The sequence below is a fragment of the Bacillus ndiopicus genome (assembly GCF_000612805.1).
In the GTDB taxonomy this organism is placed as follows: domain Bacteria; phylum Bacillota; class Bacilli; order Bacillales_A; family Planococcaceae; genus Metasolibacillus; species Metasolibacillus ndiopicus.
In genome coordinates, this window is the sequence record NZ_HG964408.1 from 230,686 (window position 1) to 272,230 (window position 41,545).

A 41,545-nucleotide genomic window follows, 5' to 3' on the forward strand; every position below is an offset into this window, starting at 1 on the left:
AAGAAATGGTTGCAAAAGTGCAAGAGATGAAAGCAAAAGTAGTTGAAGCGGAGGCAGAAATTCCGTTAGCGATGGCGGAAGCTTTACGCTCAGGCAACCTTGGCATTATGGATTATATGAACTATAAAAATATTCAAGCTGATACGATGATGCGCGATTCAATTGCGAAGTCAACAAATGACGATACGCAGAAAAAATAATACATTGCGTGATTAGAAGGGAGGTTGCTTAAGTGGAGTCTATAATTGGTTTTATCATAATCGGAATCATTGCTTCTTTATTTAGTAAAAAGGAGAAGCCCAAAAACACGAAAAGCATGCCACCATTTAATAAGCAATCAAATCAAGGCTCAACACCTCGCCAAGCAAAGACAACCCCAGAAAGAAGCTTGGAGGATTTCGCAAAAGAAATATTTGGACAGCTTGAACAAAAAAAGGCTGAGGTTGAACGAAATATTGAACCAGCTCAGCAAATTGAACCAGCACAACTTGAAAAGAAAGTTGAGCGGAGTGCTCGAATAATGAAAGTACCTGATTCGGTCGATGTGCGAGCTTCAGTGCGTCCAAATATTGAACAATCCACGCGTGTAGCGCAAATGAAGGAGAGAGAAACAGCTGTTTTTACACCTCCAACAACAAAGAAAGCGCTCGTTCAAGCGATTGTTGCAGCTGAAATTTTAGGTCCGCCAAAAGCGAAGCAGCAACGAGTACGATAAACTTATACATGCCTCCTTTTTCTGATGCATATAGTACGAGAAAGGGAGGCTGTTTTTATGAAAAAATTATTTCAGATGGCTGCCGTATTTGAAATGACAAATTTCCAGCTATTTAAATGGCACGGTAATTATCGCATATTAGCTGCATCCGATGCGAGTTGCTCGTGTATGATAGAAGATTATGTTGTGCATATTATGGGAGAACGACTAACTGTAACGGTTTTAGCAACGAATGGCTTTACGATCTCTTGTGAAAAATTACATGCACTACAGATTGAAAAGCATGCATAATATCGATTATCGCCGTGTTCGAGTATCGGTACAAAAAAATCAAAAAACAAATGACTTACTACAATTTTTACATAGCCATCACGTACCAATTTATCAAGTGCGTACAACGAAAGAGGCGCTGCAATTTGAGCTGGCACGTCAGCATATTGCAATCTTGCGTAAAGCTCGCAGCAAATACCGCGTTAAAATAAAATTACATTATTTAACAACAGACGAGCTACTTCCAAAAAAATTGATAACATTTATATGCCTATTTTGTCTTTGGATTATACCGATATTTTGTAATTACTGGATATGGGAAATTGACATACAAGGAAATACACCAGAGCAAACAGTTGCAATTGAGCGTTTAGTGCAAAATGAATTTGCTGCTCCCATCTTAAAAAAACGCTTGCCGACAGACCAAGAGGTACGAGAGTTCATTATGCAAAACTTTCGAGAATATTCATGGGTACATGTTGCAAAGGTTGGTAGCAAAATGACCATTCGCCCACAACTTGCACCGAAAAATGAAGTAAAGGAAAATAAAGATGGCTATTATCACCTTCTTGCAAACAACAGTGGCGTCATTACCCATTTTGATATTAAGAGTGGGGAGCGCAAAGTAACGCCAAATACAACAGTATACAAGGGAGATACGCTCGTATCTGGGTTAATGACAGTAGGAGAGAGGCAGCTTTTAATTGGAGCGGTCGGTGATGTTTACGCAGATTATTGGCTAGAAAGTGATTTTACAATTCCACAAGAAGTGCAATATGAAGTTGTAACAGAAGAGGCATGGCAAATTACATTTGCTGACGAAGGGCTACCGACGGAAATAAAATCGATTTCATTGCCTAAGTGGTTAGCACGTTATGTGCGTATTGCAAAGGTAGAGACAAGAGAAAAAATAGTAGAAACATTAACTGAGGAACATATAGAATCACGTATTATGCCATTGCTACATGAGAAAATGGTACAATCATTACCAACAAAGAGTATTATTAAGAAAGAAAACCTTTTACACATTCGATTTGAAGATGGTAAAGTAAAAGGGAAGGTTCTCTATTTAATAAATGAAAATATTGCAAAACCTTATCCTATTAATTAAGGAGCGTCAGGATGTCAGAAAATATTTCACAATTACAGTTAGATAATCCGAATGAAGCAGTTATGTTACTAGGCATGTCGGATGCAAATATTAAATTAATTGAAGAAACTTTTAAAGTACAAGTTATTACACGTGGAGAAGTTGTACAAATTGCAGGTAATGAGGAAGCTGGAAAGGAACAAGCAAAATCCGTGTTACATGCGCTGCTGCAAGTGATTCGTAAAGGAATCAATGTGGACCAACGTGATGTGGCTACAGCGATTGAAATGGCGAATAAAGGTACCATTGAATATTTTTCAGAGCTTTATGAAGAAGAAATTGCACGTAATGCAAAAGGCAAATCGATTCGCGCTAAAACTATTGGGCAACGTGAATATATACGCGCAATTCGTCATCGTGATTTGATTTTCGGAATCGGTCCAGCTGGTACAGGGAAAACATATTTGGCTGTTGTTATGGCAACACAAGCTTTAAAAAACGGCCATGTGAAGCGCATTATTTTAACAAGACCTGCTGTTGAAGCTGGTGAGTCATTAGGTTTTTTACCAGGAGATTTAAAGGAGAAGGTGGATCCTTATTTAAGACCACTTTATGATGCTCTGCACGATATTTATGGAGTAGAGCAAACACAGCGTTTAATTGAGCGTGGTACAATTGAAATTGCGCCATTAGCATATATGCGTGGGCGTACGTTAGATGATGCTTTCGTTATTTTAGATGAGGCTCAAAATACAACACATCAGCAAATGAAAATGTTTTTAACGCGCCTTGGCTTTGGCTCAAAAATGGTTATAACAGGTGATAAAACACAAATTGATTTACCAAAAAACACAGAGTCGGGTCTTATTATTGCGGAGCGCACATTGAAATATGTAAAGGATATCCACTTCCAAATTCTTGAGCAAGGGGATGTTGTGCGTCACCCACTAGTAGCAAAGGTAATCCAAGCATATTCAGATCAAGAGCTGTAGTTGAATTTTTTAGTGGCTAGAAAGCTGCGCGCGCAGTTTTTGAAGCAACTTAACAGTATATAATTGCTAAGGGCTGCTAATAAGTCAAAGATACTTCTGACTTACTAGTAGCCTCTTTCTAGTTTTTTCAATTAATTACGCGTTGGCGTAATTGCGTCCAGATTTTTTCGAACTCGCTCGAAAACTCCTCTTCAAAATCTGTGACATCCGCTGGAGGCTTAACTTAAATCAGCAATATTTTATTGCTCCTGCGGTTACTCGTCGCAGAAGACATTTGCTCCTGCGGTTACTCGTCGCAGAAGACATTTGCTCCTGCGGTTACTCGTCGCAGTAAAGATTTGCTGATTCAAGTTAAAGTGACACTAAATTAACATGAAATCACGCTCAAAAATTGGTAAAATGATAAGTGGAGGTGTGCAATGAGAAAACAATTAAAAAACATAATGCAAATCATTCAATTTCGTTATTTTTTAATACTAGTCCTCTTAATTACAGCAACTATTCAATTTTTGTTTATGGCAGGCAATGTAAGAGGCATTACATATGATATACAGTTGCTACAGCTTGCACCCGAAACAATCCGCTCTGTGAAAACTGTAGAAGATTCAGTGAAAACGGAGAGAGAACGTGATAATGCAGAAAAATCTGTAGAGCCTGTCTATCTTTTTAATGAAGAACTAGCAGCTCATCGTTCCGCAATTGTCACATCGATTTTTGATATCGTGCTTGATGTACGAAAAGAAACAAAAGATGATTCAATAGAAAAACGTGTTGAACAATTAAAGACAAATTTAAAGGATATTACAGAATCTCAAACTTCTTTAACTATTAGCAACACACAGTTAGAAATATTATTAACGATTGATGAAGAACTCTTAATCGATACGCGTGATAGTTTGGGACAAATAGTACAACATACTTTAGATCGTCCATTCCGCAAAGAGCAAATATTAACGATTCGTAATGAAATCGATAGTAGAATACGTCAGCAATCTACTATAGCAGAGCCCTTACTTAATACAGCGATTACACTTGGACGGGCTGCTATTGTAGAAACGGAAGTACTGGATGAGGAGAAAACAGCACTGCGCATTCGACAGGCACGTGAAATGGTTGAGCCGACACGTATTTTGCAAGGCCAAATTATCGTGCAAGAGGGCGAGTTAATCGACCGTGAAGTATATCGACAATTAGAGTTACTAGGTATGCTAGATACGAAGGAGTCATTGAAGCCAGTTTTTGGCCTACTGATTTTAATTTTCCTACAAATGGCGTTTATTTATATTGTCTTTGATCGTTCAAAAAAACCGATAGCAAAACGTCGGAATGAACTACTTGTTACAGCAATTGTGTATACGATTTGTATTGTGATGATGAAATTAATCAGTGTTGTAGCTGATAATTTTGATGTTATGATTGCCTTTTTATACCCAGCAGCACTTGCGACAATGCTTGTTCGATTGCTCGTGGATGATAGGGTAGCGTCTATCATTACTGTGATGACGGCTACAGCAGCGGGTATTATGTTCCATAGTGGCTATGCAGCTGTCTTGCAAATGGATGTAGCGCTGTATATTATGTTTGGCGGCTTTGCGACATTGTACTTTATGCGCAATCTTGAAAAACGTTCATCTTTATTACAGGCATGTGGTATTCTTTCAATTGTCAATATTTTATTTATAAGCTTTTATTTGCTTATGTCACAATCGGGCTACGGCTTAACAGAAATAGGCTTCTATTTTATAGCAGCAATCATTTCAGCAGTGCTTTCAGGTGCACTGACGATGGGTCTATTACCGTTCTTTGAGTCAGCGTTTGGTATATTATCAACGATGCGTTTAATTGAGCTATCGAACCCTAATCATCCGCTACTTAGAAAACTATTAACAGAAACTCCAGGCACTTATCATCATAGTATTATGGTAGCGAACTTGGCAGAGGCGGCTTGTGAGGCTATTGGTGCAGATGGATTACTAGCTCGTGTAGGCTGTTACTATCACGATGTCGGGAAGACAAGAAGACCTTCCTTCTTCATCGAAAATCAAATGTCTGGCATTAATCCACATGACACATTACCACCACAATCGAGTGCAGATATCATCATCGCACATACGACGGATGGGGCAGAGCTATTACGTAAACAGAAAATGCCACAGGAGATTATTGATGTTGCCTTGCAGCATCATGGCACAAGCTTATTGAAATTTTTTGTATATAAAGCGAAGGAAGAGGGAATGAATGTCGACGAAGCGGCATTCCGTTATCCGGGACCAAAGCCACAAACAAAGGAAATTGCAATTATTAGCATTGCAGACAGCGTTGAGGCGGCAGTGCGCTCAATGAAGGAGCCGACTGCGGAAAAAATCAAAAAGCTTGTACAGTCCATTATTCAGGACCGAGTGCAAGATGACCAATTTGATGAGTGCGATATTTCATTAAAGGAATTAAAAATTATTGAGGATGTATTATGTGAAACATTAAATGGTACATTCCATTCACGAATTGAATATCCAAAATAGGAGGATTATAGATGGCATTAATTATCGATTTTTTAGATGAAACGGACTCTGTTCAGGAAACCCACATTAATTTAGTGGAACGTTTATTGCAATATGCTGCAAATGAAGAACAGATTGATGATGGTAGCGAGCTATCGGTTACATTCGTAACAAATGAGGCCATTCATGAAATTAATCGTGAATACCGCGACAAGGACCAGCCAACAGATGTTATTTCCTTTGCTTTAGAGGAGCTAGGTGAAGGAGAAACCGCGATTATTGGTGAGGGAATACCGCGCATTTTAGGCGACATTATTATTTCAGTTGAACGCACACAAGAGCAGGCTGAGGAGTATGGTCACTCATTCGAACGAGAGCTAGGTTTTCTAGCAGTACATGGGTTTTTACATTTGTTAGGATATGATCATATGAATGAGCAAGATGAAAAAGAAATGTTTGATAAGCAAAATGCAATTCTATCCTCTTTTGGATTAGGACGCGAGGTATAATGGATATTCGCAAGTTTTTACGCTCCTTTGTTTACGCTTTTCAAGGAATTGTAACTGCAACAAAGGAGCAAAATATGCGTTTTCATTTAGCGAGTGCCTGTATCGTAATGATTGCGGGCTTTTTAACAGGATTAACGTCAATAGAATGGCTAGCCATCGTGATAGTCATTATTCTTGTTATTGGTGCGGAAATGATAAACAGCGCAATCGAGCGTGTTGTCGATTTAGCAACAACAGAATTTCACCCACTGGCAAAGGCTGCGAAAGATATAGCAGCAGGCGCGGTACTTGTATTTGCTGTTGGCAGTGTTATAATCGGAGTACTCATTTTTTTCCCGAAATGGTTTTAATGTAGTGAAGGAGGCAAAAACAAATGGACAAACAGACATTAATGGAACAATCAAAGGTGGCACGCGAAAAAGCGTATGTACCGTATTCGAAATTTCCAGTAGGTGCAGCGCTGTTAGCGGAAGACGGTACAGTTTATTTAGGCTGTAATATCGAAAACGCAGCATATAGTATGGCAAACTGTGCAGAGCGAACTGCCATTTTTAAAGCGGTATCAGAAGGTGTAATGAAATTTAAGGCAATTGCGATTGTGGCAGATACGGATAAGCCTTGTGCGCCATGCGGGGCATGTCGCCAAGTAATGAGTGAATTTTTTGCACCAGAGATGCCAGTATATTTAACAAATTTAAAAGGTGATGTGCAAGAAACGACGGTAGGCGAACTTCTACCAGGTGCATTCACAACGGAGGATTTAGCATATGCAGCAAGCAAACAGTCCCTATAAATCAGGCTTTATTTCAATTATTGGCCGACCAAATGTAGGGAAATCAACGTTTTTAAATCGCGTTATTGGACAGAAAATCGCGATTATGTCAGATAAGCCTCAAACGACACGTAATAAAGTGCAAGGTGTGCTGACACAGGAAAATTCGCAAATGATTTTTATCGATACACCAGGGATTCATAAACCGAAACATAAATTAGGTGAATTTATGTTAAAAGTATCGAAAAATACATTGCGTGAAGTTGATGTTATTTTATTTATGGTCAACGCAGAGCAAAAAATCGGTAAAGGTGACGAATTTATTTTGGACCTTTTAGCTGGTAATAAAACGCCTGTCTTTTTAGTAATTAATAAAATTGACCAAGTTCACCCAGACGAGTTGATTACGATTATTGAATCGTATAAAGATAAATATCCATTCAGCGAAATTGTACCAATCTCTGCACTGCAAGGGAATAATGTTGAAAACTTATTAACAAAGCTTGGGGAATATTTACCTGAAGGTCCACAGTATTACCCAGCAGACCAAGTGACGGACCATCCCGAGCGCTTTATTATTTCTGAATTGATTCGTGAAAAAGTATTGCATTTAACACGCGAAGAAATTCCACACTCCATTGCGGTAGTTATTGATAAAATTAAGCGCGATGAAGAAAATGAAAATATGATTCGCGTCCAAGCAACAATCATGGTCGAACGCGATTCGCAAAAGGGCATCGTCATCGGCAAGCGTGGGGCTTTATTGAAAGAAGTCGGCACATTAGCGCGCAAAGATATCGAAATGTTACTAGGCTCAAAAGTATATTTAGAGCTTTGGGTAAAAGTGCAAAAGGATTGGCGCAATAAGCAAACTCATTTACGCGACTTTGGCTTCCGTGAGGATGAGTATTAATAATGAAAAAACTCCCGCAAAAAAGTGGGAGTTTCTTTTAGTTTTTGGTCAAACGTAGAATAAGTCCATATTGCACACCTTATTCAAGGTAATGCAATTTTAAGATTCACTAATTCCCATAGCTAATAGTAAAAGAAAAGTAAAAACTAAAACGACTAAATTTGTTAGAAGTCCTAGTATGCCTAATAATATAGGGCCTATTTGCCGTTTTGAAATGACCATAGATAAAACAGAGAATATAATACCTAGTGTTGACAATATACTAAAAATTTTAATGGCAAAGTACACATCAGCGTTAGGCCCTCTTGTATAAAAAAAGAAAAGGACGCTTAAGATTGCAGTTAATACAGATGCAACGCCTGCAACTATGCTTGTTTTACTTTTAGTTAAAATCATTCGTATCACCCCACTATCATTTTCGTTTACTTATCAATAAAGTATATGAATTGAATAGCCAGTCTTATGGTTCATTATCTTGATGTAATACCTATTTAAAAGTCTAGTGTTTTGTATTATCCGTTTATCAAAACGGAACTTTCAATACCATCCTTTTCATCCATTTAATTCAATCGAGAGTATTTGTAAGGGCTCGCCACTATTGACAAATCACTTTCAATCTTGAAAAATGAAGTAGCAGTGAAGGTCGTTAGAAAAAAGGGGATAAAATGAAAAATTACGATATTCTATTTTTTGATATAGATGACACGCTTTTTGATTTTACTAAATCGGAGCAAGAAGCTTTTAATAAAGTTTTCGCTAAATATAATTTAGAAAATAGCTTAAATTTATATGAAAAAAGCTACCAAGAAATCAGCAAAGTATTGTGGAGAGATTTAGAAAATGGAAAAATGGGCCTCGTTGAACTAGGCTCTGAGAGATTTAGGAGATTATTTTTAGAATATGAGCTTGAAATTGATGCAGTTGTATTTAATCAGGACTATTTAAGATTTCTTGGAGAGCAAACGCATCTCATACAAGGTGCAGAAAAGGTCATTAAGGTTCTCTCACATAAACGCCTAGCAATTATAACGAATGGTTACACAGATGTACAAATAGCAAGAATTAATAATTCCCCCTTGGCAGGTGCATTTGAGCAGATTATTATTTCTGAATCGACAGGCTTTCAAAAACCACAAACAGGTATTTTTGACGATGCTTTTAATAAGCTGCAAATTACAGAAAAGTCAAATGTGCTAATTGTGGGTGACTCGTTGACTTCTGATATTCAAGGTGGCAATAACTATGGTATTGATACGTGCTGGTTCAATCCCAAGCACAAGGAAAATAATACAGCTTTAAAACCTACTTATGAAATTAATAAATTAGACGACCTATTAGATATAATAAAATAAGTACATAACGTTGAAGTTTTTAAATCTTGTGATTCGACAAAATAACAGGGAGGTGTATTTGAAATGTTACATAAATGGGAGGGCATCGTCTTAAAGGCAAGAGCTTACGGGGAGTCCAATAAGATTGTCACATTGCTGACGCGTGAGGCAGGGAAGGTTGCAGTCATGGCACGCGGGGCAAAAAAGCCGACAAGTCGCTTGGCAGGTATTACACAGCCTTTTATGTATGGCTTATATTTAGTACAGCGAACTACCGGGATGGGGACGTTGCAGCAAGGCGAACATTTAAATGCGATGCGTACATTACAAACGGATATTCGTGCGACCGCATATGCGAGCTATATCGGTGAGCTTGTTGATCGTTTAGTCGAAGAAGGGGAGCCACAGCCCTTTGCCTTTGAAGTAGTAAGGCAAGCTTTAATTGCGATTGATGAAGGCTATGACCCTGAAGCGATTGCGTTATTTGTTGATTGGAAAATGCTGCCGTTTGCAGGGGTGCAACCGACTCTACATGCTTGTGCAAGCTGCGCATCAACAGACGGCGAATTCGCTTTCTCCTTTGCACAAGGGGGCTTTTTATGCCATCGTTGTTTCCATCATGATGCCTATATAATTCGGTTGTCACCCACACAGCTCAAACTGATTCGGATGTTTTATATGATGCCAATTGATCAAGTTGGCAAGCTTGACTTAAAACCCCAAACGAAAATGTTTATTAAAAAAATCGTGACGACAATTTATGAGGAGCAAACGGGGATTCGCTTAAAATCAAGGAGCTTTATTGAGCAATTGGAGCGAATGGAAGATTGGCCACCAAAAGATGAAGGTAATTCGGAATAGTTAGACAATTTGGTGCGATAAGCGCTAAAATAGAGGTGAAGCATGACAAAAGGGGATGGGAGAAATGAAATTACCAGTTGTGCAATTTACAAAAGAGCAGGAGCAGTTTCGTTTAGAAGTACGCGCTTTTTTGCAGCATCATCTTAAAAAAGGAACATTTCGAAAAAAATGTGATTCATGGTTAAGCGGGAGTGATCCAGCCTTTTCAAAATTAGTGGCAGAGCAAGGTTGGATTGGTATGACTTGGCCAAAGCACTACGGTGGAGCAGAGCGCAGTACGATTGATCGTTATATTTTAACGGAAGAGTTTTTAGCAGCAGGTGCACCTGTTGCAGCGCACTGGTTTGCAGATCGGCAAACAGGACCTTTACTTTTGCGTTTTGGTACGGAGGAGCAGCGTCAGTTTTTCTTACCTAAGATTATTCAAGGAGATTGCTTTTTTGCGATTGGGCTTAGCGAGCCAAATAGCGGCTCCGATTTAGCATCTGTTCGCACAAGGGCAGAAAAAGTAGACGGAGGCTGGCTTATTAACGGAGCAAAAACATGGACGAGTAATGGGCATGATGCGCATTATATGGTGACGCTTGTACGTACAGATTCTTATGACCCGCAGCACAAGCATCAAGGCTTGAGCCAATTAATTATTGATTTACATGCACCAGGTGTGACGATTACGCCAATTCCTTATTTAACGGGAGAACGTCATTTTAACGATGTATTTTTCGATAATGTTTTTGTACCTGATGCAATGGTTGTTGGTACATTAGGTAATGGTTGGGCACAGGGGTTAGCTGAGCTTGCCTTTGAGCGCAGTGGACCTGAGCGCATATTGAGTACATTTCCATTATTAAATGAACTTATTGCCGAATTAAAAAAAGCGAATGATCTTGTTGGTTTAGCAACTGCTTCCAAGCTATTAGCAGAAATGTGGAGCTTGCGCAATTTATCAATCGGTGTTGCACAAGTATTGGAAGAGGGCGGCGAGGTAGCGATTCCAGCTGCACTTGTGAAAAGCATCGGCACAAAGTTTGAGCAAAAAATACCTGAAATTGCGCGCCTACTTGTTGCAACGTATCCAAGCTTGCAGGCACAGCGCGCATTCGATCGCTATATGGCGGAATCGATATTGCACGCACCAGGCTTTACAATTCGAGGTGGTACATCAGAGGTACTGTACGGCATTGTGGCGAAGGGGGTTGTCGCACAATGAGCGAAATGCTAGAAATCGTAACAGAGGTCGTTGAAAAAATATGCAAAGATCTTGTCACAAAAGAAACGGTGGATTTATTAGAAGAAGGCAAGTGGGCCACTCCACTTTGGCAGCAGCTAGAGGATAATGAGCTGTTGAAGGTCGCAGTGACAGAGCAGCATGGTGGGGCAAATGGTGATATTGCGGATTTATTAGCACTTTATCAGCTAATTGGCTATTATGCTGTGCCAGCGCCTGTACTTGAGCATACACTAGCTAATTTTATTTTGGAGTATGTAGGGCTTGCTCCGTTTTCATCAATTACAACGATTCTATTAAGCGAGCAACCTACGCTTACACTAACAAATGGCAGGCTAGATGGAGTTGTTCAGCATGTACCATGGGCGAGAATCGCGCAGCAATTCGTTACATTTGCTAAAGAGGGGGAAGTGTTAAAGCTAATTACTGTGGACTTAGCTCAGGCAGAAATTGAGCATGCAACGAATTTAGCAACCGAGCCGCGTGATACAGTAAGCTTCCAGCAAGCTAAAGTCGCCGCGCAAGTCGAAATAAACGAGCAACAGCTTGAGAAACTAAAAAAATATACGACAGCAGCTAAGTTATCTGCAATTAGCGGAGCACTCGATAAAGCATTCCAGCTAACAATACGCTATTCCAAGGAACGTGAGCAGTTTGGTCGTCCCATCCATCGCTTCCAGCTTGTGCAACAGCATTTAGCGATACTTGCTGGAGAAGCAGCGATTGCAACGACAGCAATTGAAAATATGGCGGGTGCACTTGTAGGCGAAAGAGAGCAATTCGAAGTAGCATTCACAAGTATTCGTCTAGATGAAGCAAGCAAAATCGTGGCAACATCTGCTCACCAAGTACATGCAGCAATCGGCGTAACATACGAGCATAGCCTACAGCATTATACGCGTCGCCTATGGGCTTGGCGTGAGGAAGGCTTTACAGCGCATTATTGGCAGCGTGAGCTTGCAGGCGATTTGCTACAAGTGGAAGACGTTTGGGCATGGATGACAACGAAATAAGGGGGACTTTGAATGGCTGACTTATTATTCGATGTACAGGAAGGGATTGCAACGATTACACTGAATCGTCCTGAAGCAATGAATGCATTTAGTGAGGATATGCTCGCAAGGTGGATTCAGGCGCTTGAAACGGTACGAGATGACGATGCGATTCATGTGCTAATCGTCAAGGGCAACGGTAAATGCTTTTGCGCGGGTGGCGATATTAAAGCAATGGCAGCAGGCAAAGGCTTTTTCGAAAGCAAGGACGACGTGACATCAACAGCACTTGCACGTAAAAATTCTTTATGGAAACGGGTACAGCGCGTGCCACTTTTACTAGAGGAAATTGATAAGCCTGTTATTGCACAAGTGCACGGTTTCGCATTTGGTGCAGGTCTGGATATGGCATTAATGTGCGATGTTCGCATTGTCGCACAGTCTACAAAGTTTTCTGAGAGCTATGTCAATGTTGGTATTGTACCTGGAGATGGCGGGGCATATTTTTTACCAAAGCTTGTCGGGATTGATAAAGCGCTTGATATGCTATGGACAGCGCGCGTTTTATCAGCAGATGAAGCGAAGGAAGCAGGACTTGTAACATTTGTTGTGCCAGATGAGGAGCTAGAGCAGTACACTCAAGCATATGCAGAAAAGCTAGCAAATGGACCAACTACTGCAATTCAGTTTATTAAACGCGCAGTATATCAAAGTCAAACAATGTCTTTACGCTCATCGCTCGACTATATTTCCTCCCAAATGGGGCTCGTGACAGAGCTTGCTGATTTTCATGAAGGTGTGCAGGCAGTTGTGGAGAAGCGTAAGCCGAGGTTTACAAAATAAAAAAGTGGCTGTAGGGATTTCCCTACAGCTTTTTTTATATGAAACATGGAATAAAACCGAAAAAACATGGAATAAACTTCAGAAAACGTGGAATAAAATCGCGAAAACATAGAATAAACCTAAAATTCATCAATAATTGCTGTAAACTAATTATTCCCTATTAATATATTTACACCTATAAACTTTTAATCGACAAATATTTGAAGACTTTTGGTACACAAATCTTTTCTAAGTGAATGAAATGATACTACAACAAAAAGCAACCACCACAAAAGGCGGTTGCTTCTTATAATTAGGGCTGTGTTTCCAAGTACTCCTCCATATCAAGCACCTCAATCACATTCGACCAATGCAGCACAGTTCCCACAAAATCACGGATATCTAAGCCAGCCATTTCGTAGGTTTCCGCATGATTCACTGTATTTGTCGCATCCTCGATAAAGGTTGTACGGAAGCAGCGATCATAGGCAGCAATAGCTGTAAATTGGCAGCAAAACTCCGTGTTAAAGCCTGTAATATAGACATGCTCAACACCAAAACTCGCTAAAAGCTCTTGCAAGTTTGTTTGATAAAAGGCACTTGGCGTTTTCTTTGTAACAAGATGCTTTATAAAAGGCTGAAAGCGGTTAATGATGTCAGCACCTTTACTAGCATGAAAGAGCACGCTCTCTTTTTCATCATCCATATGTTGAACGAAAATAACTGGTTTTTGTTGTGCTTGAAATTTTTCAATTAATAGCTCGATATTTGCTAATGTATCATCACATTGCGTTAAATCGACCAATCCATTTTGTACATCAATTACTAATAGAGCCTCCATAATTTCCTCCTCAAAATTGAATTTAAATTGAGGCTACTGTAAATGGTGGTGTTTTCATATAGTTGTTCGCTCCTTAAGTATTATTTACTAATATATTCTATTTTACGCTCGTTTTCCTTTTTTGATCGTATATATTTTTGCACTATCAAAAAGATAGCAATAGTAAAATGTAAACCTAAGTCCACTTTTACTACTAACTTATTTTCAGGTGATTCGTTTGATTGTAATTTTGGATGTGTCAGCAGCTATAATTTTAAAATTATCTTGTTTTGGGAAATTTCCATTTTTACGAAACATTCTATCTCTGTATTCGTATAAATTATTAAATTGCATTAAAAGGAGGTAGCTATGAGGTTAAAGCAATTTATGAATGAATATTATAATGGTTTAAGGCTCTCGCCAAATTTTTATCATCAGTGGAAGCAAGCCATTCACATTGAATTAGGTCAAGGAATCTATCAATTTCAAGGTAACAAGTTAAATATGGCGAGGTTTCATAGGGTTGAGCAGCAAGTTTTTGAAATAATGGAACTACTTTTTGAAAAAACAGATGATATCATTGTCGTTATCAACTCATACCCAAAAGATAAAAAGAAAACAATATATCCTAACTTTTTTCCGCGCTATGTGAAAAATCAGTGGAAAAAGTATGAACTTCATATAGAAGAATATATGTGGCAATTTGATGAGGATGCATTACTTATTGAACAAATGGAGCTTTTTTGTAAAGTGTCAGATTTAAAATTACAATGGCTTTTGAAAACATGCATTCATAAGGATTTTCGCTCTTTAAAGCCACGATTAAGAACAAGACATAGTGTATATGCACCAGATGTGTTTTTAGTGAACGTGCGCACAAAGTGCATTTTCCATTTATATGATGACCGTGGCTATGAAATAATGAATGCAGATGAGAAATTACATAAAAAGTTACTAAATTATTTAACAAAAGGGGTGCCTCAACAAAATTATGACTAAAAGAAGAGGCATAATGCGAAAACGGAAATTGATAGTGATAGCAATAGCAGCTTTTGTGTTATTTTCCACTGTGTTTTTTCCATATTCAATTTTGAGCGTATATCCTGCTGTCCCAGTGAAAGTTGATGAAATGCGCCAGAAAAAATATAATGAGGATTTCGCTGTATTCCGATCATTGTTCGAAGAAAGAGCAGCACAGCCAGATTATGTTGTGTCATATTCGGTTTCTTTGTTGCTCTTGTACGAGATGGATTGGCTAACAAATGCTGACTATCATATGAAGCGCATAGAATGGGAGCAGCTATTAACAAATATTCAATTGGTTAAAAATGAACTTATCCGCTTGAGCTTTAAAGTAGAGGGGCTTTCAGTAGAGGCGAAAATGTATTTAGAACAAATGATAGATTCAACAATGCGAATAGAAGAAGCTATAGCTTATCATATAAATAAAAAATCCACTTATTCACGCAAACGTATCAATGTTACGATTCGCAATTTACAAAATGATATTGCGTCTTCTTTAGATCTTTATATTCATTTTTGGCAAGCATACTATATTGATAAATAAGTAAAGCGGTCTGAAAAGTGGCATTTTTTCCTTACTTTTCAGACTAAACATTTTCAGGATAAAAATAATCGATGTTTGATTGATAATAAAAGAATCACTTCATCAATAATGGGTGTTTCATCTAATTCAATAAGAGTATTTTTTGGAACAATAGAACTTGCTGGAAATAACCTTTGTTGCCCTGAAAAATTTTTATATGCCCAGCTCTTTAAATAATCCTTGTATTTGTTAACAGTCATCTTTACTAAGTACGCTTATAGCACATCATGGACTTATTAATTATTTGTCTTTTCGGAAGATTCAATGAATATTTCCCGGACAATAATTTATATATCTTTCATGTAGTAAAAAGCTAAAGCTATTTGGTATGTAGAAGCATTGCTAATTCTGGTATCTATCTTTATTCATCTATTTTCCCCTTTCTATAGTATATACGAGGCTCAAAGTGAGGAAGTTTACTATAGTTCTTTTTATCTGCAAATTGCCGCAATACGCTGAAAATAAAAAGCAATTAAATGAATTTCACCTATTTTCTATTGATTTTAGGACTAAATAAACATTCGAGGGAATAGATAGAGCAACTATTTTACTAATTTTGATGTTTATTTTACAATAATAGTAGATATACATAGGAATGGAGAGCAATTATGGAAAGAGAAAAATTATTATCACGCGAAACTAAGTTTTGGAAAAGTCTAATTTTCAAAATGATTTTAGCTGTAGGTGTGAGTTTATTTATTAGTTCACATATTTCGGAATTTGTTAGTAACCGGGTTGGAGAAATTGTTGAGTTAGATGGTGTTGCAGGCGTTGCAATAAATACATTTATTTCTTTATTTATTGGAACGGTGATTATTGCACTATGTACACGTTACATTATTTTAAAGCGAGTGAATCGAGTATTGAAGGCGATGACTCAAGCAGCGGATGGTGATTTAACAGTACGTATCGATGATCGCTATAAAGATGAGGTTGGGCAATTATCGACAGAGTTTAATCATATGCTTGAGCAAATTGGAGCAGTTATTGAAAAAGCGAATAAAGCTTCAACGGATGTGACAGCGTATACAAAGGAGTTTGCAGCGATTACGGAGCAAAGCAGTACGTCTGTTGAAATGATCTCAAGTTCAATCCAAGAGATGGTAATCGGAGCGGCAGGGCAGCTAGAGAAAATGCAGCAGTTATCTGAGTCATCGGATTTAATTAGTAAGGAAATGGAGGAAGTATCATCTGTTGTACAGGATGTAGCAGATGTAGCAGCCGTAACAAATCAAAAGGCTGGCTTAGGTTTAGAATTAATCGAACAAACAATTGAAAAAATGAATACAATTAATAAATCTGTACATGACTCAACTGAAGTTGTCAATGCACTAGGAGAAAAGTCGAAGGAAATCAGTTCTATTTTAGCATTAATTACCAGCATTACAGACCAAACGAATTTGCTAGCTCTAAATGCTTCAATTGAGGCAGCGCGCGCTGGAGATGCTGGGAAAGGTTTCGCTGTTGTTGCGGATGAAGTAAGAAAGCTAGCTGAGGAATCTGGTAGAGCAGCTGATGATATTCGTACTCTAGTTGATGATATTTTAAGCCAAACATCAAGTGCAGTGACTGCCATTAATAGCGGTACCAAGTTTGTAGATGAAGGCCGAGAGTCAGTCGAGCAAACTGGAGAAGCCTTTAAAAATATCGTGGAATACGTCTCTAATATTAGTAAGCGTACAAATGAGGTAACAAGCATTGTACGTAGAGTAAATGACAAAACGAATGAAACAAGTTTCGTAGCAAATGATATTGCAGAAATTGCAAATGGCATAACGTCAAGTCTTCATACGATTAGCCGTTCTGCTGAGCAGCAAACAGCCTCTAATGAAGAAATTGCAAGCTCCGCTAATGTTTTAGAAACGATGGCAAATGACTTACAAGTAGAGATAAGTCAATTTAAGGTACAGCCTTGATACGAAGTGCCAATAGAGCAGACAATCACCTGCTTTGCTGGCACTTTTTATTTATGCATAAAAATTAGAATTATTATACAATTGATTGTATTGGGATAAAAATGGGGGGATTTGCAGAATGAATATTCGACAGGCGAAACTAGAGGATGCAAAGGGGATTGCGATTGTTCATGTAGATAGCTGGCGATCGACTTACCGAGGAATAGTGGCACAAAGCTATTTGGATAATCTATCCTATAGTGAAAGAGAAGAACTTTGGCGTACAGCTATTCCGTATGGACATGTATTTGTCGCAGAAAATAAACAAGGTGAAATTGTTGGCTTTGCAACAGCAGGTAAGGAAAGAAGCGGAGTGTATCCTGATTATCAGGGGGAAATTAGTGCTATTTATATTTTAGAAGAGTATCAAGGGCAAGGAATTGGAAAAGCTTTAATTCAGCAAGGGGTACAGTATCTACAGATGAAAGGATTTGTGTCGATGCTCGTGCTTGTATTAGCAGATAATCCTTCGACAGCTTTTTATGAAGCGATTGGGGGAGAAAAAATCGATGTTGTAGAAATTGAGATTGGTGGAGAAAGCTTTAAAGAAGCTGTGTATGGCTGGCGTACATTACCACAAATTGGTGGTTTGTAGGGAAATTAAATTTCTTGCAAACTTTTTTGTAGTTCTAAAGTAATGATTCGCCCGATTGGCAGGGGAATTCGCTCGTTAAACGGATAGATTCGCCCGATTCTTAGAGGATTTCGCCCGAAAACGGCTTTAATTCGCCCGCAAGCTTAAAGATTAAAAAGGCGCAGTAAACACGCATGCCGAGATAAACGGGAAGGGAGGATGCTCGAGGCATCCTCCCTTCCAATAATTAAAACTGTAAATGCTTTTCAATATACGCTTTTACTTCTGAAATTGGCATGCGGACTTGATCCATGCTATCACGATGACGTACTGTCACTTGACCGTCTTCTTTTGAGTCAAAGTCGTATGTGATGCAGAATGGTGTGCCGATTTCGTCTTGGCGACGGTAGCGTTTACCGATTGATTGTGATTCGTCAAAATCAACAGGGAAGGCTTTACGTAAATCTGCCCATACTTCGCCCGCTTCTTCTGATAGTTTTTTTGATAAAGGTAGTACTGCTGCCTTAAATGGCGCTAGAGCAGGGTGGAAGCGTAAAACTGTTCGTTTGTCGTCACCTTCAAGCTGCTCCTCGTCATAAGCGTCACATAAGAATGCTAATGTTACACGGTCAGCACCTAATGATGGCTCGATACAGTATGGCACATATCGTTCATTTGTTACTGGATCGATGTAAGTGAAATCTTCACCAGAATGTTCCATATGCTGCTTTAAGTCGTAGTCTGTGCGGTCAGCGATACCCCATAGTTCGCCCCAGCCGAATGGGAAGCGGAATTCGATATCTGTCGTTGCATTTGAATAGTGAGAAAGCTCATCTTCTTCGTGGTCACGTAAACGCATTGACTCTTCCTTCATGCCAAGGTTTAATAACCAATTTTTACAGAATTCTCTCCAATAAGCATGCCATTCTAGATCGTCGCCTGGCTTACAGAAAAATTCTAGTTCCATTTGTTCGAATTCGCGTGTACGGAATGTGAAGTTACCTGGTGTAATCTCGTTACGGAATGATTTTCCGATTTGTGCGATACCGAATGGTGTACGTTTGCGCATTGAGCGTTGGACGTTTTTAAAGTTAACGAAAATACCTTGTGCTGTTTCAGGACGCAGGTAGATTTCATTTGATGAAGATTCTGTTACACCTTGATGTGTTTTAAACATTAAGTTGAACTGACGAATATCTGTGAAGTCTACTTTACCGCAATCAGGACAAGCAACCTCTAGCTCCTCCATTTTTGCCTTCATTTGATCGAAGCTCATACCGTCAACAATAATTTCTTTACCTGTTTTTTCTAAAGAAGCGTCTTCAATTAATTTATCTGCACGGTGACGCGCTTTACATGCTTTACAATCGATCATTGGGTCGTTGAAATTACCAACGTGACCAGAAGCAACCCATGCTTTTGGATTCATTAAAATCGCCGCATCTAAACCAACATTATGCTCAGATTCTTGAACGAATTTTTGCCACCAAGCTTTTTTAACGTTGTTTTTTAATTCTACACCAAGTGGGCCGTAATCCCATGTGTTTGCAAGTCCACCGTAAATTTCAGAGCCTGGGAAGACAAATCCACGATGCTTTGCTAGTGATACAATTGTTTCCATTGATTTTTGTGTCATGAAAATTCCTCCTATTTTGCCCGTTGGAACGAAAAAAGCATTCGTCTCCGGGCGTAATATGCCCAGGGACGAATGCTGTTATGTACAGAATCCGCGGTTCCACCCTGATTGCTCAAACATCATTCGTTTGAACCTCTTTCGAAAAAATAGCTCCTGAGTGCCGTTTCTCTTTTCGGTGTAGGCTTGCACTAATCCCTACTCGCTTTTGTGAAAAGATACTTATTTCTCATTCATCGCTTATTATATATGGTTTAGTATACAACAAAATTTTTTTTGTGCAAGTGCTATAGCCCTAATTCTTTTCTTCGCAATCTAATTTGAAATAGTATATAATAATAACGTAATCAGTATAACATTATTAAAAGCAGGTGAGTCAAAATCGAACTCAATAAACGTCAAGACGCTATTTTGCAAATTGTAAAAGAAAACGGTCCAATTACAGGGGAGCAAATTGCAGAGCGTTTAAACTTAACGAGAGCAACATTGAGACCAGACTTAGCAATATTAACGATGGCTGGTTTTTTAGATGCAAGACCACGTGTTGGTTATTTTTATGCAGGAAAAAAGAATACGATGTCATTAACAGACTCTCTTATGAATTTAAAAGTAAAGGACTTTCAATCTGTACCTGTTATTGTCTCTGAAAATATGACCGTTTATGATGCTATTTGTCATATGTTTTTAGAGGATGTTGGGACGCTATTTGTAGCGGATCAAAACAATTATTTACAAGGGGTTTTATCACGTAAAGATTTATTGCGTACTAGCATAGGCACACAGGATTTAAATAAAATTCCTGTACATATTATTATGACACGTATGCCTAACATTGCATACTGCACAAAAAATGACTTTTTAATTGAAGCTGCTAAAAAATTAATCGATCGTGAAATCGATTCTTTGCCAGTAGTGAATGAAACGGTTAGTGGCGTTGAAATTATTGGTCGATTAACGAAAACAAATGTGACGAAGGCCTTCATCTCACTCGCACAAATTCACGAATTGTAGGTGATATTTTGGACAACTTGATTTTTTTCGTCGTATCTGATTCTGTAGGTGAAACAGGAGAGCTAGCAGTTAGAGCGGCTGTTAGTCAATTTAGACCAACATTTGAAAATGTAGAAATACGCCGTTTTCCGCGGATTAAAAGCTTTGAAGAACTTCTTCAAATCGTACAGCAAGCTGTGCAAGAAACGGCAATTATTGTATATACATTAGTTGAAAAAGAAATGCGGCAAAATCTTTATACAATAGCATTAGAACAGCATGTCGCGGCAATTGATTTGTTGGGGCCAATGATAGAGCTGTTAGAGAATGCTATCAAGGAAGCACCATTAGAACGACCTGGGCTTATGCATAAATTAGATGATGATTATTTTAAGCGAATTGAAGCGATTGAATTTGCTGTTAAATATGATGACGGGCGGGACCCTCGCGGTGTTTTACTGGCCGATGTTGTTTTAATAGGAGTTTCCCGAACATCTAAAACCCCTTTATCACAATATTTAGCCCATAAAAGCTTAAAAGTAGCAAATGTTCCACTTGTACCAGAAGTAGAGCCACCAGCTGAGCTATTTGCAGTTGATCCAAAAAAATGCTTCGGTTTAATTATTTCACCAGACAACCTCAATAGTATACGGAGAGAACGTCTAAAGACGCTCGGTTTAAATGATGATGCTATTTATGCACAGCATAACCGCATTAAACAAGAAATTGAGCATTTTACTCGGATTGCTAATCGTATTGGTTGCGAGGTAATTGATGTGACAAATACAGCTGTAGAAGAAACAGCAAATGTTATTTTGGATAAAATCCGCGCTCAAGTATAAGCTACCTCTATCCGCTTAGGATGGGGTTTTTTCGTGTGTTAATCAATTGCGCCTTGACTAACTCTCTAGCTCGCGAGGGAATCTTCATTAAAATCTGTGGGCATTTATCTTGATTCAATAGGTGTTTGTACTTCAATTGAATCATTTAAACACAATAGAATTCATCTCAGCACCTATGAAAGTGGGAGTTTTCTTCTGGATTAAGATAAAAATATGTAGCTAAAATGAAATAATTGTTTTATAATAATAAAATTGTGGTAAAAATATTTAGAAGTAGAGATATTTCATCTTGTACAATCCTTCCGATAATTTTTTGTCGTTTAATAAAGGATTTTCAATATAAATCTCGAATTATGTTTATGTAACAACTGAAAATGGTGATGGAATGACCAGAAAGATACCTGAGCAATTAATTGAACAAATTCGTTCACAGTCGGATATAGTCGATGTTATTAGCGATTATATGCAATTGACCAAAAGGGGACGTAACTGGTTTGGGTTATGTCCATTTCATGGAGAGCAAACGCCTTCTTTCTCCGTTTCGCAAGACAAGCAAATATTCCATTGCTTCGGTTGTGGAGCAGGTGGTAATGCGATTACCTTTGTGATGGATATTGAAAATATAACATTCCCAGATGCTGTTGTGAAACTTGGTGAACGAGCAGGCGTCCAATTAGATGCAGAACTGACTAGTAGTTCACAGCCTGCAAAAGCCATTTCAAAAGCCGAGGCAAATATGCGTCAGGCACACGATTTTGCAATGGAATTTTACCATCATTTATTAATGAATACTGAGGATGGAGAAGAAGCTTTACAATATTTATTGAAGCGTGGCTTCACTCAGGAGTTAATCGAAAACCATAAAATTGGTTGGGCGTTGCCGTCATGGGATTCGCTGACTTCATTTTTAGAAAGAAAAGAATTTTCTTTAGAGGAAATGGCAGAGAGTGGTCTAGTGATTCGACGAGAAAGTGATGGTTCATATTTCGATCGCTTTAGGGGACGTATTATGTTTCCAATTCGCGACGATAATGGGAAGGTGATTGCGTTTTCAGGGCGAATTTTAAATACAGATGCTGAAGAAGCAAAATATATGAATAGTCCTGAATCACCAATTTTTCATAAAAGCGAAGTATTATACAACTTAGATAAAGCGCGGGCTACAATACGGAAAACGCGTCAAGTAATCTTAATGGAAGGCTTTGTTGATGTATTAGCAGCGACGAATGCAGGCGTTATGAATGCAGTAGCAACGATGGGCACATCGCTCACACCACAGCATATCCAAAAGCTCAAGCGCTTAGTGGAGCAAATTACAGTTTGCTATGATGGGGATTCTGCTGGAATGGAAGGAGCGCGACGCTCAGCTCAGTTGCTAAAGGATGAACGCTTAAAAGTAGAAGTTGCTGTTTTACCGGACAAGCTTGATCCAGACGATTATATTCGTGAGTACGGTGCAGAAGCGTTTAAAGCACAAATAATTGACAAGCCCCATGCTTATATTGCTTTTATGATGATGTATGCAAGGCGCAATAAAAATTTTCAATTTGAAAATGATGTGCTGCAATACGTTCAAGAAGTGCTAGAAGAGCTTGCTTTGGTATCTTCGCCAATAGAGCGTGATTTATATATAACACAGCTTGCCAATGAAACATCTATTTCTCAAGAAGCTATTTATGCACAATATCGTAAACTTGAGGCAGCGAAATCGAAGCACTATAAAAAAGAACAAATCCCAATGCAAGAAGTTGCTTCGGTGCCTGTATCGCAAAAACCGTTGACTGGAGCGGAGCGTGCAGAACGATTGTTGTTATCGCATATGCTTCATAATGTGCATGTGGTTGATAAAATTTTACAAAGTGGCGAGGAGCCTTTTGTAAGAGAAGAGTATATGGTTGTTTTTGTTCGATTAATCGGTTTTTACGAGGAATTTAGTACAGCTGATTATCAACGATTTGTAGAGGTAATTGAAGATTCAGAGTTACGTAAAATTGTGATGGAAGCTGCATTAGCTGAGCGAGATCCAGATCATGCAGAAGCTGAAATTGCAGACTGTATAAAACATCTTAAAAAACATCGCATACAGCTTGAAATTGATGCATTGCGTCAAAAGCAGACAGAAGCAGAAAAAATGCATGAATATAAACAGGCTATGGAAATTATGCAAAAAATTGTCCATTTAAGAAGAACTTTGGCGACGATGTAACTCGATTCGTTTTTTAGAAGGAGGAAGGTTTATGGCGGACAAATCAGAACGCTCAAAAGAAACAGTAAATGAACTATCGTTAGAGGAAGTAAAAGCGCTTCTTCAAAATAAAGCAAAGACAGAAGGCGAAATTTCGATGAAAGAAATTTCCGATAGACTAGCTACTTTTGAGCTAGAAAGCGAAGAAATCTTCCATTTTGCAGAAAATATCGAAAGTCATGGTGTTACCGTAGAAGGTAAAGAGGAATTCGAGGAAGATGCATTGTCTAAGCAAGAGGCGAATGAAGAAACGTTTGACTTAAACGATTTAAGTGTGCCACCAGGTGTTAAAATTAATGACCCTGTGCGTATGTACTTAAAGGAAATCGGTCGTGTTGATTTACTTTCTGCTGAGGAAGAGATTCGTTTAGCAGAGCGTATTGAGCAAGGTGATGAAGAAGCGCGTAAACGTTTAGCTGAAGCGAACTTACGTCTTGTTGTATCAATTGCTAAGCGCTATGTTGGGCGCGGTATGCTATTCCTTGACTTAATCCAAGAAGGGAATATGGGGCTTATTAAAGCGGTCGAAAAATTCGATCACCGTAAAGGCTTTAAGTTTTCTACGTATGCTACATGGTGGATTCGCCAAGCGATTACACGTGCGATTGCTGACCAAGCACGTACAATCCGTATCCCTGTGCATATGGTCGAAACAATTAATAAATTGATTCGTGTACAGCGTCAACTATTGCAAGATTTAGGACGTGAGCCATCTCCAGAGGAAATTGGTGAGGAAATGGATTTAACACCTGAAAAAGTTCGTGAAATTTTAAAAATTGCACAAGAGCCTGTATCACTTGAAACACCAATTGGTGAAGAGGATGATTCGCATTTAGGCGATTTTATTGAGGATTCTGAGGCACAATCACCTTCAGATCATGCGGCTTATGAACTCTTAAAGGAGCAGCTTGAAGATGTGCTTGATACTTTAACAGATCGTGAAGAAAATGTACTTCGTTTACGCTTCGGATTAGATGATGGTCGTACGCGAACGCTTGAAGAAGTGGGGAAAGTATTTGGCGTTACACGTGAGCGTATTCGTCAAATTGAGGCGAAGGCACTCCGCAAGCTACGCCATCCATCTCGTTCAAAACGATTAAAAGACTTTTTAGAATAATATATAAAAGCTATAGGTGGTCTACCAGTCCGCCTATAGCTTTTTTTTGTAAAATAAAGGCTAATTAACACACCTGATATAATAAATAATTATTATAACTACCAACGAAATTTAGATGAGATGCTACTTTTTACCGATGTTAGAATAGTAATATTTTCTTTATGATAGAATTATACATAACAAAATGGTTTGGAGAGAATAAAAATGTCGAACCAACGAAAGCAAATAATTATTAATGAAATTACATTTTGGAAGCAAAATAAGCTATTGCCTGAGCATTATTGTGACTTTTTAACAACACTATACACTGAAGGGGAGGAGCAAAAGGAAATACAGGGAAAGGCTTCTCAATCGGTGATGGCGCAGAAAAAAAGACAGGCATTGCGCAAATATTCAATAATGCCAATTATAGCAATTATTTTTATCGTACTACTTTTCACGATTGATGCTGTGTGGCTCGTCGCTATTTTAACAACAGCTTTAGCGATTGGTTGTTTGATAGGTGCTTTTTACATAGCTAAAAAAAATCAATTACTATCACCAATACTGCATTTAACTGGTGCTTTATTACTGTTGGCAGTTACGGTGCAAGTATGTATGACTTACTTCCCTCATAGCTTAACAGTGCTCTATACAGGGTTACTACTAAACTGCTTACTATGGTTTATTTCAGGTTTAACATTGAAAATTATTTATCTTACAGTTTCTGGTATTTTAGGGATGTTAGCGATAGTGATTTATTTTTTTGTATAAGATTGATTGAAGGGGTATCCAAAAAGGTATTCTTTTTTGGACTGCCCTAGCTTCTATATTAAATATTTGCTAAAAAACTATGCTCCTACAGTAGTCACAATAAATTGTCACTATCCTCGTCGCAAAGTGCGCGTCTCAAAATGGCTTTTCAGACACGTCCTTCTCTTTTTAGTACGAAAATGCTGTTAAAATACGGTTTTTTCTTATAGAATAAAAGTGTAAACATGCAAAGGGGTGGGCAAAATGTTTTTTGATTTAACAGATGAGCAACGTATGATTCAACGCACAATGAAAGAATTTGCTGATGAAGTAGTAGCGCCAGGGGCTATTGAGCGCGATAGAAAGAAAGCGTTTCCAAAAGAGATATTTCAACAATTAGCGGAGATGGGCATAATGGGGTTACCGTTTCCAGAGGAATATGGAGGCGCTGGTGCAGATACAATTAGCTTTGCTATTGTGACGGAGGAATTAAGCCGCGTCTGTGCTTCAACGGGTATTACGTATTCGGCACATATTTCTTTAGGTGGAGCTCCTCTCAATTTATTCGGCACTAAGGAGCAAAAGGAACGTTATTTAACACCGATTTGTACAGGGGAGTCTTTCGGTGCTTTTGGTTTAACTGAGGCCAATGCGGGATCTGATGCAGGCGGTACTGAAACTCGAGCAGTACTAGAAGGTAATCAATTTACAATTAATGGATCGAAAATGTTTATTACAAATGCTAGCTATGCAAAGCATTTAGCATTAACAGCTATTACAGATTTAAAGGATGGAAAAAAGGAAATTAGCGCAATTATTGTGCCAACAGATGCTAAAGGATTTACGATTAAAGATGAATATGAAAAAATGGGGTTAAATGCCTCCAATACAACAGAGCTTATTTTGGAAAATGTCGTTGTGCCAGAGGAAAATTTACTCGGTGTAAGAGGCAATGGCTTTAAGCAGTTTTTACAAACATTAGATGGCGGGCGTATCGGTATTGCAGCGATGGCTGTAGGTATTGCACAAGGAGCCTTAAATAAGGCCGTGCGATATGCAAAGGAACGTAAGCAATTCGGCAGAGCCATAGCTGATTTCCAAGCAACACAATTTAAGTTAGCGGATATGGCTGTGAAGGTTGATATAGCTCGTACATATGTGTACAAAGCTGCATGGTTAAAAGATCAAGGACGTCCTTTCAGCAAGGAGGCTGCGATTGCAAAATATTATGCATCCGAGATGGCGATGGAAGTTTGCGATGAGGCAATCCAAATACATGGTGGCTATGGTTATATGCGTGAATACGAAGTAGAGCGCTATATGCGTGACGCAAAACTATTAGAAATTGGAGAAGGTACTTCTGAAGTACAGAAGCTAGTAATTGCAAGACATATTTTGGCTGATTAATAGTTAAGTGACGAAATTGTTACAAACAAAGTAAAACTTATGCTTTAGGGCTTTCCGTTTTCAACTGAATGCAGTACAATAATTAATGTTGAATAGATTCTATCATATAGAAGCACAATGAATAACAAGGGAGGTTTATCGTATGAAAAACAATCCAGTTTTTCCTTACATCTTAATTTTAGCATTTGGTATCGGACTTATTTTCTTCATGTCAGTAAACGGTGCTGGAAAAAGTGAAGAAGCTGAAGGTGGCGAAACTACTGAGCAAGGTGGCGGCGCAGAGCTAGTGGCATCTTGTATTAGCTGTCATGGTGGCGATTTAACTGGAGCTATGGGACCAAATCTTGTGGAACAAGATCCAGCACATATCGTTGATGTATTAGTAAACGGTTTAGAAGGCTCTAACTTTATGACACCAAATATGAAATCTGAAGCGGAAGCACAAGCAATCGCTGACTATATTTCAAGCTTAAAATAACAAGTAGATAAATCCTTAGCTGCATATTGTGGCTAAGGATTTATTTTTTGTATAACTCGGCAATGGGGCGGTTTTCTACTATAATAGAGTGGAGACATTGCAGAAAAGAGGAATTTTATGAACGCACAAAAGCTATCGAAACGATTAGAAACGGTTGCTTCCTTCGTACCCACTGGTGCGGTTGTAGCAGATATCGGAAGCGATCATGCATATTTACCATGTTATTTAGTGCAGCAAGGAATTGTATCACGCGCTGTTGCTGGTGAGGTTGTGAAAGGTCCGTATGAATCTGCACAGCGTCAAGTGCGTGCAGAAGGATTATTAAACAATATAGAAGTGCGATTAGCGGATGGTCTTGCTGCCGTTGAACAGAACGATCATGTTGATACGATTACAATTGCAGGTATGGGTGGTCCTTTAATCGTATCAATATTAGACAAGCATCCAGAAGCATTGCATTCAGTTACCCGTTTAATTTTACAGCCAAATATCCATGCTAAAGTAATTCGTGAATGGGCGTTATCGCATGGTTGGGCAATTCTAGATGAAGTGATTTTAGAAGAAGATGATAAAATATACGAGATACTTGTGTTGCAACGAGGTGTAATGCGTCTGACAGAAGCTGAAATTTTACTTGGTAAGCATTTAATTGCACAGTGTTCAGAAGTTTTTGTAAAAAAATGGACGAGAGAAATAGAAAATTGGCAAAGAATTTTACAAGATTTAAATAAAGCCGAAGCAACGCCTGAAATTCAAGCGAAGCGAGAGGAGCTACAGCAACTAATTCAACTTGTCGAAGGAGTGCTTTAGGAATGAAGTTAGTTAATGGAAATGAAATTATTCAATTGTTTGAAAGCTGGTCGCCTAAAAAGCTTGCGTGTATGCCAAATGATCCTATAGGACTTGCCATTGGCACAGTAAATAAAACGGTGACGAAAGTGTTAGTAACACTAGATGTTACGATGGCAGTAGTTGAAGAAGCGATTGAACAAGGCTGTGAGCTAATTATTGCACATCATCCGCCAATCTTTCGTAAATTAAGCAATTTACGAACAGATACGCCAGCAGGAAAGCTTTATGAAAAATGCCTAAAGCATGATATTGCGGTATATGCAGCCCATACAAATTTAGATGTCGCAGAAGGTGGCGTTAATGATTTACTTGCGGATACACTACAGCTTGAAAACCGTAAAATTTTAGAGCATACATATAGCGAGCAGCTAATGAAGCTTGCTGTATATGTGCCAACAGAACATGCGACGCCAGTAAGAGCAGCTCTTGCTAACGCGGGGGCAGGGCAAATAGGCGATTATGATACATGCAGCTTTACGACAACAGGAGAAGGGCGTTTCCGTGCACTAGAAGGTGCAAATCCGTTTGTTGGTCAAATTGGTGAAATAAACGTAGAGCCTGAGCAAAAAATTGAAGTTATTTTCCCAAGCAGTCAAAAAAATCGTATATTAAAGACGATGCTCAATGCACATCCATATGAGGAGCCTGCTTATGATGTATGGGAAATGGCATTAACAGCAAATGAGGCTGGCTTAGGGCGCATTGGTACATTGCAGCAGCCTTTAACGTTACAGCAATTTGCTGAATTGGTGAAGGTACAATTGAATGTGCCGTGTCTACGTGTTGTAGGTGACTTACAGCAAACTGTATCGAAGGTAGCGGTTGTTGGAGGAGATGGCAATAGCTATATTGCAGCCGCAAAGCGAGCGGGGGCAGATGTCTTTGTAACAGGGGATATTGGCTTCCATATGGCACAGGATGCAGAAGTAAATGGTTTAAGCATTGTGGACCCAGGACACCACGTAGAAAAGGTAATGATAAAAGGTGTTGCAGAAAAAATGGCAAAACTTTGTGAGGAAAAAAAATTGCCTGTACAATTTATCGAGTCAGCGATTCATACAGAGCCATTTAAGTTTATTTAAATAAGTAAGGCTGTAGGGAACTCCCTCACAGCCTTTATTTAATGCTTTTACTTTTTCTCGAGTGCAACCCAATGCCCTTTAGAAATCTCGACAAGGTGCGTGTTATCAACATCAAAACGTTTTGTAAGTAGCTCGTCTTCTGTTAATACATGTCTTTCTTTTTGCTTTTGTTTTTCTATCGCAGGGTCGGGTATTGGGATAGATTGTAACAGCATTTTTGTATAAGGGTGCTGTGGGTTTGAATAGAGCTCCTCGCTTTCAGCCAGCTCTACAATTTTCCCACCGTACATAACTGCTACTCGGTCACTAATATGCTTTACCATTGATAGGTCATGTGCGATAAATAAATAAGTTAAGCCAAAGCGCTGCTGTAAATCCTTAAGTAAGTCGACTATTTGCTTTTGAATAGAGACATCTAGCGCAGATAATGGCTCATCGCAAACAATGAAATTAGGCTCGACCGCTAATGCTCTAGCAATACCAATCCTTTGTCGCTGCCCACCGCTAAATTCATGAGGGTAGCGTAGTGCATGCTCTTTTTTCAAGCCTACTAATTCTAATAGCTCTTCCACACGCGCTCGGCGCTGCTCCACAGATGTCGTTAGCTTGTGTACATCTAACGCCTCACCTATAATATCAAGCACCTTTTTACGCGGATTAAGAGATGAATACGGATCTTGGAAAATCATTTGCAAATAGCGACGCATGCCTTTTAATTCATTTTTGGATAAACGTGTAACAGGTACACCTTTATAAAGAACCTCTCCATCAGTTGGCTGATGCAATTGTAAAATGGTACGTCCAGTTGTCGATTTACCTGAGCCTGATTCACCTACAAGTCCAAGCGTTTCCCCGGGATAAATATGAAAGGATAAATCATTTACAGCCTTTAAAACATTCCCTTTACCTAAATTAAAATGCTTTTCTAAGTGGCGCACTTCCACTAATGGAACATTTGGGTTAAGGTCTGCTGGAAGATTTGGCTGCTCTTTTGGTTCCTTTTTTTCATGTAGCTTTGGTAAAGCATTTAATAGACGCTTCGTATAATCATGCTGAGGGTTTGCGAAAATTTCCTCGGTTGTTCCTTGTTCAACAATTTCGCCTTCCTTCATCACAACAACGCGGTCACACATGCCTGCAACAACACCTAAATCATGCGTAATTAAAATGATAGCTGTACCTAATCGCTCCTGCATCCGCTTCATTAAGCTTAAAATTTGCGCTTGTATAGTCACATCAAGTGCTGTAGTTGGCTCATCTGCGATTAATAATGAAGGATTACAGGCAAGTGCCATCGCAATCATCACGCGTTGGCGCATACCACCACTAAATTCGTGTGGATATTGTTTATAGCGCTCCTCACAGTTATTGATACCTACTAATTTTAGCAATTCAATCGTTTGCTCATAAGCTTGTTTTTTTGAAAGCTTTTGATGCTTTATTAATCCTTCTGCAATCTGCTCCCCTATACGAATAGTAGGGTTTGTAGAAGTCATTGGATCTTGGAAAATCATGCTAATATCTTTCCCACGAATCGCTTCCATCTGCTTATCTGTTTGTTCTATTAAATTTTTCCCTTGAAAATAAATAGAGCCTGATTTTAAAAATGAAGGAGGGGAGGGTAATAAGCGCATAATTGAACGTGCTGTAACACTTTTACCACTTCCTGATTCCCCTACAATGCCAACAGTTTCTCCTTTATTTACATGAAAGCTAACTCCTTTTACTGCTTCAAACTCGCTTTCTCCCGTTATAAAAGAAACGCGTAAATCTTCTATTTCTAGTAATTTTTCATCCATAAATGTTCACCTTCTATATTTTAAATCAATTTCGACTTTCCAAACAATTTCATTTCACTATCCAATAGACGCCGAATCTATCTTTTTCTAATTCTAAGTCGTCAGAACACAAATTTGCGTTAAATCATGATAATATTTTTATTGACGAAATGATTTAGCTACTACATAATGTACTATACAGATAGGAATTATACAATATGTGTTTTTATTGAAACTTATCAAGTATTACAATTGTAATGAAAGGAGGAGCAATATGTCCAATAATCAAATTCTTGGACGCGGCATAAATAATTATTTTGCACAAAGCTATCAGAAATTGGGTGCTAAAAGAAGTTATGCTTGGATTTTATATGTGACAGGGTTGTTAGTTCATATTGTTGCTACTATATTATTTTTCTATAAAAAGAATAAGAGTACTTATTCGGAAAAATATGAACAGCAAAGAGCGAATATAATCGCCTCTGGAATATGCGATGAGTGGGCGTCGGAATATAGAGAGCAGGAATTGTCCAAAGCCAACTTTTTTAATCAAAAAATTGATGAGCAGCAGCTTCAGACAACGATTAAGCAATTAATTGACAAGAGAATTAATAAGGAAGTAGAAAAGCAGCTTTTAGAAAGCAATGTTGAACAAAAATCATATGCAACATATTTTAGCGAATTGTTAACAAAGCCTTCTTTCTTATTAGTGACATTTATTCCCGGCATTTTTATGTACGCAATATTAATTTTATGTAGCAATCCATTTGTACGTTTTATTGTTGAACGTATTTTCCAAAGCTTGTTTGTTATTGCTGGAGTAGCAATACTGGTGTTCACGATTTTATATATTTCACCATTTGATCCAGCTCGCAATCTATTAGGTGTTGAGGCGACACCTGCACAAATAGAGAATTTTAATAAAATTCATGGCTTGGATCAGCCGTATTTAGTACAGCTATGGCATTCTCTATCTGGACTATTTACTTTTGATTTAGGAAATTCCCTTGCTGGTAAAGAGGATATTACACAAAGCATAATGAATAAATTTCCTGTTACATTAGAGATTGCATTGTTCTCCTTAGTGATGGCAATTATTATTGCGATACCAGTAGGAATTATTTCAGCAGTTCGTCCTAATTCCTTTTTAGATTATACATTTATGCTACTTGCACTAATTGGTCTATCCATTCCAAGCTTCTGGCAGGGGTTAATATTTATTTTAACTTTCTCATTAAAGCTACAATGGCTACCCGCAACGTATAACCCGAATAATTGGGTATCAATCGTTATGCCAATCGTGGTATTAGGAACATCGATTACAGCATCCATTGCAAGGATGACGCGTTCTAGTATGCTAGAGGTCATTCATGAGGATTATATTATTACAGCGAGAGCAAAGGGCTTAAGTGGGAAAACTGTTATTTTAAAACATGCGATTCGCAATGCAATGATTCCCATTATTACAGTAATAGGATTATTATTCGGTGGTATGCTTGGTGGGGCAGCGGTCACAGAAAAAGTATTCAACATTAGCGGTATTGGTAGCTATATTGTTGATAAACAATTTATTCCGGACATTCCTGCAATTCTTGGAGGCGTTGTTTATATCGCCATTACAATTTCGATTGTTAATATGGTAATTGACGTGCTGTATGCTTTCTTTGATCCACGCATTCGCTCAAAAATGAAACAATCTTAGGAGAGGATATTTGTGAAATTCATATCAAATGTGAAACTACTTTTGAAAATTACACAGGAATATGTCAATGCACAATTCACCATTGCCTTTTCTGCGATTTTTTCAGTACTGCTTTTACTTTATAGTTTTAATTTTACCGAAGGTGTATGGCGACCATACGTGTTATATGGCTTTATTATTTATGCTATAACAACACTTTATGTTTGGCTAACATCCATTCTAATAAAAAAAGATTTAACAAACGCTCAGCAAATAGAGCGACGTACACGTTTGTTAGGCTATCCGCTAGTTTTCACGATTTTAGCAGGAAATGTTTTTGCAGCAGGCTACGGTTTTATGCTTATCACAAAAAACAAAACGGCTGAGTATACTTTCACCGTTTATGCGCTGATGACACAAATTGTTATTTTTATGCTTTCAGCACTGAATATATTTAAGCCATATGTTGTAGACACTTTTATAGTGGCGATGGCTGCATTTATAGGCTTTGCAATTATTTATACGGTGACAGCCATACTTGTTGCGCGCTATGTCACACCTACATATGCACCTAAATGGATGCAAGTGTTAGGAATCGTACTTTTGCTAGCGACATTAACAGGTAATTTATTTGCGACATTACTTGGCTTTACATTAATTCGCAAGGCGAGAAATTCAGACCCTTCTGCTATAGAAAAATGGCAAAAAACGTGGGATAAAATTTTGCGTAATACAATGGCCGTATTCGGCATGTTCTTTATTATTTCTATGTTCTCATTATCTGTTGTAAGCTCATGGACATTCGACTACGACTTTGCGACACAAAATAATTATAGTGCCTTATTACAAGGGCCTTCATTTGAATATCCGTTAGGTACCGATGATTTCGGACGAGATTTATTTTCACGTATCGTATTTGGTGCACAAATATCATTAATTGTAGGGTTTTTCTCTACGATTATCCCAGCGATAATTGGAGGCGCATTGGGTGCATTTTCAGGTTATTATGGCCGACATACGGACAATATCATTATGCGTTCACTAGATATTTTATATGCAATTCCAGGTATTTTATTGGCGATTGCCATTATTGCTGCATTCGGTGCAAATACGGTTAATTTAATTATCGCACTTAGCGTCGGTGCTATTCCAACATACGCAAGAACAATGCGTGCTAACGTAATGCAAATCGCCAACTACGAATTTGTTGAGTCGGCACGAGCATTAGGGGCTTCCGATTCTGCAATTATTTTTAAGCATATCGTGCCTAACTCTTTAGCACCAATGATTGTTAAGAGTACATTAACAATCGGAGGCGCAGTAATTTCAACAAGTAGTTTAAGCTTCCTAGGGCTTGGTGTAGAGCCACATATACCTGAATGGGGTAATATTTTAAAGGTAGGAAGCACTTATTTAGAAACACATTCCTATGTAGCAATTTTCCCAGGTATTTGTATTATGTTGCTCGTTTTATCATTTAACTTTTTTGGTGACGGCTTACGTGATGCATTAGACCCTAAATCACACTAAATTATCTTGATTCAGCAGAAGCCTGCAACAGCAAGTAGGTAGCGTGATAAATGTAAAATTAGCATTTAATTCAGTGAGTGCCCAAACACTCGCTGAATCAAAATAAAGCCTTCGGCGGATGTCATAGATTTTGAATGGGAACTTTCGAGCAAGCTCGAAAAATCTAGACGCAATTCCGCTGAGGCGTAATTGATTATATGGAGGTACTTAAAATGAACAAAAAATATTTAGCATTTGCAGCAGCGACAACAGCAGCAGCGGTTGCATTAACAGGCTGTGTAGAAACAAAATCAAATGTAGATAAAGAAAGCACTGGCGACAAAACAGGTGACAAACCAGTAATTGAAGTGTTAGGTATGGCTTCACAGGAGCAAGATTTAAATATTGTACGCGACCAACTTACGAAAAATGGCTTTGATGTGAAATTAAATATTCAACCAGATTATGGTTCATATTCAGCACAAAAAGATGCAGGTAACTATGATGTCGTGCTTTCAAGCTGGACGACTGTAACAGGTAACCCTGACTATGCAGTACGTGGCTTGTTTAAAACAGGCGGAGACTATAGTGACACAGCAGATGAGCAAATTGATAAATTAATTGATGAGGCAAGCACACTTATTGGTGATGCAGCAAAGGAAAAATATGCAGAGCTTGAGCAAGCACTTGTATTTGATAAAGCGTATATTGCACCACTATATATTTCGAAAAAATTCCAAGGTATTTATTCAGCAGACGTAAATCCAGATACAGTGCGTTTATCGAAATCACGTGCACAGGCGTGGGAGACAATGTCTTTTAATGATACAGCGAAAAATGCAACTGAAACGCTTGTATTGCATCAAGGTATTTCATCATTAACATCATTAGACCCAATCAAAGGAAATGATGGTTCAATTAATACATTAAATACAAATATGTATGTACGTTTAGTCAATTTATCTGATACTGATGAAGTAGTTTCTGAGGGCTCTCTATCATACAACCATGCAATTTCAGCAGATAACCAGTCTTATTACTTTGTATTGCGCGATGATATTAACTTCGCAAAAGTAGAAAACAATCAAGCTGTTGATACAAAAGATTTAGTATCTGCTGAGGATGTTGTCTTTTCATTAGAGCGTGCAAAGGATGAGAATTCAGTACCTGATCACCGCACATACTCAATTCATGAAAATATTGAAACAGTTGAAATCGTAAAAGATATTACATCATTAGAAGCGGTAAAAACAGCAGAAGGTGATACAGTTTTAGATGTACTATCTAAACAATTACCTGCATCGATTGCAGAGGTAGTAACGAATGAAGCGGATGTTGACAATGCAGCAGGTAAATATCAAGTAGTGAAAATTACAACACCAACACCATTCCCTCAAGTGTTAAACTACTTAGCGCATCAATCGGGTGGCATCGTGTCAGAGGCTGCTGTAACAGCAATCAATACATTTGATGTAGCAAGCTATGATCCAAATGTAAATGTTGCATATGGGGATCAAGCAACAGTAACAGAAGGGGCAACATATGCAAATCATTTAGCTGCTTCAGGTCCTTATATTCTAGTGCAAAAAAATGATTACGAAGCGACTTTCGTGAAAAACCCAGCTTATCAACCTGGAACAGCAAATGAGCCAAAAGTTGATAAAATAAGCGTACGCTTTATCCAAGATAACGATAGTGCGTTATCTGCACTTCGTAACGGTGAAATCCAAGTATTACAAGCAGTACCAGAAACAAAGCTAGATGTTGTAAATGGAGATGCAAATTTAACGTTAAAAACGGCAGACAGCAACGCGGTTTCTTACTTATTAATGAATCCAAAAGGACGCGACATTGCAACATCTCTTGATTTACGTAAAGCAGTTCTTTACTCAATTAATCAAGATGAATTTATTAGCTACTATCAAGGCAATAAAAAGCCAGCTGTTTCAACAGTTTCACCACTTGTAGACACAGGCTTAAAACTAGAAGCAGATAGCGCGAAAGTGAAAGAATATTTAGAGGCATATAAAGCATCTAAATAAAACTTGAAGTTTTAACGTATTGTCAGATGTAGATAGATTGTTGTCTGCAAAAAATAAAGGCTGTTGGTAAAATCGGATGAAAGATTCCACTTTACCGCAGCCTTTTCGATTTTCAATAAGCTATTTTCTATATGACAGGGTGTGACATTGCATTTTCATGTGGGGCACGATAAAATTTGACATGAGGTGAAAAACGTGAGTATAGGTTTAGCAGGTTATTTAGTATCTATTTCTGGTTTATTTGTTGTTTTAACGACGATTTTCGGTGTACTTCCTACTACATCAAATACGATGCGAGTAATATTTATTACAATTGGTATGACTTTTGCGATTGGTGGTAGTGTGTTGCGTTATACCGAATATAGAAAAGAGCGTAAACGAGCACAGCAGTAAGTGCTGAATGCTATGAAGCTCTTTTTAAGTAAATGTTAAGCAATGTATCTAATTGCTGACTGGATTCCACTACTTTTGGATGAGTGAAGCCCAAGTCTCTCGCTTTTTTATACATTTGCTTTCTTTTTAATTCAATTCTACATTTTAAAATCGTTTTCTCGAAAAAGTGTTTCAACATGATGATGGAACTCCTTAATTTTGATTGATACATGTATTGTATATTACTTTTCATGAAAATAATGTCACATTGTGTGCGGAAATGAAAGTTCATAAATTTGTCATAATTGCATTAGAAATGAACAGTTACGGAGCTATTATGAGGGATTGGCACGAATTTTTAGCAAGAAATGTCGAAGAATTTGTCGAAAATACAAAATCAATTACGCCTTGGCTAACTCCAGTCCAGATTCTTGGGGGCTGAGTGGAAGTTAATCTAAAATCGTCACGTTGTGCAGGCTTCTCTTCAAAAAGTTGTGACATCTTGAGCCGACGTGATGTTGGTCACTCAGTTGTTGCGCTTGAGTGGCGTTGTTAAACTGGGTGCCTCTATTTTAAGAATAAAAAATAGTCACTCATCTCACTAACTGTAGTTTCTACTTAATCAAGATAATAAAGCTCAGAAATGCAATCTATGCTTTTCTGAGCTTTATCTATTAATATGGCATAATTTTTTCTACAGGCTTAGGTTCTTTGATTTTAGGTAATATTTTATCTAGCGTTACAGTACGAGCAAGCGCATGCGTTGAGGCATCGGCAGGATCATATTTTTCTAAAAATGTAATTACTTCTTTAACGATTGGCGTTGGTGTTGAAGCGCCTGCTGTAACAGCAACTGATTCAATACCTTCTAACCATTCTAGCTTTAGCTCACTAAGATCAGCGATGCGGTAGGATTTTGTATCTGCAATTTCCTCCGATACTTGTGTCAGTCGATTTGAGTTGTTTGACATAGGGTCACCAACAACGATTAGCAAATCTGCTGCACCTGCTTGTTCTGCTACTGCCTCTTGACGCACTTGTGTAGCGAGACAAATTTCTTTATGCACTTCGATATGAGGGAATTTTTGCTGTAACCCTTCCATCAATGCAGCAACATCCCATTGACTCATTGTTGTTTGGTTCGTCACTAGTAATTTTTCGTTTGTAATATTTAACTGTTCAACATCTTTAACTGACTGTACAAGATGCACGTGATCAGGTGCAACACCGATAGCTCCTTCAGGTTCAGGATGCCCCTTTTTCCCGATATAAATAATATCATAGCCTAGTGCCGATTTTTCACGAATTAAATCATGGGTTACTGTTACGTCTGGGCAAGTCGCATCAATCGAAACAAGTCCTTTTCGTTTCGCAATTTCGCGTATTTCAGGTGAAACACCATGTGCGGTAAAAATAACGGTACCTTTGTCAACCTTTTCGATAATTTCTTTGCGGTTTTCTCCATCAAGTGTAATAATGCCATCTTGCTCAAAGGCATCTGTAACATGTTTATTATGAACAATCATCCCTAAAATATAAATAGGTCTAGGTAAAGTTTTATCTAATGCAGCATTGCGTGCGATGACCATTGCATCAACAACACCATAGCAATAACCACGTGGATTTATTTTAATTACTTTCATTGTTCAAACTCCTTTCGCTTCACTGCTCTCATTATAGCAAATGACGTACAGCGAATACAAAAGTTCGTTTTTTAAAGTCATTAAATGTAGAGAGTGTTTGAGATTTTTGGCTTGTATGCTTTAATACAGCCCGTTCTTTTCTTAATAGAATAGAAAAATCGCTGTGGAAAATACAGATGCCAATCTGCTTTTCCAACAGCAACGTTAAAATTTTATTTTATAATTCGAATGGTGGTTGATAAATTCTTGGCACAGAAGGTCGTGTTTGACGTTCATTTTGCCTCCTTGTACTTTCTATTCTACTTTCCACTCTGTTTTCTATATCCCTATGGGGGGCATGAACTGTGCTAGATTCACCTGATGAGTTGCGAAAACCTCGATACATTCTCCAAAGAGCGGGTAAGTTTTTAATCATAGGTGCAGCCTGTTGTACGTATGGTGTAAATTTTTGTGCATTATTCATAAAGCTATTAGCTGTTTGCAAAAAGGTTTCCCATTTTGGCGTAGCGGCTACGGCTTGTGCTGCCTGTGCCGCCTGTGTTGCTTGCATCGGCATTCCCATCCCCATTGGCACCTGCGGGGGGAATGCACCAGCACGCATAAATGGCATGAAATTTCTAGGCATAAAACCGTACGGAGGAGCAGCGTAAGGCATGGGCATCTGGAAATATGGTAACGGGCGCATAAAACTCTCCTTTCTATATGCACATCAAATGGACACTATAGTGGGTTTATAACTATCATATGCAATAGTTACGACATGGGTTCTGAATGAAAAAGTTTATAACATCGTAACTTGATTAAGCACGTAAAACAAGATTTCGTGGTACAATAGTAAAGATTTAAGGAGGAGCGATTATGTCAAAATATACAGATTATCAATTAAAACCTTTTTTGCAGGACGCCATTGCGAAATTAGGCTTTGTTGAACCAACACCTATTCAAAAGGAAATGATTCCACTAGTACTAAAAGGTAAGAGTGCTATTGGACAAGCACATACTGGTACAGGAAAAACACATAGTTTTTTAATTCCCATTGTGCAACGTTTAGACGAAAACAAACAAGAGGTACAAGCTGTAATCACGTCACCAACACGTGAGCTTGCACAGCAAATTTTCGATGCATTACAGCAATTAATTGAAGGAACAGGAATTCAAGCAAAATTATTTATCGGTGGTACAGATAAGCAACGTTCTATTGATAAATTAAAAACACAGCCACATATCATTGTTGGTACACCAGGTCGAATAAAAGATTTAGTGAAGGAAAATGCGTTACTAGTGCATACGACAAATATCCTTGTAGTGGATGAGGCGGATTTAGCATTTGATATGGGCTTTATTGAAGATATCGATGGCTTTGCTAGCCATATGCCTGAAAGCCTAGAAATGTTCGTCTTTTCAGCGACGATTCCAGAAAAGCTACAGCCCTTTTTAAAGAAATATATGGAATCACCAGTTCATATTCATATGAATGATAAGCGACCAGTAGCAGAAAATATTGATTTTTACCTTGTACCCGTCCGTTCAAAATCGCGCGATAGCCGTTTGCTGGATGTTATTAAAAACATCAATCCATTTTTAGCGGTTATTTTCTGTAATACACGTAAAACAGCGGAGCATGTTGCAAGCTATTTAGCTGAGCAAGGAATTCGTGCAGGGCAAATTCATGGTGATTTGAGTGCGCGCGATCGCAAAAAAATGATGAAGCAAATTCGTGATTTGGAATTCCAATTTATCGTTGCGACAGACCTAGCAGCGCGCGGTATCGATATTCAAGGTATCTCTCACGTGATCAATTATGAAATTCCAGAGGATTTAGAGTTCTTTATTCACCGTGTTGGTCGTACAGCACGTGCAGGTAATAAAGGAACAGCCATTACGCTTTTCAAGCCAGAAGATGAGGATGCGTTAGTACGTGTTGAAAAAATGGGTATCCCATTTGAACAGAGAGATATTAAAAATGGTGAATGGATTGAGTTAAAGGATCGCCACCAACGTCAAAATCGCGTTAAGCAAGAAAATGAAATTGATGCGAAAGCGAAATCACTAGTGCGCAAGCCGAAAAAAGTAAAACCAGGCTATAAGCGCAATATGAAATGGGAAATGGAAAAAATTAAAAAACGTGAACGCCGTTTGAAAAATAGAGGCCGTAAATAGGGGGTTTTAAGCATGTTATTAGGTTCACACGTATCGATGAATGGCAAAAAAATGCTTCTAGGTGCTAGTGAAGAAGCATTAAGCTATGGTGCGAATACATTTATGATATACACTGGCGCGCCGCAAAATACACGCCGTAAGCCAATAGAGGAACTCAATATTGAAGCGGGCTTAGCGCATATGCAGGAGCATGGCATGCAAAACATCGTCGTACATGCACCGTATATTATTAATCTTGGCAATACAACGAAGCCTGAAACATTCCGTCTCGGTGTAGATTTCTTACAAGAGGAAATCAAGCGCACCGCTGCCATTGGCGCAAAACAAATTGTGCTGCATCCAGGCGCACATGTTGGTGCAGGAGCAGAGGCCGGTATTGCAAAAATTGTTGAAGGTTTAAATGAAGTATTGTCAGAAGATTACCCTGTGCAAATCGCTCTAGAAACAATGGCAGGTAAGGGCAGTGAATGTGGACGTACATTTGAGGAAATTGCTCAAATTATCAGCGGCGTTACAAACAACGAACGCCTATCTGTTTGCTTCGATACGTGTCACGTACATGATGCAAACTATAATATTGTCGAGGATTTTGATGGTGTTATAAATGAATTTGATAAAATTATCGGGCTGGATCGTTTAAAAGTATTGCATATTAATGATTCAAAAAATGTGCGTGGTGCAGCAAAAGACCGTCATGAAAATATCGGCTTTGGCGAAATTGGCTTCGATGTACTGAAATATATTGTGCACCATGACCAGCTCATGCATATACCAAAAATACTTGAAACACCTTTCGTTGGTGCAGACGCTAAAACGAAAGAAGCTCCATACCTACATGAAATTGCAATGCTACGTGAAGGCGAATTCCGCCCAGCACTAATTGACGCAATGCGTGGCTAAATCCATGAGGGCTGTTTGGCATTTTTGCCAAACAGCCTTTTTGTATTGACAAAAATTGATGAATTAGAAAAAGTCGCAAATAAATCAGGGAAAGCGCAGATAAGTCATAGAAATCCGCAGATAACTCGGGGAAA

General features: G+C 38.4%; 41 protein-coding genes (1 of these 41 cut by a window edge). 34 read left to right on the forward strand and 7 right to left on the reverse strand.

Going from position 1 to position 41,545, the window contains the following annotated elements; translation table 11 throughout:
* The 10 genes from floA to era form a co-directional block, all read left to right on the forward strand.
* Nucleotides 1–200: the end of a flotillin-like protein FloA gene (gene floA / locus TY13_RS16285; RefSeq protein ID WP_042478230.1), read on the forward strand. Its footprint begins 793 nt before the window's first position; the window shows 200 of its 993 coding nt (coding positions 794–993); its start codon lies beyond the left edge, outside the window; its stop codon occupies nt 198–200.
* Between the two features lie 32 nt (nt 201–232).
* Nucleotides 233–715 (forward strand): hypothetical protein, encoded by a 483-nt coding sequence (locus tag TY13_RS16290; protein WP_042478232.1) that lies wholly within the window; start codon nt 233–235, stop codon nt 713–715.
* Nucleotides 716–772: 57 nt separating this feature from the next.
* Nucleotides 773–1,006 carry a hypothetical protein gene (locus TY13_RS20760; RefSeq protein WP_042478233.1) on the forward strand — a complete coding sequence of 78 codons (234 nt, stop codon included), beginning with the start codon at nt 773–775 and terminating at the stop codon, nt 1,004–1,006.
* Entirely contained in the window at nt 999–2,096 is a 1,098-nt protein-coding gene (locus tag TY13_RS16300; protein ID WP_042478235.1) for a sporulation protein YqfD, read from the forward strand. Before TY13_RS20760 ends, TY13_RS16300 begins: the two co-directional genes overlap by 8 nt.
* Before the next feature lie 11 nt (nt 2,097–2,107).
* Entirely contained in the window at nt 2,108–3,067 is a 960-nt protein-coding gene (locus tag TY13_RS16305) for a PhoH family protein (protein WP_042478237.1), read from the forward strand.
* Nucleotides 3,068–3,486: 419 nt separating this feature from the next.
* The gene (locus TY13_RS16310) at nt 3,487–5,586 is read left to right on the forward strand and encodes an HD family phosphohydrolase (protein ID WP_042478239.1); all 2,100 of its coding nucleotides are present in this window, start codon (nt 3,487–3,489) and stop codon (nt 5,584–5,586) included.
* An 11-nt stretch (nt 5,587–5,597) separates the two neighbouring features.
* The gene (gene ybeY, locus TY13_RS16315; RefSeq protein WP_042478241.1) at nt 5,598–6,074 is read left to right on the forward strand and encodes an rRNA maturation RNase YbeY; all 477 of its coding nucleotides are present in this window, start codon (nt 5,598–5,600) and stop codon (nt 6,072–6,074) included.
* Complete coding sequence (locus TY13_RS16320) at nt 6,074–6,424, forward strand: diacylglycerol kinase family protein (RefSeq protein WP_042478244.1); 351 nt, start codon at nt 6,074–6,076, stop codon at nt 6,422–6,424. Before ybeY ends, TY13_RS16320 begins: the two co-directional genes overlap by 1 nt.
* 23 nt (nt 6,425–6,447) lie before the next feature.
* Entirely contained in the window at nt 6,448–6,867 is a 420-nt protein-coding gene (locus tag TY13_RS16325) for a cytidine deaminase (RefSeq protein WP_042478246.1), read from the forward strand.
* Complete coding sequence (gene era, locus TY13_RS16330) at nt 6,842–7,759, forward strand: GTPase Era (RefSeq protein ID WP_042478248.1); 918 nt, start codon at nt 6,842–6,844, stop codon at nt 7,757–7,759. Before TY13_RS16325 ends, era begins: the two co-directional genes overlap by 26 nt.
* A 99-nt stretch (nt 7,760–7,858) precedes the next feature.
* Here the strand turns inward: era and TY13_RS16335 are convergent, their stop codons facing one another.
* The gene (locus TY13_RS16335) at nt 7,859–8,155 is read right to left on the reverse strand and encodes a hypothetical protein (RefSeq protein WP_042478250.1); all 297 of its coding nucleotides are present in this window, start codon (nt 8,153–8,155) and stop codon (nt 7,859–7,861) included.
* Between the two features lie 269 nt (nt 8,156–8,424).
* On the opposite strand from TY13_RS16335, the gene TY13_RS16340 reads away from it, so the two are divergent.
* The 5 genes from TY13_RS16340 (at nt 8,425) to TY13_RS16360 (ending at nt 13,014) form a co-directional block, all read left to right on the forward strand.
* Nucleotides 8,425–9,111, forward strand: coding sequence for a YjjG family noncanonical pyrimidine nucleotidase (locus TY13_RS16340; protein ID WP_042478252.1), 687 nt, complete (start codon nt 8,425–8,427; stop codon nt 9,109–9,111).
* Nucleotides 9,112–9,174: 63 nt separating this feature from the next.
* Complete coding sequence (recO, locus tag TY13_RS16345; protein ID WP_042478254.1) at nt 9,175–9,951, forward strand: DNA repair protein RecO; 777 nt, start codon at nt 9,175–9,177, stop codon at nt 9,949–9,951.
* A gap of 64 nt (nt 9,952–10,015) precedes the next feature.
* Nucleotides 10,016–11,161 (forward strand): acyl-CoA dehydrogenase family protein, encoded by a 1,146-nt coding sequence (locus TY13_RS16350; protein ID WP_042478256.1) that lies wholly within the window; start codon nt 10,016–10,018, stop codon nt 11,159–11,161.
* The gene (locus tag TY13_RS16355) at nt 11,158–12,192 is read left to right on the forward strand and encodes an acyl-CoA dehydrogenase (RefSeq protein ID WP_042478258.1); all 1,035 of its coding nucleotides are present in this window, start codon (nt 11,158–11,160) and stop codon (nt 12,190–12,192) included. Before TY13_RS16350 ends, TY13_RS16355 begins: the two co-directional genes overlap by 4 nt.
* A 12-nt stretch (nt 12,193–12,204) precedes the next feature.
* The gene (locus tag TY13_RS16360; protein ID WP_042478260.1) at nt 12,205–13,014 is read left to right on the forward strand and encodes an enoyl-CoA hydratase/isomerase family protein; all 810 of its coding nucleotides are present in this window, start codon (nt 12,205–12,207) and stop codon (nt 13,012–13,014) included.
* Nucleotides 13,015–13,306: 292 nt separating this feature from the next.
* Here TY13_RS16360 and TY13_RS16365 read toward each other — a convergent pair whose 3' ends face one another.
* The gene (locus tag TY13_RS16365; RefSeq protein ID WP_042478263.1) at nt 13,307–13,834 is read right to left on the reverse strand and encodes a cysteine hydrolase family protein; all 528 of its coding nucleotides are present in this window, start codon (nt 13,832–13,834) and stop codon (nt 13,307–13,309) included.
* A gap of 348 nt (nt 13,835–14,182) precedes the next feature.
* Here TY13_RS16365 and TY13_RS16370 point away from each other — a divergent pair, with 348 nt between their 5' ends.
* The 4 genes from TY13_RS16370 (at nt 14,183) to TY13_RS16385 (ending at nt 17,969) form a co-directional block, all read left to right on the forward strand.
* Nucleotides 14,183–14,812, forward strand: coding sequence for a DUF3885 domain-containing protein (locus TY13_RS16370; RefSeq protein ID WP_042478264.1), 630 nt, complete (start codon nt 14,183–14,185; stop codon nt 14,810–14,812).
* Nucleotides 14,813–14,825: 13 nt separating this feature from the next.
* Entirely contained in the window at nt 14,826–15,380 is a 555-nt protein-coding gene (locus TY13_RS16375; RefSeq protein ID WP_042478266.1) for a hypothetical protein, read from the forward strand.
* A 647-nt stretch (nt 15,381–16,027) separates the two neighbouring features.
* Nucleotides 16,028–17,335 (forward strand): methyl-accepting chemotaxis protein, encoded by a 1,308-nt coding sequence (locus TY13_RS16380; RefSeq protein WP_042478269.1) that lies wholly within the window; start codon nt 16,028–16,030, stop codon nt 17,333–17,335.
* Between the two features lie 118 nt (nt 17,336–17,453).
* Nucleotides 17,454–17,969, forward strand: coding sequence for a GNAT family N-acetyltransferase (locus tag TY13_RS16385; protein WP_042478270.1), 516 nt, complete (start codon nt 17,454–17,456; stop codon nt 17,967–17,969).
* A 226-nt stretch (nt 17,970–18,195) separates the two neighbouring features.
* Here the strand turns inward: TY13_RS16385 and TY13_RS16390 are convergent, their stop codons facing one another.
* Nucleotides 18,196–19,584 (reverse strand): glycine--tRNA ligase, encoded by a 1,389-nt coding sequence (locus tag TY13_RS16390; protein WP_042478271.1) that lies wholly within the window; start codon nt 19,582–19,584, stop codon nt 18,196–18,198.
* 378 nt (nt 19,585–19,962) lie between these two features.
* On the opposite strand from TY13_RS16390, the gene TY13_RS16395 reads away from it, so the two are divergent.
* The 9 genes from TY13_RS16395 to TY13_RS16435 all read left to right on the forward strand — a co-directional run bounded on the left by TY13_RS16395 (nt 19,963) and on the right by TY13_RS16435 (nt 29,326).
* The gene (locus tag TY13_RS16395) at nt 19,963–20,592 is read left to right on the forward strand and encodes a helix-turn-helix transcriptional regulator (protein ID WP_230199467.1); all 630 of its coding nucleotides are present in this window, start codon (nt 19,963–19,965) and stop codon (nt 20,590–20,592) included.
* Nucleotides 20,593–20,600: 8 nt separating this feature from the next.
* A complete protein-coding gene (locus TY13_RS16400; RefSeq protein WP_042478275.1) occupies nt 20,601–21,413 on the forward strand; it encodes a pyruvate, water dikinase regulatory protein in 813 nt (270 codons plus the stop codon).
* A gap of 385 nt (nt 21,414–21,798) precedes the next feature.
* Nucleotides 21,799–23,619 (forward strand): DNA primase, encoded by a 1,821-nt coding sequence (gene dnaG, locus TY13_RS16405; protein WP_042478277.1) that lies wholly within the window; start codon nt 21,799–21,801, stop codon nt 23,617–23,619.
* A 31-nt stretch (nt 23,620–23,650) separates the two neighbouring features.
* Nucleotides 23,651–24,775, forward strand: a complete 1,125-nt coding sequence (gene rpoD, locus TY13_RS16410) for an RNA polymerase sigma factor RpoD (protein WP_042478279.1) — start codon at nt 23,651–23,653, stop codon at nt 24,773–24,775.
* 204 nt (nt 24,776–24,979) lie between these two features.
* A complete protein-coding gene (locus tag TY13_RS16415; RefSeq protein ID WP_042478281.1) occupies nt 24,980–25,528 on the forward strand; it encodes a hypothetical protein in 549 nt (182 codons plus the stop codon).
* Between the two features lie 243 nt (nt 25,529–25,771).
* Nucleotides 25,772–26,914: an acyl-CoA dehydrogenase family protein gene (locus TY13_RS16420; RefSeq protein ID WP_042478283.1), complete on the forward strand. Its 1,143-nt coding sequence runs from the start codon at nt 25,772–25,774 to the stop codon at nt 26,912–26,914.
* A gap of 142 nt (nt 26,915–27,056) precedes the next feature.
* Entirely contained in the window at nt 27,057–27,392 is a 336-nt protein-coding gene (locus TY13_RS16425; RefSeq protein ID WP_042478284.1) for a c-type cytochrome, read from the forward strand.
* A gap of 117 nt (nt 27,393–27,509) precedes the next feature.
* The gene (locus TY13_RS16430) at nt 27,510–28,202 is read left to right on the forward strand and encodes a tRNA (adenine(22)-N(1))-methyltransferase (protein ID WP_042478286.1); all 693 of its coding nucleotides are present in this window, start codon (nt 27,510–27,512) and stop codon (nt 28,200–28,202) included.
* A 2-nt stretch (nt 28,203–28,204) separates the two neighbouring features.
* Nucleotides 28,205–29,326 (forward strand): Nif3-like dinuclear metal center hexameric protein, encoded by a 1,122-nt coding sequence (locus TY13_RS16435; RefSeq protein ID WP_042478288.1) that lies wholly within the window; start codon nt 28,205–28,207, stop codon nt 29,324–29,326.
* Nucleotides 29,327–29,373: 47 nt separating this feature from the next.
* Here the strand turns inward: TY13_RS16435 and TY13_RS16440 are convergent, their stop codons facing one another.
* Complete coding sequence (locus TY13_RS16440; RefSeq protein WP_042478290.1) at nt 29,374–31,125, reverse strand: ABC transporter ATP-binding protein; 1,752 nt, start codon at nt 31,123–31,125, stop codon at nt 29,374–29,376.
* Between the two features lie 253 nt (nt 31,126–31,378).
* Here TY13_RS16440 and TY13_RS16445 point away from each other — a divergent pair, with 253 nt between their 5' ends.
* The 4 genes from TY13_RS16445 to TY13_RS16460 all read left to right on the forward strand — a co-directional run bounded on the left by TY13_RS16445 (nt 31,379) and on the right by TY13_RS16460 (nt 36,729).
* A complete protein-coding gene (locus TY13_RS16445) occupies nt 31,379–32,806 on the forward strand; it encodes an ABC transporter permease (RefSeq protein WP_042478292.1) in 1,428 nt (475 codons plus the stop codon).
* A gap of 12 nt (nt 32,807–32,818) precedes the next feature.
* Complete coding sequence (locus TY13_RS16450; RefSeq protein WP_042478294.1) at nt 32,819–34,315, forward strand: ABC transporter permease; 1,497 nt, start codon at nt 32,819–32,821, stop codon at nt 34,313–34,315.
* Between the two features lie 212 nt (nt 34,316–34,527).
* Nucleotides 34,528–36,336: an ABC transporter substrate-binding protein gene (locus TY13_RS16455; protein WP_042478296.1), complete on the forward strand. Its 1,809-nt coding sequence runs from the start codon at nt 34,528–34,530 to the stop codon at nt 36,334–36,336.
* Between the two features lie 195 nt (nt 36,337–36,531).
* Nucleotides 36,532–36,729, forward strand: coding sequence for a hypothetical protein (locus TY13_RS16460; RefSeq protein ID WP_042478298.1), 198 nt, complete (start codon nt 36,532–36,534; stop codon nt 36,727–36,729).
* A gap of 10 nt (nt 36,730–36,739) precedes the next feature.
* On the opposite strand, the gene TY13_RS20305 is transcribed toward TY13_RS16460, so the two are convergent.
* The 3 genes from TY13_RS20305 to vrrA form a co-directional block, all read right to left on the reverse strand.
* Nucleotides 36,740–36,907, reverse strand: a complete 168-nt coding sequence (locus TY13_RS20305; protein WP_074432975.1) for an aspartyl-phosphate phosphatase Spo0E family protein — start codon at nt 36,905–36,907, stop codon at nt 36,740–36,742.
* A gap of 475 nt (nt 36,908–37,382) precedes the next feature.
* A complete protein-coding gene (locus TY13_RS16470; RefSeq protein ID WP_042478301.1) occupies nt 37,383–38,351 on the reverse strand; it encodes a 4-hydroxy-3-methylbut-2-enyl diphosphate reductase in 969 nt (322 codons plus the stop codon).
* A 217-nt stretch (nt 38,352–38,568) separates the two neighbouring features.
* Nucleotides 38,569–39,036, reverse strand: coding sequence for a VrrA/YqfQ family protein (gene vrrA / locus TY13_RS19935; protein WP_052344370.1), 468 nt, complete (start codon nt 39,034–39,036; stop codon nt 38,569–38,571).
* A 173-nt stretch (nt 39,037–39,209) separates the two neighbouring features.
* Here vrrA and TY13_RS16480 point away from each other — a divergent pair, with 173 nt between their 5' ends.
* Both TY13_RS16480 and TY13_RS16485 read left to right on the forward strand, forming a co-directional pair.
* Nucleotides 39,210–40,511: a DEAD/DEAH box helicase gene (locus TY13_RS16480; protein ID WP_042478303.1), complete on the forward strand. Its 1,302-nt coding sequence runs from the start codon at nt 39,210–39,212 to the stop codon at nt 40,509–40,511.
* A gap of 12 nt (nt 40,512–40,523) precedes the next feature.
* The gene (locus tag TY13_RS16485; RefSeq protein WP_042478304.1) at nt 40,524–41,411 is read left to right on the forward strand and encodes a deoxyribonuclease IV; all 888 of its coding nucleotides are present in this window, start codon (nt 40,524–40,526) and stop codon (nt 41,409–41,411) included.
* Nucleotides 41,412–41,545 lie beyond the last annotated feature (134 nt).

What these genes read in the sequence shown, in the direction of transcription:
- vrrA (WP_052344370.1), bottom strand. Translation starts at nt 39,036, where the DNA reads ATGCGCCCGTTACCATATTTCCAGATGCCCATGCCTTACGCTGCTCCT.
- TY13_RS16335 (WP_042478250.1), bottom strand. Translation starts at nt 8,155, where the DNA reads ATGATTTTAACTAAAAGTAAAACAAGCATAGTTGCAGGCGTTGCATCT.
- TY13_RS16445 (WP_042478292.1), top strand. Translation starts at nt 31,379, where the DNA reads ATGTCCAATAATCAAATTCTTGGACGCGGCATAAATAATTATTTTGCA.
- dnaG (WP_042478277.1), top strand. Translation starts at nt 21,799, where the DNA reads ATGACCAGAAAGATACCTGAGCAATTAATTGAACAAATTCGTTCACAG.
- TY13_RS16325 (WP_042478246.1), top strand. Translation starts at nt 6,448, where the DNA reads ATGGACAAACAGACATTAATGGAACAATCAAAGGTGGCACGCGAAAAA.
- TY13_RS16355 (WP_042478258.1), top strand. Translation starts at nt 11,158, where the DNA reads ATGAGCGAAATGCTAGAAATCGTAACAGAGGTCGTTGAAAAAATATGC.
- TY13_RS20760 (WP_042478233.1), top strand. Translation starts at nt 773, where the DNA reads ATGAAAAAATTATTTCAGATGGCTGCCGTATTTGAAATGACAAATTTC.
- TY13_RS16365 (WP_042478263.1), bottom strand. Translation starts at nt 13,834, where the DNA reads ATGGAGGCTCTATTAGTAATTGATGTACAAAATGGATTGGTCGATTTA.
- TY13_RS16340 (WP_042478252.1), top strand. Translation starts at nt 8,425, where the DNA reads ATGAAAAATTACGATATTCTATTTTTTGATATAGATGACACGCTTTTT.
- TY13_RS16380 (WP_042478269.1), top strand. Translation starts at nt 16,028, where the DNA reads ATGGAAAGAGAAAAATTATTATCACGCGAAACTAAGTTTTGGAAAAGT.
- TY13_RS16455 (WP_042478296.1), top strand. Translation starts at nt 34,528, where the DNA reads ATGAACAAAAAATATTTAGCATTTGCAGCAGCGACAACAGCAGCAGCG.
- TY13_RS20305 (WP_074432975.1), bottom strand. Translation starts at nt 36,907, where the DNA reads ATGTTGAAACACTTTTTCGAGAAAACGATTTTAAAATGTAGAATTGAA.
- TY13_RS16390 (WP_042478271.1), bottom strand. Translation starts at nt 19,584, where the DNA reads ATGACACAAAAATCAATGGAAACAATTGTATCACTAGCAAAGCATCGT.
- rpoD (WP_042478279.1), top strand. Translation starts at nt 23,651, where the DNA reads ATGGCGGACAAATCAGAACGCTCAAAAGAAACAGTAAATGAACTATCG.
- TY13_RS16370 (WP_042478264.1), top strand. Translation starts at nt 14,183, where the DNA reads ATGAGGTTAAAGCAATTTATGAATGAATATTATAATGGTTTAAGGCTC.
- TY13_RS16305 (WP_042478237.1), top strand. Translation starts at nt 2,108, where the DNA reads ATGTCAGAAAATATTTCACAATTACAGTTAGATAATCCGAATGAAGCA.
- TY13_RS16360 (WP_042478260.1), top strand. Translation starts at nt 12,205, where the DNA reads ATGGCTGACTTATTATTCGATGTACAGGAAGGGATTGCAACGATTACA.
- TY13_RS16425 (WP_042478284.1), top strand. Translation starts at nt 27,057, where the DNA reads ATGAAAAACAATCCAGTTTTTCCTTACATCTTAATTTTAGCATTTGGT.
- TY13_RS16385 (WP_042478270.1), top strand. Translation starts at nt 17,454, where the DNA reads ATGAATATTCGACAGGCGAAACTAGAGGATGCAAAGGGGATTGCGATT.
- recO (WP_042478254.1), top strand. Translation starts at nt 9,175, where the DNA reads ATGTTACATAAATGGGAGGGCATCGTCTTAAAGGCAAGAGCTTACGGG.
- TY13_RS16480 (WP_042478303.1), top strand. Translation starts at nt 39,210, where the DNA reads ATGTCAAAATATACAGATTATCAATTAAAACCTTTTTTGCAGGACGCC.
- TY13_RS16485 (WP_042478304.1), top strand. Translation starts at nt 40,524, where the DNA reads ATGTTATTAGGTTCACACGTATCGATGAATGGCAAAAAAATGCTTCTA.
- TY13_RS16470 (WP_042478301.1), bottom strand. Translation starts at nt 38,351, where the DNA reads ATGAAAGTAATTAAAATAAATCCACGTGGTTATTGCTATGGTGTTGTT.
- TY13_RS16300 (WP_042478235.1), top strand. Translation starts at nt 999, where the DNA reads ATGCATAATATCGATTATCGCCGTGTTCGAGTATCGGTACAAAAAAAT.
- TY13_RS16430 (WP_042478286.1), top strand. Translation starts at nt 27,510, where the DNA reads ATGAACGCACAAAAGCTATCGAAACGATTAGAAACGGTTGCTTCCTTC.
- TY13_RS16350 (WP_042478256.1), top strand. Translation starts at nt 10,016, where the DNA reads ATGAAATTACCAGTTGTGCAATTTACAAAAGAGCAGGAGCAGTTTCGT.
- TY13_RS16415 (WP_042478281.1), top strand. Translation starts at nt 24,980, where the DNA reads ATGTCGAACCAACGAAAGCAAATAATTATTAATGAAATTACATTTTGG.
- TY13_RS16375 (WP_042478266.1), top strand. Translation starts at nt 14,826, where the DNA reads ATGCGAAAACGGAAATTGATAGTGATAGCAATAGCAGCTTTTGTGTTA.
- TY13_RS16440 (WP_042478290.1), bottom strand. Translation starts at nt 31,125, where the DNA reads ATGGATGAAAAATTACTAGAAATAGAAGATTTACGCGTTTCTTTTATA.
- TY13_RS16420 (WP_042478283.1), top strand. Translation starts at nt 25,772, where the DNA reads ATGTTTTTTGATTTAACAGATGAGCAACGTATGATTCAACGCACAATG.
- era (WP_042478248.1), top strand. Translation starts at nt 6,842, where the DNA reads ATGCAGCAAGCAAACAGTCCCTATAAATCAGGCTTTATTTCAATTATT.
- ybeY (WP_042478241.1), top strand. Translation starts at nt 5,598, where the DNA reads ATGGCATTAATTATCGATTTTTTAGATGAAACGGACTCTGTTCAGGAA.
- TY13_RS16320 (WP_042478244.1), top strand. Translation starts at nt 6,074, where the DNA reads ATGGATATTCGCAAGTTTTTACGCTCCTTTGTTTACGCTTTTCAAGGA.
- TY13_RS16435 (WP_042478288.1), top strand. Translation starts at nt 28,205, where the DNA reads ATGAAGTTAGTTAATGGAAATGAAATTATTCAATTGTTTGAAAGCTGG.
- TY13_RS16310 (WP_042478239.1), top strand. Translation starts at nt 3,487, where the DNA reads ATGAGAAAACAATTAAAAAACATAATGCAAATCATTCAATTTCGTTAT.